General features: G+C 65.6%; 47 protein-coding genes and 1 pseudogene (1 of these 48 only partly in view). 36 read left to right on the top strand and 12 right to left on the bottom strand.

What is annotated here, in order from left to right; translation table 11 throughout:
- A protein-coding gene (locus FFS60_RS00230) for a DEAD/DEAH box helicase (protein ID WP_137820766.1) crosses the window boundary here: on the bottom strand, window positions 1-1,453 show its 5' portion. Its footprint begins 494 nt before the window's first position; the window shows 1,453 of its 1,947 coding nt (coding positions 1-1,453); its start codon is at window positions 1,451-1,453; its stop codon lies off the left edge, out of view.
- Between the two features lie 232 nt (window positions 1,454-1,685).
- Between FFS60_RS00230 and FFS60_RS00225 the strand changes: the two genes are divergently transcribed.
- The 5 genes from FFS60_RS00225 to FFS60_RS00205 all read left to right on the top strand — a co-directional run bounded on the left by FFS60_RS00225 (window position 1,686) and on the right by FFS60_RS00205 (window position 7,321).
- Window positions 1,686-3,305, top strand: a complete 1,620-nt coding sequence (locus tag FFS60_RS00225) for an acyl-CoA synthetase (protein WP_137820765.1) — start codon at window positions 1,686-1,688, stop codon at window positions 3,303-3,305.
- 18 nt (window positions 3,306-3,323) lie between these two features.
- A complete protein-coding gene (locus tag FFS60_RS00220; RefSeq protein ID WP_028631186.1) occupies window positions 3,324-4,091 on the top strand; it encodes a 3-hydroxyacyl-CoA dehydrogenase in 768 nt (255 codons plus the stop codon).
- A gap of 10 nt (window positions 4,092-4,101) precedes the next feature.
- Window positions 4,102-5,295 carry an acetyl-CoA C-acyltransferase gene (locus FFS60_RS00215; RefSeq protein ID WP_137820764.1) on the top strand — a complete coding sequence of 398 codons (1,194 nt, stop codon included), beginning with the start codon at window positions 4,102-4,104 and terminating at the stop codon, window positions 5,293-5,295.
- Between the two features lie 10 nt (window positions 5,296-5,305).
- The gene (locus FFS60_RS00210; RefSeq protein WP_028631188.1) at window positions 5,306-6,433 is read left to right on the top strand and encodes an acyl-CoA dehydrogenase family protein; all 1,128 of its coding nucleotides are present in this window, start codon (window positions 5,306-5,308) and stop codon (window positions 6,431-6,433) included.
- A 117-nt stretch (window positions 6,434-6,550) separates the two neighbouring features.
- The gene (locus tag FFS60_RS00205; protein WP_028631189.1) at window positions 6,551-7,321 is read left to right on the top strand and encodes an enoyl-CoA hydratase; all 771 of its coding nucleotides are present in this window, start codon (window positions 6,551-6,553) and stop codon (window positions 7,319-7,321) included.
- 123 nt (window positions 7,322-7,444) lie between these two features.
- Here FFS60_RS00205 and FFS60_RS00200 read toward each other — a convergent pair whose 3' ends face one another.
- A complete protein-coding gene (locus FFS60_RS00200) occupies window positions 7,445-8,386 on the bottom strand; it encodes a LysR family transcriptional regulator (RefSeq protein ID WP_028631190.1) in 942 nt (313 codons plus the stop codon).
- Between the two features lie 151 nt (window positions 8,387-8,537).
- On the opposite strand from FFS60_RS00200, the gene FFS60_RS00195 reads away from it, so the two are divergent.
- On the top strand, window positions 8,538-9,767 hold the full coding sequence (locus tag FFS60_RS00195; protein WP_137820763.1) for an acyl-CoA dehydrogenase: 1,230 nt from the start codon (window positions 8,538-8,540) through the stop codon (window positions 9,765-9,767).
- 98 nt (window positions 9,768-9,865) lie between these two features.
- Here FFS60_RS00195 and FFS60_RS28575 read toward each other — a convergent pair whose 3' ends face one another.
- Entirely contained in the window at window positions 9,866-10,039 is a 174-nt protein-coding gene (locus tag FFS60_RS28575) for a hypothetical protein (protein WP_171016467.1), read from the bottom strand.
- On the bottom strand, window positions 10,032-11,042 hold the full coding sequence (locus FFS60_RS00190; RefSeq protein WP_028631192.1) for a TerC family protein: 1,011 nt from the start codon (window positions 11,040-11,042) through the stop codon (window positions 10,032-10,034). Before FFS60_RS00190 ends, FFS60_RS28575 begins: the two co-directional genes overlap by 8 nt.
- A gap of 358 nt (window positions 11,043-11,400) precedes the next feature.
- Between FFS60_RS00190 and FFS60_RS00185 the strand changes: the two genes are divergently transcribed.
- A complete protein-coding gene (locus FFS60_RS00185) occupies window positions 11,401-13,644 on the top strand; it encodes a TonB-dependent siderophore receptor (protein ID WP_137820762.1) in 2,244 nt (747 codons plus the stop codon).
- Between the two features lie 94 nt (window positions 13,645-13,738).
- Here FFS60_RS00185 and FFS60_RS00180 read toward each other — a convergent pair whose 3' ends face one another.
- Window positions 13,739-15,106, bottom strand: a complete 1,368-nt coding sequence (locus FFS60_RS00180; RefSeq protein WP_137820761.1) for a substrate-binding domain-containing protein — start codon at window positions 15,104-15,106, stop codon at window positions 13,739-13,741.
- Between the two features lie 272 nt (window positions 15,107-15,378).
- Between FFS60_RS00180 and FFS60_RS00175 the strand changes: the two genes are divergently transcribed.
- Window positions 15,379-15,708: a YegP family protein gene (locus tag FFS60_RS00175; RefSeq protein WP_028631195.1), complete on the top strand. Its 330-nt coding sequence runs from the start codon at window positions 15,379-15,381 to the stop codon at window positions 15,706-15,708.
- Window positions 15,709-15,893: 185 nt separating this feature from the next.
- Here the strand turns inward: FFS60_RS00175 and FFS60_RS00170 are convergent, their stop codons facing one another.
- A complete protein-coding gene (locus FFS60_RS00170; protein WP_137820760.1) occupies window positions 15,894-16,970 on the bottom strand; it encodes an aromatic ring-hydroxylating dioxygenase subunit alpha in 1,077 nt (358 codons plus the stop codon).
- Between the two features lie 400 nt (window positions 16,971-17,370).
- Between FFS60_RS00170 and FFS60_RS00165 the strand changes: the two genes are divergently transcribed.
- The 14 genes from FFS60_RS00165 (at window position 17,371) to FFS60_RS00100 (ending at window position 33,508) form a co-directional block, all read left to right on the top strand.
- Entirely contained in the window at window positions 17,371-17,841 is a 471-nt protein-coding gene (locus tag FFS60_RS00165; protein WP_028631197.1) for a MarR family winged helix-turn-helix transcriptional regulator, read from the top strand.
- Between the two features lie 366 nt (window positions 17,842-18,207).
- Complete coding sequence (locus FFS60_RS00160; protein ID WP_137820759.1) at window positions 18,208-19,887, top strand: DUF1302 domain-containing protein; 1,680 nt, start codon at window positions 18,208-18,210, stop codon at window positions 19,885-19,887.
- 11 nt (window positions 19,888-19,898) lie between these two features.
- On the top strand, window positions 19,899-21,263 hold the full coding sequence (locus tag FFS60_RS00155) for a DUF1329 domain-containing protein (RefSeq protein WP_028631199.1): 1,365 nt from the start codon (window positions 19,899-19,901) through the stop codon (window positions 21,261-21,263).
- 59 nt (window positions 21,264-21,322) lie between these two features.
- On the top strand, window positions 21,323-22,411 hold the full coding sequence (locus FFS60_RS00150; RefSeq protein WP_137820758.1) for a YCF48-related protein: 1,089 nt from the start codon (window positions 21,323-21,325) through the stop codon (window positions 22,409-22,411).
- 4 nt (window positions 22,412-22,415) lie between these two features.
- Complete coding sequence (locus FFS60_RS00145) at window positions 22,416-24,872, top strand: RND family transporter (RefSeq protein WP_137820757.1); 2,457 nt, start codon at window positions 22,416-22,418, stop codon at window positions 24,870-24,872.
- Between the two features lie 134 nt (window positions 24,873-25,006).
- A complete protein-coding gene (locus FFS60_RS00140) occupies window positions 25,007-26,206 on the top strand; it encodes an MFS transporter (protein ID WP_256658012.1) in 1,200 nt (399 codons plus the stop codon).
- 18 nt (window positions 26,207-26,224) lie between these two features.
- Window positions 26,225-26,815, top strand: coding sequence for a malonic semialdehyde reductase (locus FFS60_RS00135; RefSeq protein WP_137820755.1), 591 nt, complete (start codon window positions 26,225-26,227; stop codon window positions 26,813-26,815).
- Window positions 26,812-27,588 carry an SDR family NAD(P)-dependent oxidoreductase gene (locus FFS60_RS00130; protein ID WP_137820754.1) on the top strand — a complete coding sequence of 259 codons (777 nt, stop codon included), beginning with the start codon at window positions 26,812-26,814 and terminating at the stop codon, window positions 27,586-27,588. Before FFS60_RS00135 ends, FFS60_RS00130 begins: the two co-directional genes overlap by 4 nt.
- Before the next feature lie 11 nt (window positions 27,589-27,599).
- Window positions 27,600-28,172: a cupin domain-containing protein gene (locus FFS60_RS00125; RefSeq protein WP_028631203.1), complete on the top strand. Its 573-nt coding sequence runs from the start codon at window positions 27,600-27,602 to the stop codon at window positions 28,170-28,172.
- Window positions 28,169-29,161: a fumarylacetoacetate hydrolase family protein gene (locus FFS60_RS00120; protein WP_137820753.1), complete on the top strand. Its 993-nt coding sequence runs from the start codon at window positions 28,169-28,171 to the stop codon at window positions 29,159-29,161. Before FFS60_RS00125 ends, FFS60_RS00120 begins: the two co-directional genes overlap by 4 nt.
- Window positions 29,152-30,132 (top strand): NAD-dependent epimerase/dehydratase family protein, encoded by a 981-nt coding sequence (locus FFS60_RS00115; RefSeq protein WP_137820752.1) that lies wholly within the window; start codon window positions 29,152-29,154, stop codon window positions 30,130-30,132. Before FFS60_RS00120 ends, FFS60_RS00115 begins: the two co-directional genes overlap by 10 nt.
- A gap of 11 nt (window positions 30,133-30,143) precedes the next feature.
- Window positions 30,144-30,932, top strand: coding sequence for a cyclase family protein (locus FFS60_RS00110; protein ID WP_137820751.1), 789 nt, complete (start codon window positions 30,144-30,146; stop codon window positions 30,930-30,932).
- A gap of 15 nt (window positions 30,933-30,947) precedes the next feature.
- Window positions 30,948-32,588 (top strand): arylsulfatase, encoded by a 1,641-nt coding sequence (locus FFS60_RS00105; RefSeq protein WP_137820750.1) that lies wholly within the window; start codon window positions 30,948-30,950, stop codon window positions 32,586-32,588.
- Window positions 32,589-32,674: 86 nt separating this feature from the next.
- Window positions 32,675-33,508 carry a cache domain-containing protein gene (locus tag FFS60_RS00100; RefSeq protein ID WP_137820749.1) on the top strand — a complete coding sequence of 278 codons (834 nt, stop codon included), beginning with the start codon at window positions 32,675-32,677 and terminating at the stop codon, window positions 33,506-33,508.
- Between the two features lie 392 nt (window positions 33,509-33,900).
- Here FFS60_RS00100 and FFS60_RS00095 read toward each other — a convergent pair whose 3' ends face one another.
- Together FFS60_RS00095 and FFS60_RS00090 are read right to left on the bottom strand one after the other, a co-directional pair.
- On the bottom strand, window positions 33,901-34,836 hold the full coding sequence (locus FFS60_RS00095) for a VOC family protein (protein ID WP_137820748.1): 936 nt from the start codon (window positions 34,834-34,836) through the stop codon (window positions 33,901-33,903).
- A gap of 22 nt (window positions 34,837-34,858) precedes the next feature.
- The gene (locus FFS60_RS00090; RefSeq protein WP_137820747.1) at window positions 34,859-36,016 is read right to left on the bottom strand and encodes a S9 family peptidase; all 1,158 of its coding nucleotides are present in this window, start codon (window positions 36,014-36,016) and stop codon (window positions 34,859-34,861) included.
- A gap of 363 nt (window positions 36,017-36,379) precedes the next feature.
- Here FFS60_RS00090 and FFS60_RS29315 point away from each other — a divergent pair.
- Window positions 36,380-37,492 (top strand): annotated as a pseudogene (locus tag FFS60_RS29315) (methyl-accepting chemotaxis protein); the annotation flags it as partial.
- Entirely contained in the window at window positions 37,487-38,356 is an 870-nt protein-coding gene (locus FFS60_RS29310) for a methyl-accepting chemotaxis protein (protein WP_371926344.1), read from the top strand. The pseudogene FFS60_RS29315 and the gene FFS60_RS29310, both read left to right, overlap by 6 nt.
- A gap of 3 nt (window positions 38,357-38,359) precedes the next feature.
- Here FFS60_RS29310 and FFS60_RS00080 read toward each other — a convergent pair whose 3' ends face one another.
- Window positions 38,360-39,283: a LysR family transcriptional regulator gene (locus FFS60_RS00080; protein ID WP_137820745.1), complete on the bottom strand. Its 924-nt coding sequence runs from the start codon at window positions 39,281-39,283 to the stop codon at window positions 38,360-38,362.
- A gap of 219 nt (window positions 39,284-39,502) precedes the next feature.
- Here FFS60_RS00080 and FFS60_RS00075 point away from each other — a divergent pair, with 219 nt between their 5' ends.
- Window positions 39,503-40,627, top strand: coding sequence for an FAD-dependent oxidoreductase (locus FFS60_RS00075; RefSeq protein ID WP_137820744.1), 1,125 nt, complete (start codon window positions 39,503-39,505; stop codon window positions 40,625-40,627).
- 105 nt (window positions 40,628-40,732) lie between these two features.
- Entirely contained in the window at window positions 40,733-41,674 is a 942-nt protein-coding gene (locus FFS60_RS00070; protein WP_028631214.1) for a PDR/VanB family oxidoreductase, read from the top strand.
- Window positions 41,675-41,726: 52 nt separating this feature from the next.
- Here the strand turns inward: FFS60_RS00070 and FFS60_RS00065 are convergent, their stop codons facing one another.
- Complete coding sequence (locus tag FFS60_RS00065; protein WP_051246927.1) at window positions 41,727-42,335, bottom strand: TetR/AcrR family transcriptional regulator; 609 nt, start codon at window positions 42,333-42,335, stop codon at window positions 41,727-41,729.
- 179 nt (window positions 42,336-42,514) lie between these two features.
- Between FFS60_RS00065 and FFS60_RS00060 the strand changes: the two genes are divergently transcribed.
- The 5 genes from FFS60_RS00060 (at window position 42,515) to FFS60_RS00040 (ending at window position 46,890) form a co-directional block, all read left to right on the top strand.
- Complete coding sequence (locus FFS60_RS00060; protein ID WP_028631215.1) at window positions 42,515-43,576, top strand: aromatic ring-hydroxylating dioxygenase subunit alpha; 1,062 nt, start codon at window positions 42,515-42,517, stop codon at window positions 43,574-43,576.
- A 111-nt stretch (window positions 43,577-43,687) separates the two neighbouring features.
- Window positions 43,688-44,071: a Rieske 2Fe-2S domain-containing protein gene (locus tag FFS60_RS00055; RefSeq protein ID WP_036997941.1), complete on the top strand. Its 384-nt coding sequence runs from the start codon at window positions 43,688-43,690 to the stop codon at window positions 44,069-44,071.
- Window positions 44,047-44,970, top strand: coding sequence for a LysR family transcriptional regulator (locus FFS60_RS00050; protein ID WP_137820743.1), 924 nt, complete (start codon window positions 44,047-44,049; stop codon window positions 44,968-44,970). The genes FFS60_RS00055 and FFS60_RS00050 overlap by 25 nt, the downstream gene beginning before the upstream one ends.
- A 108-nt stretch (window positions 44,971-45,078) precedes the next feature.
- Window positions 45,079-46,440, top strand: coding sequence for an amidohydrolase family protein (locus tag FFS60_RS00045; RefSeq protein ID WP_137820742.1), 1,362 nt, complete (start codon window positions 45,079-45,081; stop codon window positions 46,438-46,440).
- 12 nt (window positions 46,441-46,452) lie between these two features.
- Entirely contained in the window at window positions 46,453-46,890 is a 438-nt protein-coding gene (locus tag FFS60_RS00040) for a heme-binding protein (protein WP_137820741.1), read from the top strand.
- A gap of 142 nt (window positions 46,891-47,032) precedes the next feature.
- Here FFS60_RS00040 and xthA read toward each other — a convergent pair whose 3' ends face one another.
- Window positions 47,033-47,845: an exodeoxyribonuclease III gene (xthA, locus tag FFS60_RS00035; protein WP_137820740.1), complete on the bottom strand. Its 813-nt coding sequence runs from the start codon at window positions 47,843-47,845 to the stop codon at window positions 47,033-47,035.
- Between the two features lie 133 nt (window positions 47,846-47,978).
- Here xthA and FFS60_RS00030 point away from each other — a divergent pair, with 133 nt between their 5' ends.
- The 5 genes from FFS60_RS00030 (at window position 47,979) to tpx (ending at window position 56,230) form a co-directional block, all read left to right on the top strand.
- A complete protein-coding gene (locus FFS60_RS00030) occupies window positions 47,979-48,632 on the top strand; it encodes an N-acetyltransferase (protein ID WP_028631221.1) in 654 nt (217 codons plus the stop codon).
- Window positions 48,633-48,680: 48 nt separating this feature from the next.
- Entirely contained in the window at window positions 48,681-50,411 is a 1,731-nt protein-coding gene (locus FFS60_RS00025) for an autotransporter assembly complex family protein (RefSeq protein WP_028631222.1), read from the top strand.
- Complete coding sequence (locus tag FFS60_RS00020; protein ID WP_137820738.1) at window positions 50,408-54,055, top strand: translocation/assembly module TamB domain-containing protein; 3,648 nt, start codon at window positions 50,408-50,410, stop codon at window positions 54,053-54,055. The genes FFS60_RS00025 and FFS60_RS00020 overlap by 4 nt, the downstream gene beginning before the upstream one ends.
- A 231-nt stretch (window positions 54,056-54,286) precedes the next feature.
- A complete protein-coding gene (locus FFS60_RS00015; protein ID WP_137820737.1) occupies window positions 54,287-55,651 on the top strand; it encodes a sodium:alanine symporter family protein in 1,365 nt (454 codons plus the stop codon).
- Window positions 55,652-55,732: 81 nt separating this feature from the next.
- Window positions 55,733-56,230 carry a thiol peroxidase gene (tpx, locus tag FFS60_RS00010; protein WP_028631225.1) on the top strand — a complete coding sequence of 166 codons (498 nt, stop codon included), beginning with the start codon at window positions 55,733-55,735 and terminating at the stop codon, window positions 56,228-56,230.
- 128 nt (window positions 56,231-56,358) lie between these two features.
- On the opposite strand, the gene FFS60_RS00005 is transcribed toward tpx, so the two are convergent.
- Window positions 56,359-57,105 (bottom strand): transposase (locus FFS60_RS00005; RefSeq protein WP_171016466.1); only part of this gene is annotated, 747 nt, incomplete at its 5' end.

Here is a 57,105-nt window from a genome sequence, read left to right as displayed (position 1 = left end):
GCTTGAAGGCCACGCCGTCCAGCACGGCCTCGCCGTCGCGTAGCACCGGCTCGATGGAGCGGTAGTTGGTTTCCAGCATCAGCACGGTGCTTTTCTTCGACTTGCCCTTGCTGGGGAAGTGTTTGTCGAAGTCCATGAACAGCTCCGGCGAGCTGCCGCGCCAGCCGTAGATGGACTGCCAGTCGTCGCCGATGGCCATCAGGCTGACCGCCTCGCCGCGGCGCGCCAGGCTGCGATGCAAGGCCTGCAGCCACTGGACGATCTGCGGCGAGACGTCCTGGAACTCGTCGATCAGCAAATGGCAGAAGGGCATCAGGGCCTCGTTGGGCACGTTGTCGCCCTTGGCCAGGACTTCACCCAGGCGCTGGAAGGCGGCGTTGAAGGTCATCAACCCCTGTTCCCTGAGCCGCTCGTCGAAGTACTTCCAGAACTGCACCTGGGCTTCGACGAAGGTGCGCTCACGTGGGGAGCAACTGAGCTCGCGTGGTTTCAACTGGTCGAGGCGAATGCCGATGCTCTCCATGAACCCGGCCTGCGCATGGAAGGCTTCGAACAGGGGCAGCGGGGTGAACTCGCCGGCCAGTTTGAAGCCATCCAGCGGCGCCTTGGGAATTCGCGCCGGCTGGCTTTCGGCGGGGGCGGGCAGGGGCGGCAGGTCCAGCAGGCTGTGAACGCGTTCGCGGAAGGTGGCGTCCGCCGTGTAGCACGCCTGATAGGCCTGTTGCAGCAGGCGCTGCTGGGCGGGGCGCAGGCGGCCGGCGAGCAGCGGGTTGTCCAGCTCGCCCGCCGTGGCTTCGTCCAGTTGCTCGAACCAGCGCGGGTTGCCCAGCAGCTCCTTGGCCAGGGTGCCCATGGCGGAGTGAAACGTGCGCACGCACTGGCGCGCCTGGGCCGCGTCGAAGGGGAATTGCCAGAAGGCCAGGACCCTCAGCAATTGCTCGCGCAACTGGGCGCAGGAGGCGTTGGTAAATGAAATGACGGTCAGCTTCTCCGGCGCCACGCCCATATGGCACAGCATGAACACCACCCGCAGCACCAGGGTGGTGGACTTGCCGGAACCCGCGCCGGCGAAGATGCGGGTGAGCGGGGCGCGGCCGAGGATCATCGCCCATTGTTCGTCGGAGGGCGCGCTCACCACCCCGGCCGCCACTGCCTGGGCAACCCGTGCGCGCATGGCCTCTGCCTGCGCATCCGTCACCTTCATTCTGGCGCCGCTGTAGATACCGTCGTCATTGGCTGGGCGCGGTTTGGCGGGGCCGTCGCCAGCGGCGGTCTTGCGGGTGCCACCGGCCTTGGCTTTAGCGGCGGTGGCGGGTTTCTTGGCCCGGGGTTTCGGCTTTCTGAGCTGGGCGACCGCTTCGTTCTCGGTGCGCAGGTATTCAGTGGTTCGTGGGAAGTAACGCGCCAAGGCCCCCGACAGCAGCGACTTGTAGCGTTTCACAGCAGACAGCATGGGTTGATCCCTGTAACCACGACAAAGCGCGGAATCATAAGCGCTTTTGCGCGAAGACTGGATGATGGCGGATTGCTGTCGGCCAGGCCGGGGCGGCAGGGACTCCCGCACGGGGGATGGCTCGTCCCTGTCAAATTCGCTCACCCAGGTTGATGCCTTTCGACATTGCCGCCACCGGCCCCCGGCGCGACCATCCCGGCACTCCAACAAAAACAACCTGGGAGGCCACCCGATGCGCGATTACTTCACCGCTGCCCGCGAATTCGATTACGCCAGCGCCGCTTCTACCGCCCTGGCCGGGGAGCTCGACGCGCTCAACGCCTGTGTCGAATGCTGCGACCGCCATGCCGATTCGGGGCGCGTCGCCCTGGTCTGGGAGGGGCGCACCGGTGAACGCGCCACCTGGACCTTCGCCCAGCTCAAGGAAGCCGCCGCGCGCTTCGCCAATTTCCTGCAGGCCCGTGGCGTGCGCCCCGGGGACTGCGTTTCGGGCTTGCTGCCGCGTACCCCGGAACTCCTGATCACCATTCTCGGCACCTGGCGTGCCGGTGCCGTCTACCAGCCGCTGTTCACCGCCTTCGGGCCCAAGGCCATCGAGCACCGCGTCCAGGGTGCCGGCTCGAAGCTGGTGGTGACTGACCTGGCCAACCGTTCCAAACTGGACGAGGTAGAGGGCGCACCGCCGGTACTGACCGTGGGCGAGGATTTCTGGCGCGAGGTGGAGCTTCAGCCGGACAGCTTCGAGCCGGTGCTGCGCAAGGCGTCCGATCCCTTCCTGCTGATGTTCACCTCTGGCACCACCGGCTTGGCAAAGCCGTTGTCCGTACCGCTCAAGGCCATCGTCGCCTTCGTCAGCTACATGCGTGATGCGGTGGACCTGCGCCCCGAGGACCGATTCTGGAACCTTGCCGATCCGGGCTGGGCCTACGGCCTCTACTACGCGGTGACCGGTCCGCTCGCCATGGGTCATGCCACCACCTTCTACGAAGGCGGGTTCACCGTTGAAAGTACCTGCCGCATCATCCGCGAGTACGGCATCACCAACCTGGCCGGCTCGCCGACCGCCTACCGCCTGCTGCTGGCTGCACGCGACGAGGTAGAGGGCGCCATCAAGGGCAGCCTGCGCGCCGTCAGCAGTGCCGGCGAGCCCCTCACGCCAGAGGTGATCCGCTGGTTCGCCGAAGGCCTGGGTTGCCCCATCCATGACCACTATGGGCAGACCGAGCTGGGCATGGTGCTGTGCAACCACCATGCGCTGGAGCACCCGGTGCGCCTGGGGGCAGCCGGCTTCGCCATGCCCGGTCACCGCGTGGTGGTGCTGGACGAGCAGCACCGCGAGCTGCCCTGCGGCCAGCCCGGCATCCTCGCCCTGGACATGCCGCGCTCGCCGCTGTTCTGGTTCCCCGGCTATCAGGGCATGGCCACCAAGGCGTTCGTCGGTGACTACTATCTGAGTGGTGACACCGTGGAGCTGAACGAGGACGGCAGCATCAGCTTCGTCGGCCGTTCCGACGACGTGATCACCACGTCCGGCTATCGGGTCGGCCCCTTCGATGTGGAGAGCGCGCTGATCGAGCATCCGGCGGTGATCGAGGCCGCGGTGATCGGCAAACCCGATCCGGAGCGCACCGAACTGGTCAAGGCCTTCGTCGTGCTGCACGCCGGCCACACCGCCGACGCCGCCCTGGCCGAGGCGCTGCAGCAATACGTGCGCAAGCGCCTGTCCGCCCATTCCTATCCGCGCGAGATCGAGTTCGTCGCGGAATTGCCCAAGACCCCGAGCGGCAAGATCCAGCGCTTCCTCCTGCGTAACCAGGAGATCGCCAAGGCCCAAGCGGCCGCCGCTCACTGATCCGAAGGAGTCGTAAACGTGCGTATCGAGAATTCCGTTTTCCTGGTGACCGGCGGTAGCTCCGGCCTTGGTCTGGCCACCGCCCGCGAGCTGGTGGGGCAGGGCGGCAAGGTGGTACTGGTGGACATCAACGCCGATGCCGGCGCCGCCCGTGCCGAAGAACTGGGTGCCAACGCCCGCTTCGTCAAGGCAGACATTACCCGTGATGAGGACGCCCGCGCGGCCGTGACCGCCGCCGTCGAGGCCTTTGGTGGCCTGCACGGGCTGGTCAATTGCGCGGGTGTCGCTCCAGCCGAGAAGGTCATCGGCCGCAACGGCGCGCATGCCCTGGACAGCTTCGCCCGGACGATCAGCATCAACCTGGTGGGCAGCTTCAACATGCTGCGCCTGGCCGCAGAAGCCATGGCCCAGGGCGAGCCGAATCAGGAAGGTGAGCGCGGCGTGATCATCAACACCGCCTCGGTCGCGGCCTTCGACGGGCAGATCGGCCAGGCGGCCTATTCCGCGTCGAAGAGCGGCGTGGTCGGCATGACTCTGCCAATCGCCCGCGAACTGGCGCGCCACGGTATTCGCGTGATGTGCATCGCGCCCGGCATCTTCGAAACCCCGATGATGGCCGGCATGCCCCAGGAAGTGCGGGATTCCCTCGGCGCAGCGGTACCGTTCCCACCGCGCCTGGGTCGCCCCTCCGAGTACGCCGCGCTGGTCCGCCATATCGTCGAGAACACCATGCTCAACGGTGAAGTCATCCGCCTCGATGGCGCCATTCGCATGGCTGCCAAGTAAGGAGAACGCCATGACCCAGAAAACCGATCCGATCGTTATCGTCAGTGCCGTGCGCACGCCCATGGGCGGCTTCCTCGGCGACTTCAAGGACGTGACTGCAGCGCAATTGGGCGCCGCTGCCAACCGCGCCGCGCTGGAACGCGTCGGCGTGCAAGGCGACGTCGTGGACGAAGTCATCATGGGCTGCGTGCTGCAGGCCGGCCAGGGCCAGGCCCCGGCACGGCAATCCGCGCTTGGTGCGGGCCTGCCGCAGGGCGTGGTCTGCTCCACGGTGAACAAAATGTGCGGCTCGGGCATGAAGTCCGTGATGCTGGCCCATGACCTGCTGCTCGCCGGCAGCGCTGACGTGGTGCTGGCCGGCGGCATGGAGAGCATGTCCAATGCACCATACCTGCTGGAGCGTGCGCGCAGCGGCTACCGCATGGGCCACGGCAAGGTGCTGGACCACATGTTCCTCGACGGCCTGGAAGACGCCTACGACAAGGGCCGCCTGATGGGTACCTTCGCCGAGGACTGCGCCCAGGCCTACGGCTTCACCCGCGAACAGCAGGATGCCTTTGCCATCACCTCGCTGACCCGCGCCCAGAAGGCCATGGCCGACGGCCGCTTCACTGCCGAGATCGTGCCGGTGGAAGCCACGTCTGGCCGCGAACGGGTGACCATCAGCCAGGACGAGCAACCGCCCAAGGCGCGCCTGGACAAGATCCCCACCCTGAAGCCGGCTTTCCGCGAAGGCGGCACCGTCACCGCGGCCAACGCCAGCTCCATTTCCGATGGCGCCGCGTCGCTGCTGCTGATGCGCCTGTCCGAGGCGGAAAAGCGCGGCCTGACCCCGCTGGCGCGTATCGCGGGTCATGCCTCCTTTGCCCATGCGCCGAACCTCTTCACCACGGCGCCGGTGGGTTCCATCCAGCGCCTTCTGGCCCGCACCGGCTGGGGCCTGAATGAGGTGGACCTGTTTGAGGTGAACGAAGCCTTTGCCGTGGTGCCCATGGTCGCCATGCGTGACCTGGACATCCCCCACGACAAGCTCAACGTCCACGGCGGCGCCTGCGCCCTGGGCCACCCCATCGGCGCATCCGGCGCCCGTGTGCTGGTGACCCTGCTCAGCGCCCTGACCCAGTACGACCTGAAGCGTGGCGTGGCGTCGCTGTGCATCGGTGGTGGTGAGGCGACTGCTGTCGCCATCGAGCGCATGAGCTGAGGAACGCGCAATGATCCCGAACGAAGACGAAATCCAGATCCGCGACATGGCCCGGCAGTTCGCCCAGGAACGGCTGAAACCCTTCGCCGCCGACTGGGACCGCGAGCACCGCTTCCCGGCCGAGGCCATCCGCGAAATGGCCCAGTTGGGCTTTCTCGGCATGCTGGTGCCGGAGGAGTGGGGCGGCGCGGCCACCGGCCACCTGGCCTACGCCATGGCCCTGGAGGAGATCGCTGCCGGTGATGGCGCCTGCTCCACCATCATGAGCGTGCACAACTCGGTGGGCTGCATGCCCATCCTCAAGTACGGCAGCCAGGAGCAGAAGGAACGCTTCCTGCGCCCGCTGGCCACGGGCGAGATGATCGGTGCCTTCGCCCTCACCGAGCCCCAGGCGGGTTCCGATGCCAGCGACCTGCGCACCCGTGCCCGCCGCGACGGCGACCACTATGTGCTGAACGGCGCCAAGCAGTTCATTACATCGGGCAGCCATGCGGGGATGGTGATCGTCTTCGCCGTGACCGACCCGCAGGCCGGCAAGAAGGGCATCAGCGCCTTTATCGTGCCCACCGAAACGCCCGGCTATCAGGTCGTTCGGGTCGAGGAAAAACTCGGCCAGCACGCGTCGGACACCTGCCAGATCCAGCTGGACGAGGTGCGCATTCCGGCGTCCCTGCGCCTGGGCGAGGAGGGCGAGGGCTACCGCATCGCGCTGTCCAACCTGGAAGGCGGGCGCATCGGCATTGCCGCGCAGTCCATCGGCATGGCCCGCGCGGCCTTCGAAGCCGCACGTGATTACGCCCACGAGCGCAAGACCTTCGGCAAGGCGATCATCGAGCACCAGGCGGTGGCCTTCCGCCTGGCCGATATGGCCACCCAGATCGCCGTGGCGCGGCAGATGGTGCACCACGCCGCCAGCCTGCGTGAAGCCGGCATGCCCTGCCTGACCGAAGCCTCCATGGCCAAGCTGTTCGCCTCGGAAATGGCCGAGAAGGTGTGTTCGGCAGCCATCCAGACCCTGGGCGGCTACGGCTACCTGAAGGACTTCCCGGTGGAGCGGATCTACCGCGATGTGCGCGTGTGCCAGATATACGAAGGCACCTCCGACGTGCAGCGCATGGTGATCGCCCGCAGTCTCTGAGCTTTGGGGCCGCTGCGCTGCCCTTGGCGAATGAATTCGCCCTTACAAGGTTCCAGGGCGAGCTCATTCGCCAACCAGTCCGCAGGCCTGGCCTACAAACATCTCCAGGAATTCGATATGACCTACCAGACCCTGCTGGTGGAGCAGGCCGGCGCTGTCGGCCTGGTCACCCTCAATCGCCCCGAGGCGCTGAACGCCATCAACACCCAGCTCATCGACGAGCTGAACCAGGTGCTCGACGGTTTTGAGCGTGACGCTGCCATCGGCTGCGTGCTTATCACCGGTTCCGCCAAGGCCTTCGCCGCGGGCGCCGATGTGAAGGAAATGGCCGGCCTGTGCTTTCCCGGCACTTACCTCGACGACTTCCTCGGCCGCTGGGATCGCGTGGCCCAACGGCGCAAGCCGATCATTGCCGCCGTGGCCGGCCACGCGCTGGGGGGCGGGTTCGAACTGGCGCTGATGTGCGATTTCATCATCGCCGCAGACACCGCGCGATTCGGATTGCCGGAAGTGAAGCTGGGCGTGATTCCGGGAGCCGGCGGCATTCAGCGCCTGACCCGCCTGGTGGGCCGTGCCAAGGCCATGGAAATGCTCCTGAGCGGCCGCAGCATGGACGCCACCGAGGCAGAACGCTGTGGCGTGGTGGCGCGGGTGGTGCCGGCGGCTGAATTGCTGGATGAGGCGATGGACAGCGCCAGCCGCATCGCCGCGCAATCGCGCACTGCGGTGATGATGCTCAAGGAGTGCGTCAACCGCGTGGACGAAGGCTCGCTGGCGGAGGGGCTGCGCTTCGAGCGGCGGCTGTTCCAGGCGGTGTTCGCCACGCCGGACCAGAAGGAAGGCATGGGCGCCTTCATCGAGAAGCGCAAGCCGGAGTTTGGTCGGTAGCCCCGGACGAATGTCGCGCTTGTAGGGGCGATTTCAATCGCCAGGCAGATCGAAGACCTGCTCCGCAATGTTGAAGGGGGCAGCTTGGCTGCCCTAGGCGAATGAGTTCGCCCCTACAGGTCACTACGCCCGCTCTTTCTGCTCCTTCATTTCCTTCTGCTCCTGTGCCGTCACCTGCTGGCAGATTTCGATGATCTGCTCGCGCATCCAGCGGTTGGCCGGGTCCTGGTCGGTGCTTTCGTGCCAGTAGAGGTGGGTCTCCAGGGACGGCACGTCATGCACCGGGAGGTCCACATAGTGCAGGTCCTGGCGGCGGGCGAAGCGCTCCGGGACGGTGATGGCCAGGTCGGTGCCGTGCAACACGGTGGAGGCCATCAGGTAGTGCTGCGAACGCAGGGTCACCTTGCGTTGGATACCCATCTTGCCGAGTGACAGGTCCACGTAGCCCAGGCCGCTGCGACGGCTGGAAATGTGGATGTGGGACAGCGACAGGTACTCGTCCAGGGTGATCTTTTCCTTGGCCAGCGGATGACCGCGGCGCATGGCGCAGACGTAGCGGTCCTCCATCAGTTTCACGTGGCGCACTTGCGGGTCGGTGTTGAGCGGGGCGTCCACGGCGAAGTCCAGGCGGCCGGCGGCCAGTTCCTTGGTGGTTTCGCGGCGTTTGGCCAGGAAGCTCTCGATCTGCACGGTTGGCGCCAGGCGGCGCAGGCGCTGGAACAGCGGTGGCAGGATCACCGTTTCGGTGAGGTCGGTCATGCTGATGCGGTAGGTCTTGTTCGCCTGGGCCGGGTTGAAGGTGCGGCTTTCCTGCACCGAGACCCGCAGCAACTGCAGGGCGTTGCGCACCGGGCCGATGATGTTCTGCGCCATGGGCGTGGGCACCATGCCTTGGGCGGTGCGCACGAAAAGGGGATCGTTGAAGGTTTCCCGCAGGCGGGCGAGGGCGTTGGAGACGGCGGGCTGGGTGATGCCGACGATCTGGCCGGCGCGGGTCAGGTTGGCCTCGGTATAGATGGCGTCGAAGACGATGAAGAGGTTGAGGTCTACCTTGTTCAGATTCATGCCGGGCGTGCTCCTCGAAGTTGTTTTTATCAGCGGATCATATATCGGTGATGAATGTTCATAGATGCCGAAAATAGACTAGGGAAATCTTACGCCCTGTTCTAGCATCCTTACCAGACCTCACCAAACAGCCCGTAAAAGGTAGCCCCGCATGGATTTCGCCTATTCCCCGAAGGTCCAGGAACTGCGTGAACGCGTCACCGCATTCATGGACGCCTATGTCTATCCGGCCGAGCCGGTATTCGAGCAGCAGGTCGCCGAAGGCGACCGCTGGCAGCCCACCGCGATCATGGAAGAGCTGAAAGCCAAGGCAAAGGCGGAAGGACTGTGGAACCTGTTCCTGCCGGAGTCCGAGTACGGCGCTGGCCTCACCAACATGGAATACGCGCCCCTGGCCGAGATCATGGGCCGCTCCCTGCTGGGCCCGGAGCCGTTCAACTGCTCCGCGCCGGATACCGGCAACATGGAAGTGCTGGTGCGCTACGCCAATGAAGAACAGAAGCGTCAATGGCTGGAGCCTCTGCTGCGTGGCGAGATCCGTTCGGCCTTCGCCATGACCGAGCCGGGCGTGGCTTCGTCCGATGCCACCAACATGGAAGCCCGCGCGGTGCGCCAGGGTGACGAGTGGGTCATCAACGGCCGCAAATGGTGGACGTCGGGCGCTTGCGATCCGCGCTGCAAGATCCTCATCTTCATGGGCTTGTCCAACCCGGACGCGCCGCGCCACCAGCAGCACTCGATGATCCTGGTTCCCATGGACACCCCCGGCGTGAAGGTCCTGCGCCCGCTGCCGGTGTTCGGCTACGACGACGCACCTCACGGCCATGCCGAGGTGCTCTTCGAAGACGTGCGCGTGCCCTACGAGAACGTGCTGCTGGGCGAGGGTCGCGGCTTCGAGATCGCCCAGGGTCGTCTCGGCCCGGGCCGCATCCACCACTGCATGCGCTCGATCGGCATGGCTGAGCGCGCCCTGGAGCTGATGTGCAAACGCGCCGTCAGCCGCACTGCCTTCGGTCGCCCGCTGGCGCGTCTGGGTGGCAACATCGACAAGATCGCCGACTCGCGGATGGAAATCGACATGGCCCGCCTGCTGACCCTGAAGGCGGCCTACATGATGGACACCGTAGGTAACAAGGTAGCCAAGAGCGAAATCGCGCAGATCAAGGTGGTGGCACCCAACGTCGCCCTGCGCGTGATCGACCGCGCCATCCAGATCCACGGCGGTGCCGGTGTTTCCAACGACTTCCCGCTGGCCTACATGTACGCCATGCAGCGCACCCTGCGCCTGGCCGACGGCCCGGATGAAGTGCACCGCGCGGCTATCGGCAAGTATGAAGTCGGCAAGTACGTACCCAAGGAAATGCTGCGCAGCGGTCAGTGATCGCCCGCAACGAAGAAGGCCCGCATTGCGCGGGCCTTCTTCGTTTCTCTGTTTCGTAGTTCGGGGTGGGGTAGCCCGGATGCAATCCGGGCTGCGGGCTATTCCTTCTTGGGACCATCCCCCTCGCGCAGCCAACCCATCCGCAGGTGCAACTGTGCCGCGAAGGTGCGCGCGGCCAGTTCCTCCTGAAAGGTCAGGCCGCGTTGCCCCAGGCGTACCCGCCAGTAGGTCCGGCCGCCTTTCTCGAAGGGCTCGATGTGCACTTCATCCATGTTTCTCCAGGTCTCCCGTTTTCTGGGCCGGGCGGTCGCGGGTTTTCAACAGGGACAGGAGCACGCCGCCGGCAAGGAGGCCGAAGGTTACGCCAAGGGACAGCAGCGGGGGAATCTTGCCGATGAAGCCGTGCAGGAAAATCTTGCCGCCAATGAAGATCAGCACCAGGGCCAGGGCGTACTTCAGGTAGACGAAGCGGTGCATCAGTGCCGCCAGGGCAAAGTAGAGGGCGCGCAGGCCGAGGATGGCGAAGATGTTCGAGGTGTAGACGATGAACGGGTCCTGGGTGATCGCGAAGATCGCCGGGACGCTGTCCACCGCGAACACCAGGTCGGCCAGTTCGATCAACACCAGGGCCAGGAACAGCGGGGTAGCGTAGAGCAGGGCCTTGCTCTCGCCGGCTTTCTTCAGGCGTACGAAGAAGTGCGCGCCGTGCAGGTCGTCGGTAACGCGGATATGACGGCGGACAAATTTGAGTACTGGATTGTTGGCCAGATCCGGGTGGGCTTCCTGGCGGGCGAAGAGCATCTTCACGCCGGTAAACAGCAGGAAGGCGCCGAACACGTAGAGGATCCAGTCGAACTCCTTCACCAGGGCGCTACCCAGGCCGATCATGATGGCGCGCAGCACCACCACCCCGAGGATGCCCCAGAACAGCACGCGGTGCTGGTAGCGGCGGGGGATGGCGAAGAAGCCGAAGATCATCGCCATGACGAAGACGTTGTCCATGGACAGCGACTGTTCGACCAAAAAGCCGGTGTAGAACTCCAGCGCACTCTGCGCGCCCAGCTCGAACCAGACCCAGACACCGAACAGCACGCCGACGCTGAAGTAGCCGCCGTAGAGCAGCAGGCTTTCGCGCATCTCGATTTCGTGCTGGTCGCGGTGAAGCACCCCGAGGTCGAAGACCAGCAAGGCAAGGACTATTGCGAGGAAGACAAGCCACAACCAGGTGGCGGTGCCGAGGAAGTCGGCGGTGAGAAATGCATGTAGAGCTGCCATGAGCCCCTCCTTCTGTCGTAGTTGAAGAAGTGACTCCGACATGGCGGCTGGCAAGCCGTCAGAGGGGCCCGGCGTCACAAAAGGAAGCCTAACCGTTGGTCGGGCAACGTAGATACGGGGCCGCTGTAACAAATCTTTGCCCTGTCTTTGGTCGAAATTTCCCAATACGTATGAGAAGTATCCGAATTTACATGTGTAAATAATTCTTATTCGATGGTAATTTCTGCATCCGCCGTCAGATGCGTTCCCGCCTGCACGGCCGCCAGGCGCCAGCCAAGGGCGCCGCACACAGCAGAAAAATAGAAAGCCAGTGGTTAGCCGGCTAACCAAGCAGACAGACCATTCAAGGGGTTTGAGAGTGCAACAGCAAAATGCGTTCAACGCGGCGAATACGGCTGGGGATGCCGTTGCCGCACGGCTCAAGCGTCATCCGTTGTCCGTGGCGATCCTGGGGGTGACCCTGGCATTGCAGGCAGGTGGGGCGCTTGCCGAAGAGCAGCAGAACGGCAATGGATCGCTGGAACTGGTGGCGACGTCCATCACCGACAACCGTCTGGGTGAAGCCACTGAAGGCACGGGTTCCTACACCACCGGTTCGACACGCACCGCCACCAAGCTATCGCTGTCGCCTCGCGAGACCCCGCAATCGGTCAGCGTCATCACTCGCCAGCAGATGGATGACCAGGGCCTCACCAGCATCGGTGACGTGCTTTCGAAAACACCGGGTATCACCGTCAACAAGCTGGATAGCAGCCGCGCCAGCTTCAAATCCCGCGGCTTCGAGATCGACAACTTCCAGATCGATGGCATCCCCGCGGCCTTCCGCTTCGGCAATGGCATCGACCAGGCCGACATGGTCATCTACGACCGCGTGGAAGTGCTGAAGGGCTCCACCGGCCTGCTCAGCGGCTTCGGCAGCCCCTCGGCCACCGTCAACCTGGTGCGCAAGCGCCCGACCAAGGAACTCTCCGGCTACGTTTCCGCCGGTGCTGGCAGCTGGGACACCTACCGCACCGAGTTCGACATCGGTGGTTCGTTGACTCCCCAGGGCAATGTGCGTGGCCGCTTCGTTACCGCCTATGAAGACGGCCAGTCCTTCATGGACCACCTGTCCGAAACGAAGCAGGTCTTCTACGGCATCCTTGAAACCGACATCACCGAAGACACCTTGCTGAGTGCCGGCCTGAGCCGCCAGACCAACCGTCCGGAAGGCTCCTCCTGGGGGGCTTCGACCCCACTGGTGGACAGCAACGGTAACGAGTTCACCCTGTCCCGTTCGTTCAATCCGGGCACCAAGTGGAGCCAGTGGGACAACACCGCCGACAACGCCTTCGTGACCCTGGAACAGCGCCTCGCACACGACTGGATCGTAAAGGCTTCCATCAGCCGCACCGAGACCGATGCACCCATCACCCTGGGCTCCGCCGCCAGCGGCAACCCGAACCCGGTGGATGGCTCCGGCATGTTCATCTGGCGCGGCAAGTACCGCTACGAAACTGCCCAGAATGCATACGACCTCTACGCCAGCGGCCCCTTCCAGCTGCTCGGCCGCGAGCATGAGCTGGTGGTCGGCCTGTCGCACCGCGATATCGAATCCAAGTCCACCAACTGGCCCTTCTTCTTCGACAGCGTACCGACCATCAATGGCTGGACCGGTGACTTCCCTGAGCCGGCCTGGGGCAATCCGACCTCCAAGCAGGACGACGAGCTGAAAGAGTCCGCCGCCTACCTGACCGGCCGCTTCAAGCCCACCGACGATTTGTCGATCATCCTGGGCAGCCGCGTCTCCAACTGGGAACTGGACAGCACCGGTACCGACCTCAGCAGCGGCCAGAGCGCCAAGCTGCAGGAGCTGCAGGAAAACGGCGTGGTGGTGCCCTATGCCGGCGTGGTCTACGACCTGAACGACACCTACTCGGTCTATGCCAGCTACACCAGCATCTTCAAGCCCCACGAGAGCGAACAGGATGCCAGCGGCACGGCCATCGAGCCGGAAGAGGGCGATGCCTACGAGTTGGGCCTGAAGGCAGAGTTCTTCGATGGTCGCCTGAACGCCAGCGCAGCCGTGTTCGAGGTCAAGCAGGACAACCTGCCGGAGCAGATCGGCTTCGATGCGGTCAACAACAAGTCCATCTACCGTGCCGTGCAGGGCGCCAAGACCAAGGGCTTCGAGCTCGAGGTCGCTGGCGAGCTGATGCCGGACTGGCAGGTGCAGGGTGGCTACACCCACCGCATTACCCGTGACGGTGATCACGACAAGATCTCCACCACCGAGCCGGAAGACATGTTCCGCCTGTCCACCAGCTACCGCCTGCCGGGCCAGTTCAACAAGCTGACCATCGGTGGCTCCGCCAGCTGGCAGAGCAAGATCTGGAAGGACGTGTGGAACCCGGCGACCAACGCCAGCGACTTCGAGTACACCCAGGAGAGCTACTGGCTGCTGGATGCGATGGCGAAGTACCAGGTCACCGAGCAGGTGTCGGTCACCCTCAACGCCAACAACCTCACCGACGAGAAGTACTTCAGCAACCTGGGCTTCTACGAAGGTGGTTTCTACGGCGATCCGCGCAACTACATGCTGACCACCCGCTTCGACTTCTGATACGGCAAGGCCCCGCTCCCGAAAGGGGCGGGGCCTCCCCTGCTCCGTAGGATGGGTTGAGGTACGAAACCCATCGGCGGGGCTATCCGCCGGCTCAATACACCCAGACTTCCACCCGACGGTTGCGAATCCGTCCTTCCTCGGCCGTGTTGGCCGCCACTGGCAGCTCGTCGCCGAGGCCCGCGACGTCGCGTAGGCTCACGCCACCCTTGGCCAACTCTCGACGCACCGCCATGGCCCGCAGCTTGGACAGCAGCTCGGCACGTTGCGGGTCAGCCTTGGGATCGCCAAAGCCCACCAGAACCGCCTTCTGTTCCAGCTTGTTGGATTGCTTCAGGTAATCCAGCACCCGCTGCACGTCGCGCAGGGCCTTGTTGTCGAGGTTGGCGCTGCCTTCCTGGAAACGGAAGTTCACCGACAAGCGCTGGGCATGGGTGGCCAGGTCGCGGTAACGCTCGGGCATATCCTGCTGCGCCTGGACCTTGATCGCCTGGACCTGCTGGGCGACGAAACCGGTCTGGTCGACGATCGCCTGGCCGCGCGGGCTCTGGGCGAAATGCACCAGGGCCTGGGCCCAGCGGTTCTGTTCGCCCGGCTTGATATAGATGAACAGCCGGCGCGACAGCGGATAGTCCTCGGTGGCGATCAGTTCAACGCTGGGCGGCATCGCCTGGGAGTCGCCGTCGGCAATCGCCAGTGCGCGGGCCTGATTGATCGAGGCCAGGCCGACGAAGCCGATCCCCTGCGGGTCGCCACTGACAGCGGCAGACAGCTTGTCGTTGGATTCAAAGCGCTGGGCGGTACTGGCCAGGCTTTTGCCCTGGCGGGCCAGTACCAGTTCCTTGAAGGTGTCGTAGGTGCCGGACTGGTCATCGCGGGCATAGAGGTGAATGGCACCGCCCTTGCCGCCGAGTTCTTCCCAGGTCTTCGCTTCGCCAGCGAACACGGCGGCCAGCTGTGCGGTAGTGAGGGTGCGCAACGGGTTGTCCGGGTGCAGGATGATGGCCAGGCCGTCGATGGCGATCACCTGTTCGGCGTACTGGCTGCGCAGGTCACCGAAGGTGGACAGGTCCTTGGCTTCGGCGTCCTTGATCGGGCGCGAAGATGCGGCCAGGTCAGCGCTGCCCTCCTTGAGTGCGGTGAAGCCGGTGGACGAGCCATGGGCGGCCAGTTCCACGCGGATTTCCTTGCCCTGGGCATCGTGGCCGAGGATGTGCACTTCGTTTTCCCGATCCCCCGGCGTCTGGTGAGTCGCGCGCATCCCTTCCTCTTCCAGCATCCCCTTGACCAGCGCCGGCCCCAACTTGGCGCCGATGGTGTTGGAGCCCTGGATACGCAGGACGGTCTCGGGCTGAGCGGCGAACACCGACCAGGGAAAGGCATAGCAGACGAAACCGAGCAGCAACATGCTGAGGGCACGGCCCCACAGGTCCTTGTCGCTGGCGGTCATGGCGCGCGGCATGGGCAGACACCTTGTTTCTAGGGAGTGGAAGGAGCCGCGAGATTAAGTCAGCCGGGTGACGGAGATATGACAGGAAGGCTCTGGCATGGGGCTTTGCTGTATGCGGAGAAATTTCGCCTGAAGCGGCGTGGTCGCTCCTACAGCTCAATAAGCCCGGTCCTGCTAGCCGGAAAAATGCAAAGGGGTAGGGTAGCCCGCTGCTTGAAATGCCCCGCCGGGGTGTTTCAAGCCGGCGCTTAAGCGCATCCCCTAATTGTTCGAGGAGTGTTGTGATGAGTGGTTGGTTCGAGCTGCGCAAGAATACGGGTGGCACCTGGCGCCTGCGTTTGAAGGCAGCCGATGCGCAGACCCTGCTGGATACCGGTGTCTATGAGGACCGTGGCGTCGCGGAGGCGACCATGGCCCTGTTCCGCGAGAACTGCGTGCATGAGGAGCGTTTCGTACGGCGCATCGATTCCAGCGGCAAGAACTACTTCAAGCTGCGCGCGGCCAACAAGGACATCATCGCCCGGAGCCACCTCTACGACTCCGAGCATGCCCTGCAGCGCGCTATCGAAACCATCATGCGAGTGGGTGCGACCCAGATGGTGAAAGAGGCCTGAGCGAACAGGCGATGAAAGAAGAAAGGCCCATCATCGATGGGCCTTTTTCGTGCTTGTGGCTGAGCGATGCGAAGCCCAACGCGCTTTCCGCACCAACCTGAGGCACCGGCGGCGTCCTGCGGGTTCGCTGACTCGAATCATCCGAGGCAGAGCCGATGACCCCGAACCGAGATGAACGACAGCACTCAACGGATGGAGCGGCGAAGCTGTTCGATGATCCGGCGAGCGCGATTGGCGCCAGCGTCGACATGAATGTCGATCATGGGAAGCGCGCCGAAGCGACACATGTTCCGGTACTGCGCCTCGATCACGACCTTGTCTTCGTCAAACGTCAGCATGGTTTGCTCGACGACTTTGGCCTTGACTGTCTCCGGATCGCTTTTCGGATTAGTGGCAATGGTCCAGAAGTAGTGGCTGGTGGTTTCAGTTTCCGGCGTCACGCCGTGGAAGCCGCGCATGTGGAAACCGCCCCGATCCGGGTCATCCAGAGCCTCCGTATTCACATCCACCGCACCAGTCCAGATGCGCAGGTGGCTGACATGGAATTCAATCTCCTGCCACCGATCCACATTGCCCTTGAAGGGATAGGCCGCGCTATAGGTGGGGGGCGGAACGGAGTCCGGCATGTGGCGAACCACGCGGACCATTTCCCCGTTGTCTTCCACCTTCATCTGCGCATTCATGTGAATGCTGGCATTGCCACCGATGGTGCGCAGATGGACATAGCCCAGGTGGCTGAGGTCCATCAGGTTGTCATGGATGAGTTGGTAGGGGGCGTCGTAGTGGTAGACGTCGCCGTCGAACAGGTACTTGCCGCTGCTGTGAACGTCATAGATCGGAGGTTCGCACGTGGGCTCCGGATGAGCCTCGCTGCCGAACCAGATCCACACGATCTGGTCCTGCTCGCGAACGTGGTAAGCCGGTACCCTGGCCTTGCTGGGAATCTTTTCCTGGCCGGGAATCTCAAGGCACTTGCCTTCACTGTTGAACAGCAGCCCGTGGTAACCGCAACGTACGCCGCGTTCTTCCAGGGTGCCATTGGACAAGGGCAATGCCCGATGGCAGCAGCGGTCTTCCAACGCTGCGACCTTGCCATCGGCGGTGCGGAATAGCACCACCGGCCTATTCAGCAGGGTCCGGCCAAGCGGCTGGTCCTTCAGTTCCCATCCCAGAGCCGCCACGTACCACTGATCCAGTGGGAAACAGGGGATAGATGGGGGCGCAATCTCACAGGCGAGCGGTTCAGCATTGGATGCACTCATGGTGGCCTCCAGGGTTCATGGTTGTTGTTTTTTTGGGGGGGTAGAGTTCGAAGCTGCAGATACCTTCTGCTTCATGGATTTTTCGGCTCACGCGAACCTGGAGCATGACTCAGCCCTCCGCACTGAAGTGGTGTTTGAAAGAAGACGTTGAAGACCCGGGGGTGGGTAGTGACTCAGCCCGAGGCTGAGACGGGGAGGGCAAAAGTGCGGAAGTGTAGAGAGGGGTAGGCGTAATCCAGGTGGTTCATGACGAGGGCCTGATAATTATTTTTGTGAGGTTCTACGGCGGCATATCATGCGGACACCTGCCCGCGCCGCTTCGTTGAAGGTAATCCTCGGAGTAATTGGTTGCGGCGTCAACCAATTTCATCATGCACCTCGTCAGTAAGGCGCTTTGTTCATGCACACCGATTCTCAACTGAACCTTGCCCGCTATGTTCCCGGGCTGATCACCTTCCTCGCCAACAAGCTCGCAACCGGGGCCTCGCAGTGCTATCGCAAGCACTTTGGGGTGGGTGTCGTGGAGTGGCGAATGTTGTCCATGCTTGCTGTAGAGAACGGCATCACGGCCAACCGCATTTGCCAGGTGATTGGGTTGGACAAGAGCGCGGTCAGCCGATCACTTCAAGTGCTGGAGGCAGCGGGGCATGTCAGCAGTCAGGTGGACCCGCAGGACGCTCGGCGCAATACCGTGAGCCTCACCGCGAGTGGGCGGGAACTGCATGATCGAGTACTGAAAGTTGCGCTTGAGCGAGAGCGCCGATTACTGAGCGGATTGTCAGCCGAGGAAGTGGACACGCTCATCGAGCTGCTGGGACGCCTGCATACTCAAGTCGGCAACGTGAACGACTACGACCCTGGCACCGACTGACTTCACAAGGCACGCCCGCTGCCGAATGCCAGGCACGCCTGAGGGTATTACAACGTAATACCCTGGCTTCCCTCCTTCCTTTCCAACGCCGCGCCTAAGTGCCCCGGCGGAGGTTCGATCCTCCGCCGGCGGCCTTGTGCCGTGTCTTTTCTGCGTCTCTCAGGTATCGCGATTGCCGATAGGTCGCATCCCAACAAGCGATTAGTCAGAGCCAGCCCCTCACGTCAACCTTTGCCCGTCGCCTGGTCAATCCCGCCTGGCGATGCCACTCCGGCATTTCTGGCCCTACCGGCCCGGTCTGCCTTGATCCGGCCGGTCGTGGCTCACGAGAAGTTCGCCAACAAGAACAATAAGAGGGTTCGTTCGATGGCTATTCGCAATATCGCCGCTGCGCGGCGTGCGCCCTTCACCCTGACGCTCGCCGCGGCCCTGGTGTATGGCCTTCCCTCCGCCCAAGCATTCGAGATTCAGACCGGCAACCCCGACCTGAGTCTGCGCTGGGACAACACGCTCAAGTACAGCGCCGCCTGGCGCCTGAAGGACCAAAGCAGCAAGCTCACAGAAGGGCAGGTTGCCCGCAACCAGGACGACGGTGATCGCGCCTTCGACAAGGGGCTGATCTCCAACCGGCTCGACATCCTCTCTGAATTGGACATCGGCTACCGCGACTTCGGTGCTCGCGTCAGTGGTGCCGGCTGGTTTGACACCGAATACCAGAACGACAACGACAACGACGACCCGACCCGCGCCAACGCACGCTCGGTGGCCTTCGACGAGTTCACCGACGACACCCGCCACCTGCATGGTGGTGACGCCGAGTTGCTGGACGCCTTTGTCTACTGGAACGGCGCCCTGGCCGACAAGGCGACTTCCGTGCGGGTCGGCCGCCATGGCCTGATCTGGGGCGAAAGCCTGTTCTTCGGTGCCAACGGCATCGCCGGCGGCATGGCGCCGGTGGACGTGGTCAAGGCGGTGTCGGTGCCCAACACCCAGTTCAAGGAAATCACCCGCCCGGTCAACCAGCTTTCCACCACCTTCCAGATGACCGACGACCTGTCCCTCGGCGCGTTCTACCAGTTCGAATGGGAAGAAACCCGTCTGCCCGGTGCCGGCAGTTATTTCTCGGTCAGCGACACCATCGGCGAAGGCAACGAGCGGCTGGTCGTAGGGGCGCCGTTCCCGACCTTCCTGGGTGGCAACCCGGCCAGCCCGGCCGCCTTCTTCCACGGCAATGACAAGGAAGCCAAGAGCTCGGGGCAGGGCGGCCTGCAGCTGCGCTACACCGCCGACACCAGCGAGTACGGCCTCTACGCCATCCAGTACCACGACAAGTCGCCGAAGCTGTACCTCAAGCCCAGCGCTACCGGTCCGAACTTCGCCACCGGCAAGATCGGCGAGTACTACTGGGTCTATCCGGAGGAGATCCGCGCCCTGGGTGCGAGCTTCGCCACCACGGTGGAAGAGTTCAGCTTCGCCGGTGAAGCCTCGATGCGCTGGAACATGCCGCTGGTTTCCAATGGGCAGACCGTGCTGCCTGGCGTGGTTGCCGACAACGATGACGATCCGCTCTACGCCGTGGGGCGCACCGCCCACGTCAACCTGAACATGCTGGCGTCCCTCGGCCCGTCGTTCATCTCCAATGAGGCCAGCCTGGTGGGCGAGATCGCCTGGAACCGGCTGCTCAGTGTGACCAAGAACCGCGCCGCGCTGGACCCGGGAGCCACCGACGATGGCGTGGGCATCAAGCTGGTCTACAGCCCGACCTATCGCCAGGTGTTCCCCGGCATCGACCTCAGCGTGCCGCTGGGCATCAGCTACTTCCCCATGGGCAAATCGGCGGTGATCAGCAGCTTCGGGCCTGACAACGGCGGCGACTTCAACATCGGCGTCAGCGCCACCTACCTCGACCGGGTGACCTTCGGCCTCACCTACACCCACTACTACGGGCCGGAAGACACCAACCTCGACGCGCTCAACCACTTCACCTTCAAGCAGTCGCTGAAGGACCGGGATTACCTGGCCTTCTCCGTGAAAACCACCTTCTGAGGGACTTGCGCATGACCATCCCGTTCACTCTCAAGACCTTCTGCCTGGCCCTGGTCGGCGCCGCCGCACTGAGCCTGCAACCGGCGCTCGCCAGCACCGCCGCCGACCTCGGCAAAAGCCTGACCCCGCTGGGCGCCGAACGCGCCGGTAACGCCGACGGCAGCATCCCGGCCTGGGACGGCGGCTACACCCGGGTGGATGCCGGCTTCAAGGAAGGCGGCAAGCGCGGCGATCCGTTCGCCGCCGACAAGCCGCTGTTCAGCATCACTGCGAAGAATATGGACCAGTACGCCGACAAGCTCAGCGATGGCGTCAAGGCCATGTTCAAGCGCTACCCCGAGACCTACCGCCTCGACATCTACCCGACCCGCCGTACCGCCGCGGCGCCGCAGTGGGTGTACGACAACACGCTGAAGAACGCGCAGAGCGCCAGGCTGGTGGAGAGCAGCGCCGGCCCGGTGCCGGAAGGGGCCTACGGCGGTATTCCATTCCCGGTGCCGAAGAACGGCACCGAGGCGATGTGGAACCACGTGCTGAACTGGCGCGGCACTTCGGTGGCCATGGATTTCCGCCACTACCTGATGACCGCAGACGGCGCCCAGGTGCTGACCACCGACGGCAAGGCCGTACAGGAGATGCCCTACTACTACCCCGATGGCTCGGCCGCGACGTTCGAAGGCGATTACTGGCTGTTCCGCCTGCTCAACGTAGGGCCGCCGCTGCGGGCCGGTGAGCAGATCATGGGGCGCACCAACCTCAACGGCGACAAGTCCCAGGCACACGTCTACCTGACTGGTCAGCGTCGCGTGCGCAAGCTGCCCAACGCCTGCTGCGACACCCCGACGCCCGCAACTGCCGGAGTCATGTCGTTCGATGAACTCAGTGTGTTCCAGGGTCGTCTGGATCGTTTCAACTGGAAGTTGGTGGGCAAGCAGGAGATCTACATCCCCTACAACACCAACAAGGTGCAGACGGCTGCCAAGCCCGAGGACCTGTTCGCCAAGCACCACATGAATCCCGACTACGTGCGCTGGGAACTGCACCGCGTCTGGGTGGTGGAGGCGGACCTCGCACCGGGCAAGCGCCACCAGTTGCCCAAGGGGCGCTACTACCTCGACGAAGACACCTGGCAGGCCATGCTCGGTGACCGCTGGGACGCTAACGGCCAGCTCGCCAAGACCCTCTGGTCACTGCCGGCAGTCATGCCTGACCTGCCGGCCGTGGCTCAGCTGTCCTCCGGGTTCTACGACCTGATCTCCGGCACCTGGTTCATCCAGAACCTTTACGCCGGCAAGGACCAGCAATACGCGGTGGTCGATCGCTACAAGGCGGCGGAGTTCTCCCCGGCGGCGATGGCCGGGCGTGGCGTGCGCTGAAGCCTTACCGGGAGGGCGCGCGCCGTCCTCCCGCTTGCGTAATGAGATCGAGGTAGAACATGAACAGATTGCGTCAGGTGGGCGGCCTGCTGTTGGTCCTCGCCCTGCCGATCAGCCCCGCGTGCTTCGCCGCTGGCCAGGCCGCCGGGGATGTGCTGGAAAGCCCGGCCATGCGTGTGTCCAATCCTGAGCGTGCGGTCTTCATCGACCTGGCCCGCGCGGGCGACCGCCTGGTGGCCGTGGGTGAACGCGGGCTGGTGCTCCTGTCCGATGACAACGGCCAGCACTGGCGCCAGGCTCAAGTGCCGGTGTCGGTGGGGCTGACCGCCGTGCAGTTCGTCGATGCCCAACAGGGCTGGGCGGTGGGACACGCTGGTGTGATCCTGGCCAGCCGTGACGGCGGGGAAACCTGGCAGTTGCAGCTCGACGGCCGCCGCGCCGCGCAGCTGGAACTCGATGCCGCACGCCATGAGTTGCCGGCGTCGGCCGATGCCGAGGCTGCAGAGGCACGCGTGCAGACGGCCGGACGTATGGTGGAGGAGGGGGCCGACAAACCGTTCCTCGCCCTGGCCTTCACCGACGCTCAGCATGGCCTGGTGGTGGGTGCCTACGGCCTTGCCTTCCGTACCGAGGACGGCGGCGCCACCTGGCGCTCTGTCATCGGCGCCATCGACAACCCGATGGGCTTGCACCTGTACGCCGTGGCACAGCGGGGCGAGCGTTGGTTTCTCGCTGGCGAGCAGGGCTACCTGGCGCGCTCGCCGGACGGCGAGCACTTCCAGCAACTGGAAAGCCCCTACAGCGGCACCCTGTTCACCCTGGCGAGCCGCGCCGATGGTGCCCTGCTGATCGGCGGCCTGAAAGGACATGCCTTCCTCCTGGCGCCGGGTGCCGATAGCGCTGAAGCGCTACCGGTGCTGGCGCCGGTGTCCTTCAGCGATGCCATCCGCCTGGCCGATGACCGCGTGCTGCTGGCCAATCAGGCCGGCGGCCTGTTCACCAGTGCGACGGGCACCATTGCCCCCGCCGCCAAACCTCAGGGCAGACCGGTGTCGGGTGTGATCCAGGCCGCCGACGGCAGCCTGGTCGTCGCCGGCTTCACCGGCTTGTCCCGCCTGGCGTTGCCCGCCGTTTCCGCCTCGGAGTGAGTTCATGAATTCCGCTCGCCAACCCTCGCTGCCCGAGCCGGGCGACTTCGATCCGCGCTCCGGTTCGCTGGTCGAACGCGCCCTGTTCAACCACCGCCATTGGGTGCTGCTGCTGTGCCTGCTGACCACCGTGCTGCTCGGCTGGCAGTCCAGTCGTATCGAACTGAACGCCAGCTTCGAGAAGATGATCCCCACCGGGCATCCCTACATCGCCAACTACCTGGCCAACCAGAAGGAGCTGTCGGGCCTGGGCAACGCCCTGCGCATCGCCGTGGCCAACCGCAAGGGCGACATCTATGACGCCGACTACCTGAAGACCCTTCAGGCCCTGAGCGACCAGATCTACCTGCTGCCTGGGGTCGACCGCGCCTATATGAAGTCGCTGTGGACGCCGGCCACGCGCTGGGTTTCGGTGACCGAAGAGGGCCTGGATGGCGGGCCGGTGATCCCGGACGAGTACGACGGCAGCGCGACGTCCCTGGCGGAGCTGCGGCGCAATGTGCAGCTGTCCAACGAAATCGGTCAGCTGGTGGCCTTCGACCAGCGCTCCAGCATCATCTACGTGCCGCTGTTGTCGCGTACGCCGGATGGCCAGCCGCTCGACTACGCCACCCTGTCCGAGCAGCTCGACACCCTGCGGGCGCAGTTCCAGAGCGACAACGTCGACATCCACATCACCGGCTTCGCCAAGAAGGTCGGCGACCTGATCGAGGGCCTGGAGCAGATCCTGCTGTTCTTCGCCGTCGCCATCCTCATCACCACCGCCGTGCTCTACGGCTACACCCGTTGCGTGCGCAGCACCGTACTGGTGGTGCTGTGCTCCCTGGTGGCAGTGGTCTGGCAACTCGGCCTGCTGCCGCTCCTGGGCTACGAGCTGGACCCGTACTCGGTGCTGGTGCCCTTCCTGGTGTTCGCCATCGGCATGAGCCACGGCGCGCAGAAGATGAACGGCATCATGCAGGACATCGGCCGCGGCATGCACCGCGTGGTGGCCGCGCGCTTCACCTTCCGCCGCCTGTTCCTCGCCGGCCTCACCGCGCTGCTGTGCGATGCGGTCGGCTTCGCCGTGCTGATGATCATCCAGATCCAGGTGATCCAGGACCTGGCGATCATCGCCAGCATCGGCGTCGCCGTGCTGATCTTCACCAACCTGATCCTGCTGCCGGTGCTGCTCTCCTACGTCGGCGTCAGTCCGCGCGCTGCCGAGCTGAGCCTCAAGAGCGAGCGCGCGGAGGAGGGCGGTCAGGCCCGTCATCCGTTCTGGCGTTTTCTCGACCTGTTTACCCGCAAGCCCTGGGCCGCCCTTTGCGTCGGCATCAGCCTGGTGATGGCGGTGTTCGGATTCATGGTCAGCCTGCACCTGGCCATCGGCGACCTCGATGCGGGCGCCCCCGAGCTGCGCCCGGACTCGCGCTACAACCAGGACGACGCCTTCATGACCCGCAGCTTTGGTGCCAGCAGCGACCTCTTCGCGATCATGGTGCGCACGCCGGACAACGCCTGCGCGCGCTACGACATCCTGCGCAAGGTGGACGAACTGGACTGGCAACTGCGCAGCCTGCCGGGGGTGGATTCGACCAATTCGCTGGCGCTGCTCAACCGCCGCATGCTGGTGGGCCTCTCCGAAGGCAGCCCGAAGTGGTACGAGCTGCAGAACAACCAGGCGATGCTCAACATGATCACCGCCAGCGCACCGCGCGGGCTCTACAACGAGTCCTGCAACCTGCTGACGCTCTACGTCTACCTCACCGACCACAAGGCCGAGACCTTGACCCGCCTGGTCGAGCACGTCGAAGCCTTCGCCGCCGCCAACGACACCGACGAGGTGAAGTTCCAGCTCGCCGCCGGCAACGCCGGGATCGAGGCGGCCACCAACATCGTGGTCAAGGAAGCCAACCGCGAGATGCTGTTCTGGGTCTACGGCGCGGTGATCCTGCTGTGCCTGGTCACCTTCCGCTCCTGGCGCGCGACCCTCTGCGCGGTGATTCCGCTGATGCTCACCTCGATCCTCTGCGAGGCGCTGATGGTCTGGCTCGGTATCGGCGTCAAGGTCGCCACCCTGCCGGTGATCGCGCTGGGCGTGGGCATCGGCGTCGACTACGCGCTGTACGTGATGAGCATCATGCTCGGCCATCTGCGCCAGGGCAGTAGCCTCTCCGAGGCCTATTACCGTGCGCTGGTCTCCACCGGCAAGGTGGTGATGCTCACTGGCGTCACCCTGGCGATCGGCGTGGGCACCTGGATCCTCTCACCCATCAAGTTCCAGGCCGACATGGGCGTGCTGCTGGCCTTCATGTTCGTCTGGAACATGGTCGGCGCCCTGGTCCTGCTGCCGGCGCTGGCCTACTTCCTGCTGCCTGCCACCCGGCGCCGCGACGCCGCCTCCGACGAGGCGGCGGTGCCGGCGAAACGGAACGCGACCGCCAGCCGCCCGCTGCTGCTGGATGCCATCAATCCCTGAACCGCCACTACAACAACAAGAGCACATCGGCATGACACGACTGATCGAGACCTTGCAAACCCTCTGGAATGGCTTGCCCGACGCTGTCGGGCACTACGCAGAGGGCGCCTACGGACTGTTGCCGGAGGTGCGCCGTGACCTCCACTGAACGTCAGGCCGGACTGCCGCAATCCCTGCTGCTGCTACTCGGCAGTTGCCTGCCGGTACTGGGTGCGGTGCTCCTGGCACCAGTACTGCCGCGCATGCAGGCGCACTTTGCCGACACGCCGGGCGCCGAGGTGTTGGTGCCCATCAGCCTGACCATCCCGGCCCTGGTGATCGCACTGCTCGCGCCCTTTGCCGGCGTGATCGCCGACCGCCTCGGGCGCAAGCCGCTGCTGCTGGCCTCGATGCTGCTGTACGCCGCCTGCGGTTTGCTGCCGCTGTGGCTGGATTCGCTGGCGGGCATCGTCGCCAGCCGTGCCGGACTGGGGCTGGCGGAGGCCGGCATCATGACCTGCTGCACCACCCTGATGGGCGACTACTACCAGGGCGCGCGCCGCGAGCGGCTGTTTGCCCTGCAGATGGTCGCCACCTCGCTGTCGGCAGCGGTGTTCATCGCCCTGGGCGGCGCCCTGGGGCAAGACGACTGGCGCGTACCCTTCGTGCTCTACGCGTCCGGCCTGTTGTTCCTGCCGCTGATGGCGGCGCTGCTCTGGGAGCCGCAGGCTGGTTCGGTCGACGTGCAGCCTTCGAACACCGAGCGCTTTCCCTGGAGCGCGCTACTGCCGCTCTACGGGCTCACGGTGCTGGCGGGCATCAGTCTGTTCATCGTGCCGGTGCAGGCGGGCTTCCTGCTCACCCTGCTGCACGTGGATTCACCGCAGCAGATCGGCATGACCATGGGGGCCAACCAGCTCGGTGTGCTTGCCGGCGCCTTGAGCTTCCGCTTGTTGGGCGGCCTGCGGCGGCAGAACCTGCTGCTCATCGCCTTCGCCACGGCGGGGGCTGGCGGGCTGCTGATGGCCGAGGCCGGCAACCACGCCCTCGTCATCATTGCCGTGCTGGTCAATGGCTTAGGTATTGGCCTGATGCTGCCGACGCTGATCACCTGGGTGATGAGCCAGGTCAGCTTCGCCCAGCGCGGTCGTGCCACGGGCGGCTTCACCGCCGCGCTGTTCGCCGGCGAATTCATCAGTCCGCTGGTGGTGCTGGGCCTCAACGGTGGTGCCGTGAGCGAGCTGCCGGCTGCCCTGGCACTGGTGGCCATCGCGCAACTCGTAATGGCGGTCGCCTGCCTGGCATTGCCCTGGCTGTTCCGCCCCTTGGCCAGCACCGCGCCGTCCATTTCCTGATTCCATCTGGAGCATTCCATGGCCCATCCCCTGGATTCCGCCGCGCTCGACCAGTTGTTCCTGAAAGCGCGCTCGCACAACCTCTGGCAGGACCGCGACGTACCCGACGCGCTGCTGCACCAGCTCTATCTGACCCTGCGCCAGGGTCCGACCAGCAACAACTGCTGCCCGGCGCGCTTCGTCTTTGTGCGCAGTGCCGAGGCCAAGCAGAAACTCCTGCCGGCCCTCAAGGGCCACAACGGCGACAAGATGCTGCAGGCGCCGGTGACGGCCATCGTTGCCTGGGACAGCCGTTTTTTCGAGTTTCTGCCCGAGCTGTTCCCCATCTATGACGCGGGCGCGGCCTACCGCGACAACCCGCAGGCGGCCTCCAGCGCGGCACTGCGCAACAGCAGCCTGCAGGGCGCCTACCTGATGCTTGCCGCCCGCGCCCTCGGGCTTGATTGCGGCCCCATGTCCGGCTTCGACAACGCCCAGGTGGACGCAGCGTTCTTCCCCGATGGCCGATGGCGCAGCAATTTCCTCTGTTGCCTGGGTTACGGCGAGCCCACCGGCCTGCGCCCGGCCGGCCCGCGCCTGTCCTTCGAACAGGGCTGCCGCATCCTATGAGCAGCCCCTTGTTCTCATTGGCGGGCCAGGTCGCCCTGATCACCGGTGCTACCCGTGGCATCGGCCTGGCCATCGCCCGCGAATATGGTCGCGCCGGCGCGCGGCTGGTGATCAGCAGCGAGAGCGCCGAGGACTGCCAGCGCGTGGCGGCGCAGTTGCGCGGCGAAGGTTTCGAGGCGGAAGGCCTCTCCGCCGACCTTGGTTGCGAGCGCCAGGTCCGCCAACTCGCCAGCCTTGCCCTGGCACTGCATGGCCGGATCGACGTGCTGGTGTGCAATGCCGGTGTCGCCCCGCATCTGGGGCCGCTGGCCAGCGCCAATGCCGCGCAGTGGCGGCTGACCCTGAGCGTGAACCTGGAAAGCGCGGCCTGGCTCACCGGCGCGCTGCTGCCGGCCATGGCGGAGCAGGGCGGGGGCAGCGTGGTGCTGATGGCCAGCATCGCCGGCGTGCGCGGCAACAAGGGCTTGGGGCTCTACGGCTTGTCGAAGGCGGCGCTGGCGCAACTGGCGCGCAACCTCGCGGTGGAGTGGGGGCCCATGAACATCCGCGTCAACGCCATCAGCCCCGGCGTGATCCAGACCGAATTCGCCCGACCGCTCACCGACAACCCCGAGGTCATGCAGCGGCGTCTTGCGCTCACCCCGTTGCGCCGTGTCGGCCGGCCCGAGGAGGTGGCGGCCCTGGCGCTGCTGCTGGCCGCACCCGGCGGCGCTTTCATCAGCGGTCAGAACATCATCGTCGACGGTGGCACCACCATCGGCGACGGCAATTGAAAGGAGTTCCCATGCAAGCACTTCCCCCCTTCAAGCGCGTGGTCACCGGTCACGATGCCGCTGGCCAGGCCGTGGTCGCCATGGCCGGTCCGACGCCGAACATCTTTCCCCTGAAAGCGGTGCCCGGCACCCTGTTCCATGAGGTATGGAACAGCGCGACCTGCCCGGCAGCGCTGGACAATGGCGGCGACCCCACCGACAAGCCGCTGCAGCTCAGCCCCGGTTCGCTGGGCAGCGTGATCCGCGTGGTCGATATCCCGCCGGACAGCCTGCAGAACCAGGTCAGCGCCGAGGATGCCGCCGCCTGCTTCGCGGAAATCGGCGAGGCCCATGCCGGAACCGGCAAGGCCGATTCCAGGCACAAGCTGATGCACCGCACCGAAACCCTGGACTACGGCATCGTCACCGAAGGTGAGGTCTGGCTGGTTCTGGATGGCGAGGACGTCCACCTCAAGCGTGGCGACATCGTGGTGCAGCGCGGCACCAATCATGCCTGGAGCAATCGCACCGAACAGATGGCGCGGATGGTCTTCATCCTGCTGGACGGGCGCTATGCGCCGGAGCTGGCGGAGGTGCTGAAATGAAGCTTGCCACCCTCGCCGACGGCAGCCGTGACGGCCGCTTGCTGCTGGTGTCCCGTGACCTGACCCGCGCAGTGGACGCCAGCGACATCGCGCCGACCCTGCAAGCCGCCGTGGACCAGTGGCAGCGCGTGGAGGCCGGGCTGCTCAGTCGCTACGACGCCCTCAACCGGGGCGAAGCCGCCGGTGCTTTCGACTTCGACCCGAGCCGGGTCATGGCGCCGCTGCCGCGTGCCTGGCAGTGGCTCGACGGCTCCTGCTTCCTCAGCCATGGCGAACTGATGCAGCGTGCCTTTCACCTCGACCCCATCGAGGGCGTCGAAACCACGCCGCTGATGTACCAGGGCGCCGGTGACGACTTCCTCGGTGCGCGGCAGGACATCCCGCTGCCCAGCGAGGCTCACGGAATCGACTTCGAAGGCGAGTTTGCCGTGCTGGTGGACGAGGTGCCGATGGGCTGCACGGCCGAGCAGGCGCTTGCGCACATTCGCCTGGTACTGCAGGTCAACGATGTCAGCCTGCGCGCCCTGGCGCCGCGGGAAATGAAGACCGGCTTCGGCTTCGTCCAGGCCAAGTCCTCCTCCAGCTTCGCCCCGGTGGCCGTGACCCCGGACGAACTGGGCGATGCCTGGCAAGGTGGGCGCGTGCACCTGCCGCTGAACGTGGAGTGGAACGGCAACTGGTTCGGCCATCCCCACGGTGGCGCCATGCATTTCGGTTTCCACCAGTTGATCGCCCATGCAGCGCTGACCCGTCGTCTCGGCGCTGGCAGCATCCTGGGTTCTGGCACCGTTTCCAACGCCGACCGCAGTGCGGGCTCTGCCTGCATTGCCGAGCGCCGTGCCATCGAGATGATCGAGCACGGTGCGCCGCGTACCGGTTTCATGCGCTTCGGTGATCGCGTGCGCATGGAAGCGCGCAATGCCGACGGCTCGCCGCTGTTCGGCGCCATCGATCAGTGCGTGGTCCGGGGAGGTGCGCCATGCGTGTGATGGTTACCGGCGCCGGTGGCTTTCTCGGCCGGCTGCTGGTCCAGCGCCTGCTGGAGCGGGTCACTCTGCGCGGCCAGCCGCTGGACACCCTGGTGCTGCTGGACCAGAAGCTCGATGGATTTGCGCAGGACCCGCGCCTGCGCCTGCTCGCCGGCAGCATCACCGATCCGGCGCTGCAGCGTCGCGCCCTCGCCGACGGCGCTGACGTGGTGTTTCACTTGGTGAGCATCCCCGGTGGCGCGGCCGAACAACAGTACGGCCTGGGCCATCAGGTCAACCTGTTGGCGAGCCTCGAATTGCTCGACCAGTTGCGCCGCTGCGCCCGGCCGCCGGTGTTGGTCTACGCCAGCAGCGTGGCCGTCTACGGTGCCGAGTTGCCGGCGCGCATGGACGAGCAACTGGCACCCCGTCCGGTGCTCTCCTACGGCGCCCACAAGCTGATGGTGGAGACCCAGCTAAGCGACCTGGCCCGGCGGGGCGAGGTGGATGGCCGCGCCCTGCGCCTGCCCGGCATCGTCGCCCGGCCACGGGAGCCCAACGGCCTGCGCTCGGCCTTCATGAGCGACCTGATGCACGCGCTCGCTGCCGGCCAGGCCTACGAATGCCCGGTGTCATCGCAAGCCAGCGCCTGGTGGATGTCCGCCCACTGCTGCCTGGATAACCTGCTGCACGCTGCCGAACTGGACAACCCTGGCGAGTCCCGCGTCTGGCAACTCCCGGTGCTGCACCTGTCCGTCGGCCAGGTGGTAGACGCTCTGGTCGGCGCGTTCGGCGAAGACCGGCGCGCCTTGGTCAACTACCGGCCCGATGCCGAGCTGGAGCGCCTGTTCGGTCGCTATCCGTCACTGCGTACCCCCCAGGCCCGCGCGCTGGGCTTCCGTCACGACGGCTCCGCCCTCGCCCTGGTACGCAATGCCCTGAACCTCAATCAACGGCCGCGCCGCCTGCGCGCTGCGCCACAAACTGCCTGAGATCGCCCGCCATGACCCTTGCCCGCAAACGCCGCCTAATCGACCTGTCGGTAACGCTCGATAACAACCCGTACACGGACCCACCGCCGCTGCTGCCGAAAATCGACTACATGGACCACCAACAGGGCTGGCCGGAGATGGCGGCCATGTTCCCCGGCCTGTCCATCGACCAGATGCCGGGTCGGGAGTCCTGGGCCGCCGAGCGCCTGTCGATCACCACCCACAGCGGCACCCACATGGATGCGCCCTGGCATTACGCATCGACCACCGACGGTGGCAAGCCGGCCTTCGGTATCGACGAGCTGCCGCTGGAGTGGTGCCTGCAGCCGGGCGTGAAGCTGGATTTTCGCCACCTGCCGGACGGCCACGTGGTGACGGCCGCAGAGGTGGAAGCGGAGTTGGCGCGCATCGGCCATGAATTGCAGCCGCTGGACATCGTGCTGGTGAACACCCGCGCCGGCAGCCTGTTCGGCCAGCCGGGCTATCTGGATGCCGGCGTCGGCATGGGCCGCGAGGCTACGCTTTATCTGCTGGAGCGCGGCGTGCGCGTGGTAGGCACTGATGCCTGGAGCTGGGACGCGCCGTTCAAGTACACCCGCGAGCGCTTCGCCGAGAATGGCGACGCGTCCATCATCTGGGAAGGGCACAAGGCCGGGCGCGACATCGGTTACGGGCAGATGGAGAAACTGGCCAACCTCGACAGCCTGCCGGCCAGCGGTTTCCTGGTGTCCTGCTTCCCCTACAAGATCAAACATGCCTCTGCCGGCTTCGTTCGCGCCGTGGCGATTTTCGAAGAATAAGAACAGGAGTTCCTCATGCGCCTCCCCATCCTGCTGGCTGCGTTGGCTTGCCTTGCGCCGGCCTTGGTCAGCGCTGCCGATCGCCCCAATATCCTGTTGGTCGTCGCCGACGACCTGGGTTACTCGGACCTGGGCGCTTTCGGCGGCGAAATCGAGACGCCGAACCTGGATCGCCTCGCCGCCAGCGGCCTGCAACTGACCAGCATGTATGCCGCGCCGACCTGTTCGCCAACGCGTGCGATGCTGATGTCCGGTACCGACAACCACCTGGCGGGCCTGGGCACCATGGGAGAGGCCATCCAGCCCTTCCAGCGCGGCAAACCGGGCTACGAGGGCTACCTGAATCAGCAGGCCCATTCCATTGCCGAACTGCTGCGCGATGGCGGCTACCGCACCAGCATGGTGGGCAAGTGGCATCTGGGCTTGACCCCCGAACAGGGGCCGGACAAACGCGGCTTCGAGCGTTCCTTCACGCTGCTGGAAGGTGGCGGCGTGCACTACAAGCCGAAGCCCGGCTCGACCGCGAAGATCGAACAGATCACTTACCGCGAGAATGGCCAGCCGGTGGAGCTGCCAGAGGATTTCTATTCCACCGATTTCTACACCGACAAGCTGCTCGCCTACCTTAAAGAAGGTGAGGGCAGTGGCAAGCCTTTCTTCGCCTACGCTGCCTACACCTCGCCCCACTGGCCGTTGCAGGCGCCGGATGCCTATCGGGACAAATACCGGGGGCGCTACGACGGTGGTTACGACGCGGTGCGCCTGGCGCGCATCGAGCGCATGAAAAAGAGCGGTCTGCTGCCGGCCGACTTCCAGAGCGCCGCACCGCTGCCGGCGACCCCGCAGCTCCCGGCCTGGGACGGGCTGGACGAAGCGCAGAAGCGCGTGGAGGCGCGCAAGATGGAAATTTATGCGGCGATGGTCGACAACCTCGACCACAACATCGGCCGCTTGCTGGACTACCTGCGCCAGAGCGGCCAGCTCGACAACACGCTGGTGGTCTTCATGTCCGACAACGGTGCTGCCGGCGAGCGTCACGAGATCTTCTATCCGGCCGCCCCGGGAACTGACAACCGCCTGGAGAATCTCGGCAAACGCGGCTCGCAAATCGACTATGGATTGCGCTGGGCCGAGGTGAGCGCGGCGCCGCTACGTCTGTTCAAGGGCACCACTGCCGAAGGGGGTATCAGTGTCCCGGCCATCATCCGCCTGCCGGCCAACCTGCATCGCCAGGGGCTGGAGCGCGCCGTGGCGCGCGTGGATGACCTGGCGCCGACCTTCCTCGCCCTGGCCGGGTTGCCCGATCCGGGCGATTCGTACAAGGGACAGCCGAAGCACCCCATTACCGGCCGCTCCATGCTGCCGATGCTGGAGGGCCAGGGCCGCGCCGAGCCGGTCATGGCCGGGGAGCTGTTCGGCAGCCGCTACTTCCGCGAAGGCAACCTGAAGCTGCTTGGCCTGGTGCCCTGGAGCCTGCCGGGCCAACCCCAGCCGCCGCTGCGTTGGCAGTTGTTCGACCTCTCGCAGGACCGCGCCGAACAGCACGACCTCGCCGCCAGCCAGCCTCAGACCCTGGAACGCCTGCAGCGTGCCTGGCAGGACTACGCACGCCAGGTCGGCGTGGTGGCTCCGCCGTCGGCAGCCAAGGCGCCTTGACGCCAGGCCAACTGCCGGCAACCACCCGGCGTCCGCGCACCACGCGGCGCCGGTCTCCTTTCTCTTCACTCTATGGAGCGACCGCCATGCGTTTGATCGCCTTGCTGTGGGGCGCGTTCGCGCTCCTGATCACCCCCGCAACCGTCCAGGCCGACGAGGAACAACGGGCACGCCAACTGCTGCTGCGTGCCGTCGAGTACTACCAGCTGCAGGGCGACGCGGCCTTCGCCGCATTCAGCCGTCAGGGCGAGTTCATCGACGGCGAGCACTACGTGTTCGTCGTGGACACCCACGGCACCATGCTCGCCAGCGGCGGCACCTCGGCGGTGCTGATCGGTCGTGACGTCACCGAAGCCCTGGAGCCAGAATTGCGCGACGGCTTCCGCCAGGCCCTGCAGGGGGACGAGGGCGAGGCACGGGTGGCCGAATACCGCTGGATGAACGCACGCGACGGCCGCGTGGAACGCAAGCGGGTGTTCTTCCAGCGGGTGGGAGACCGGGTCATCGCCGTCGGCCTCTACCTGCCCCGGGCCACGCCCCAGCAGGCCGAGCACCTGCTGCAACGCGCGGTGACCGCCCTGGAACAGGACCCGCAAGCCGGCATCGCCGCGATCAATGCGCTGTCGCCGCGCTTTCGCGAGGACGACCTGTATGTCTTCGTCATCGACCTCGACACCGGGCGCTACCTCGCCCACGGCTACAACCTGCGCCTGCTCGGTGTGGAGTTTGCCAGCGTGCGAGATCCCGACGGCAAGCCGGTCGGCGCGCCGATCCTGGCGCTGATGAAGGACCGCCGCGAGGGTGGTTACGACTACCGCTGGAAGAACCCGGTGACCGGCAAGGTGGAGGACAAGTACGCCCTGCTGCGCAAGACCGGGCACCTGCTGGTTGCGGTGGGGTACTACAAGAAGCCCGAGTGAGCGCGCACATCGGGGAAGCTGGCGGAACGCTTTTGTTGGGTTGGGCTCGCCGAAGCCCAACGCTCGGCAAGCGTTCTGCTTCCTTTTAAGCGACTGCAAATGGACGTCGCCTGGGAAAGCGAAACCAGAAATATCCGCAGAACCCGGCAAGCAGATTGGCTCAAGTCGTTCCCGCGACACGTGATGCAGGCTTCGCCATTTCAATCGCTGAGCAGGCCATAGGGCTGCACCAATACCCCATTTCCCATGCGGTGAGACCAGCACTTCCCGGCGTATCGCAAGACCCAAAAAAGACTCCCGGGCCAGCCGGTTCCCGGGAGTTGAGGCGGCAGGTTCCCCTTACCCCGGGCGTGCGGCTCCGGGGGGGTGCCTGCCGATGACGACGGAGCGCGTCAATGCTTGGGCGGCGGGCCGCCCGGGGCCCATTTCTCCTGATAGCGGAACAGGAAGTACTGCGAGGTATCCGCGCCGGGTGGCGACACGCGGGCGTTCCAGCTGTCGTCGTGCAGGTCCATGTCGGCGTCGTACTCCACATGGCAGCCCATGGGGCTGTTGAAGTACCAGAACCAGTTGGAGCCGAGCTGGTGGCGGCCCGGCCCCCAGAAGGACTCGTAGCCTTTCTCGACGAAGCGGGTACCGGCCAGCATCACCTCGGTCGGTCCGCCCATGTGGAAGGTGAAGTGCTCGATGCCCTTCATGAACGGCGGCGTCTGGATCAGGAACAGGGTGTGATGGTCCAGGGTGCCACCCGGCCGCAGGAACGGTCCGGTGTCGATGAAACGGTCGGTGCAGACGAAGCCCAGGCGGGTGTAGAAGGCTTCGGCCTTGGCGTGGTCCGGCACGAAATAGACGACATGGGACAGGCTGCGGGGCAGCGCGGCCATGTCGTCGCTGGCGCCCAGGCTGTTGACCACGCGGCTGGTGCTGGCGCCGGGCGCGTTGCTGATCTCGCCGGGCAGGTCGAGGGGGCGCCGGCAGGTGATCTGGAAGCCCAGGGCGAAGCCCATGTCATCCACCGTGCGCAGGACACCGTCTTCGCCACGGATGACGTCGCGGTCCGTCGACAGTTCGGCCTCGATGGCCTGCAGGGTGGCTTCGTCGGCCACACCGTAAACGGTTTCGCGCAGGGTGTTGGCAGTTTCCATGGCTTTGGGCAGGCGCGGGTCGTCGCGGTGGCGAATCTCGATGCCGGTACCGTCCAGGGCTTCCAGGTAGCCGCCGGTGTGGTCGATGGCGCGCGGCTTGAGGCCGTAGTCGGTGAGGTATTGCACGCAGGCGTCGACGTTGTCGACGCCGAACACCAGGTAATCAGGTCCGATGATCTTCATGGTCAGGTTCTCGTCTCGCTCGTCAGGCGGTGCGGCCGCCGAGGGTCTCGGCGACCCAGTCGGCGATGTAGTGGCCGGCATTGATGGAGTTGTCGAAGCTGGAGTGCTGCACGCCACCTTCGCGGGGCGTGAAGATCTTCAGTTCACGCTTGGGGCTGTTGACCAGTTGCTCGTAGGTGCGATGGGCCCATTTCAGCGGAATCTGCGAGTCTTGCTCGCCGTGTGTGACCAGGAACGGCACCTTGATGCGCTCGACCACGCCGTCCAGGTGGACGTTCTCGGCGATGGCCATGAACTCCTCGACGTTCTTGCCACCCCAGACCCAGCGCACGTGCTCCCAGTAATGCGGCACCGGGAAGCTGCCTTCGCGCTCCAGGCGGCGCTTCTGCACTTCGCGCCAGTCATGGTTGGCACCCCAGACCACGCCACAGGCGAAGCGCGGCTCGAAGGCGACTACGCGCGGGCAGTAGTAGCCGCCGAGGGACACGCCCTCGCAACCGATGCGCTTGGGGTCGACGTCGGCACGGGTTTCCAGCCAGTCGAACACGCGGCTGCCCCAGTGCTCGGCGTCATACCGGGCCTTGAGGTCATGCAGGCGCAGGGCCTCGCCGGTGCCCGGCTGGTCGAGTACCAGCGAGGACACGCCGCGCCTGGCGAGCCAGGCGGGCAGGCCAACGCGGTATTTCATCTCCTTGGTGGAATCCAGGCCATTGAGCTGGACCAGCAGCGGCGCCGGGCCTTTCACGCCTTCGGCGCGCACGAAGAGGCCGGAGATGACCTTGCCCTCGTAGGGAATCTCGACCCGCTCGCAATTCTCGCCGGACAGGTCGATGCCCCGGGCGAAGGTGTCGAGGAAACGCTGGTACAGCTCCAGGCGGCCGGGAGCACCGTGGGCCTGCAGGCGTTCGCAGGTCAGGTAGTAGGTGGCAGCGCGGTTGTATTTCTCCCCGGCGGAGAGCAGGCGACCACGCGCCTCGTCCTCACCTGCCAGGTCGCAGAGCTTGTCGGCCATCTTCGACCAGGTTTCGCGGAAAGCGTGGGTGCCGGCGGCATCGGGCTGCTTGGCGGCCTCCTGCAGGGGCTCGCACATCTCGACGATCTCGCCGATGCGCGCGCCCATTTCCAGGGCGAGGTCAACGGAGAGGTTCCAGACGTAGTTGGTGGGGAAGTAACGGAACATGTTGTTGTTTTCCTTCTTCTGATCCGGGGCGCCATCTTCCCCGGCTCTCGGGGCTTACCGCTCGGGTCGGCATGGGCAGGGCGCAAGGCAGGCGAGCCCGGAGTGACTGCTCCCGCAGCAGGCAGTTGCGCGGGCGTCGACCGCCCGGTGGGGCGGCCATGGCAAGCTCGCATGGGGCCAGGAATTGAACAAATCGCTTGTTCGGATGCCAGCTATCGGCAAGCGAGATACCTCGTCCCCGGCGCTCCTGTGTCATGGCGAATGACGATGCCTTGCATCGCCAGTCTCGATTGGTGGCCCCCGGGACCGGGCGGCTAGCGTACGCGCCCCTGTTTCTGGCCCGGACCACGAGGAAGGACGCCCATGTCGAATCACCCCCATCGCCCGCTCATGCCCCTTGCCAGCGTCACGCGCTGGCTGGGCCACCGCTCCGTCGGCAGCAAGCTGTCGCTCGGCTTCGGCCTGGTGCTGCTGGCCACCCTGGGCATGGCGCTGGCCACCGTCCAGGCATTGCAGGTGCTGCAGGCCCGCGTCTCCGAACTGCGTGCGCTGGACGCGTTGCAGCTGCACCTGGCAGGGGCCCGCCTGGCGGAGCGGGACTTCGCGCTCGATCTTGCACCGGAGTCGGCCGAGCGGGTCGGCACAGGGTTGGACCAACTGCGTAAGGGGCTGGCCGCCAGCGGTTCCGACGCGGATTTCCGCACGACCCTGGATGACACCGCCCAGGCCTACCGCAGTGCCTTTCAGGACTATGCGCAGGCGTTGGAAACAGCACATGCGGCGCGGCTGCGTATGCAGGCCCAGGCGGAGACGGTGGGGCAGCGTTTCAGCAGCCTGTTCCTCGACCAGCTCGATGGCATCAACCTCGGCCTGGAGGCCGGTACGCCGCCGGGTACGTCGCAGATGCAGGTGCTGGAGGAGGCCGTGAGCCTGCGCGAACGGTTGGCCAACCTCCGCGACAGCGAGCTGTATTTCACCCTTGATGCGCAAAAACGCTACCGCGACGACTGGGAGAACCGCATGAACGAGCTGGCTACCGCACTGGCCAGTCTCGCCGCGCGCCTGGACGGCGAGCAGCGTGCGGCGCTGGAGGAGGCGCGCCAGGCGCTGGAGGTGTATCGCCAGGCCTTCCTGAGCTTTGTCCGGGGCGGCCAACTGGCTCGCGTTGCCGAGACGCAGATGAGCCAGGTGGCGGGCATGGTGGCGCAGCAGCTGGATACGCAGCGCGCATTGCGCAGCGGGGCCTATGCAGAAACCCGGCGGCAGCTCCACGGAGCGCTGGGGCTGCTGGCGCTCCTGGCCTTACTGGTCAGTGCCGGAGCGGCGCTGGCGATTCATCGGGCACTGGTCGTGCCGCTGCGGCGCATGCTGGCCCTGGCGCGGCGTATCGCCGCCGGGGATCTCGGCGAGATGGCGGCCCCGCCTGCGCGGCGCGATGAACTGGGGCAGTTGCAGGATGCTGTGGGAGAAATGCTCGCTGCCCTGCGCAAGCTGGTGGGCCGCATCGGTGGCGATGTCGATCAACTGGATGGCGCCGCCGGCACCCTGGTGGCGATGGTCGGGCGTACGGCGGCGGGGGTGAGCGCGCAGCGCCAGCAGGCCGAGCGGGTCGCCGAGGCCATGGCGGACATGACGCGCTCGGCGGCGCAGGTCAGCGAGCAGGTGGCCGGCAGCGGTGCGGTGCTGGCCGATGCGGGTGCCCTGATCCACGAGGGAGATGCGTTGGTGCGCCAGGCCAGCGAGAGCCTGGAGCACCTCGCTGAGGAAATGCGCGCCAGCGCCGGATCGATGCAGGTGCTCAAGGCGCAGAGCGAGGCCATCAATGGTGTGCTCGACGTGATCAATGCCCTGGCCGAGCAGACCAACCTGCTGGCGCTGAACGCGGCCATCGAGGCGGCGCGGGCCGGTGACCATGGTCGCGGTTTCGCCGTGGTCGCCGACGAGGTGCGCGCCCTGGCCAGTCGCACCCGCGCCTCGACCGGGGAGATAGAGGCGATGATCCAGCGCCTCGGCGAGCTGACCCGGGCTACCGCCGATGGGCTGGCAGGCAGTCAGCGGCTGACCGAGGAAGGCGTCGAGCTGGCAGGACGGGCGACCGAGGTGCTGGCGGCGATCACTGCTGCGATGGCACGGGTCGAGCGCAGCGGGCGGAACATCGCCGAGGCGTCCGCAATGCAGCAGGCCGTGGCACGCCAGGTCGACGAAGTGGTGCTGCAAGTGGCGCGTGTGGTGGAACAGAACGCCGAGGACTGCCGGCGCCTGGAATCGGCCACGGACAGCCTGCAGACGCTGGGGGCGAGCCTGGGCGAGGCGGTCGGCGCCTTCCGTGGCGCGCGCTGAGGCTCAGGCGAGGACCGGTGAGTCCGGCCGCTGTACGATCTGCGCCAGCTTCTGGCGCAACCAGCGCAGCATGGGGTCGCGGTCCAGGCTGCGGTGCCAGCTCATGTATTCCTGCATCGCAGGCAGCTCCACTGGCGGCGGCAGGATGCGCAGCGGCAGGTTGCGCGCATAGAGCCGCGCCAGGCGGCTGTGCATGGTGGCGATGCGCTGCGTGCCGACGACCAGTTGCGGCAGGGTGTTGAAGTCATGGGTGATGACTTCGAGCCGGCGCTTGCAACCGTACTGGGACATGAACCATTCCTCGATGCCCGGCGTGCGGCTGCGACCGAAAGCGACGCCCACGTGGCCCATGTCCAGGTACTGCTCCAGCGTGATCCGTTCGCCGATGCTGTTGTTGTCTGCCCACACCACACAAACGTGCTGCTCTTCGAACAGCAGCTCGGAAGGGTGTTCTTTCACGATGTAGTGCTCGGGCGCGATCATCAGGTCCACCTCGCCGCGCATGAGCATCTCGACGGCGGTTTCGCCGGGGCTGATCAGCTCGAAGGTCATCAGCGGCGCTTCCTGGTTGATCTCTCGGATCACTTCGGCGAACACCACGCTGATCAGATAGTCCGACGCCATGATGCGGAAATGCCGCTTGCTCTCGGCGATGTCGTAGACCGGCTTGGCGGTGATGGAGGTCTGGATTTTCAGCAGGACTTCACGAACCGGGATCTCCAGTTCCTTGGCCAGGGGGGTGGGCATCATCTTGCGTCCCACCTGTACCAGCAGATCGTCCTCGAAGTAGGTGCGCAGGCGCCCCAGCACGCCGCTGGTGGCTGATTGGGTCATGTGCAGGCGGGCGGCGGCGCGGGTGATGTTCTGCTCTTCCAGCAGCACATCCAGCGCCACCAGGAGGTTCAGGTCCAGGTGTTTGAAGCGCATGGCAGCAGGCTCTTGTTGTATTTATTTTCGCGATACCCTGCATCCCGACTAACGATTAGTCAAATTGTTCCCGCCTTCCTAGCCTGTGCTCCCAAGGGGCGCTCACCGGCTGCCGTGCTGCCTGCCGAGCCTGCGCGGCCCCTCCTGAAAAAACCTTCCCGCCCGGGCCGCCGCGCTCGCGTTCGCCCGTGCGCCAACAACAAGAACAAGGATTCATCCATGAGCGATATCAGCAAGGTACTCATCGTCGGTGGTGGCATCGGTGGACTCTGCGCGGCCATCGCGCTGTGCCGCCAGGGCGTGTCGGTCGACCTGGTGGAAATCAAGTCCGAGTGGACCGTCTACGGCGTTGGCATCATCCAGCAGAGCAACGTGGTGCGGGAGATGGCCCGTCTCGGCGTACTCGACCGTTACCTGGATGCCGCCTACGCCTTCGAGGATGTCGGCATCTACGACTTGCAGGGCAATGCCCTGGCGCGCATTCCCGGCCAGCGCCTGGCCGGCCCGGAGTATCCGGCCAACGTCGGCATTTCGCGCCTGGCGCTGCACCAGGTGCTGAGCGGAACGGCCATCGATCTGGGCGCGCAGGTACGCCTCGGCCTCAGCGTGGAACGCCTTGATCAGGACGCCGACGGCGTGGACGTGACCTTCACCGACGGCAGTGCCGGGCGCTACGACCTGGTGGTGGGAGCCGACGGCGTGTATTCGAAGATTCGCGGCATGCTCTTCGGCGACACCTACACGCCGCGCTTCACCGGCCAGGCCGTCTGGCGCTACAACTTCCCGCGCCACCCCTCCATCGACCACCTGGCGAGCTACGTCGGCTCCGAGGGCAATGCTGGCCTGGTGCCGCTGGCCGACGACTTGATGTACATGTTCTCCACCTCCCACGAGCCGGGTAACCCCTGGCACGAGCCCAAGGATTTCGCCGAACTGATGCGCGACCGCATCCAGCACATCGGCGGCCTGGTGGGCGAGCTGCGCGAGCAGATCACCGACAGCAGCCAGGTGGTCTACAAACCGATGGAGGTGGTGTTCGTCGACGAGCCCTGGTTCAAGGGCCGCGTCCTCCTGATCGGCGACGCCGCTCACGCGACCACCCCGCACCTGGGGCAGGGCGCCGGCATGGCCATCGAAGATGCGTTGGTGCTGAGCCTGGAACTGGCCGGCGAAGGCTCGCTTCAGGAGCGCCTGAATCGCTTCATGGCGCGTCGTTTCGAGCGCTGCAAATACATCAGCGAGAACTCCATCCTCGCCGGTGATCGCGAGATGGCCCAGGACCGCAGCTTCGACCGTGTCGGCCTGACCAAGGCGATGCTCGCACGCACAGCCGAGCCCATCTGAAGGCCGTGGCCGGTCGCCGGACCGGCCGTCTCACCTCTCTTTTCCACGTTCCGCACCCGGCCTGGCCGGGTGCGAAGCCGTGCTCTTTCCACGAGGTCAGCGTCCATGATTGAGGTCAGGGTCACCCGCAAACACCCGGAAGCCGAGGGCATCTTCAGCTTCGAACTCGCGCGTGCCGATGGCGGTCCGCTGCCGCCGTTCAGCGCTGGGTCCCATGTCGACGTGCATCTACCCGGCGGGCAGGTGCGTCAGTACTCGCTGTGCAACCACCCGGACGAGCAACACCGTTATCAGATCGCAGTGTTGCTGGACCCGTCGTCCCGGGGCGGGTCGCGTGCCATGCACGAGCAGGTTGAGGCCGGCAGCCACATCCGCATCAGCGAACCGCGCAACCTGTTCCCGCTCGTTCACGGCGCGCGGCGCACACGGCTGTTCGCCGGCGGTATCGGCATCACCCCGATCCTCTGCATGGCCGAGCGCCTGGCCGCCACCGGGGCGGCATTCGATATGCACTACTGCAGCCGCTCGGCGGAACGTACCGCGTTTCTCCAGCGCATTCGCGAATCGGCGTTCGCCGCGCAGGTGACGTTCCATTTCGATGACCAGCGGTTGAAAGCGGCCGAGGTGCTGGCGGGTTACGCCGATGGGGATCATCTCTACGTCTGTGGCCCCGGCGGCTTCATGGCCCACGTGCTGGAGGAAGCGCGCCTGGCGGGCTGGCCGGAGTCGAGCCTGCACCGCGAATACTTCGCCGCCGAGCCGCAGGATCACGCGGATGACGGGGCCTTCGAAGTGCAGCTGGCCAGCGATGGACGCTGCTTCCAGGTCCCGGCGGATCGCAGCGTGGCCGACGTGCTACTGGAGGCGGGGATCGACCTGCCGCTGTCCTGCGAGCAGGGCATCTGCGGCACCTGTCTGACCCGCGTGCTGGAGGGCGAACCGGAGCACCGCGACATGTTCCTCACAGTCGAGGAGCAGGGGCGCAACGACCAGTTCACGCCCTGCTGCTCGCGTTCGCGCAGCTCCCGCCTGGTGCTGGATCTCTGAGCATTGATGCCAGGCCCGGGCTCGCGGGTGGATGTGAAAAGCGACATTCACCCTACGGATTCGGTAACGGGCCGATGGCGGCGGCGATCACCGCCGCTTCGGTCTGCTCGCGGGTCAGCGAGCCCAGCATGTAGGGCTTGAGCATGTTGCTCTGGCGCAGGCGGGCGTAGCCGTAGAGGGTCGACCACATGGCGATCAGGCGCGCCTGCAGGCGGTCGTCGTCGGTCTCTTCCAGGGCTTCGCGCAGCGTCGCCGCGATGCCCGCGTAGACACTTTGGAGCAGGGTGCCCAGCTCGTCTTCGTCCTCGGCCTGTTGCAGCAGGCCCGAGTCGTACATCAGCAGGAACAACCCCGGCTGCGCCTCGGCGAAGGCGAGGAAGGCGCGGCAGGCCGCCCGCGCTTTGTCCTGCGCAGTGCCCGTGCCCGCTGCCACCTCGCGGTGGGCTTCCAGCAGGCGGCGGAACCCTTCGCTCGCGCATGCGCGCAACAGCGCATCACGATCGGCGAAGTGCCGGTAGGGCGCGCCCCTGGAAACTTCCAACACCTGTGCCAGGTCGCGTAGCGACAACCCCTGGTAGCCGTTCTGTTCAACCGCGTCGAGGGCGGCGTCGATCAGCGATTGCCGCAGGTTTCCGTGGTGATACGCACGTGTCTCGTTCATGGAATAAGCCATTGACCGGAGTGGGGGGGATGACTAATGTGAGCGCTGCTTACATGCCTTCGATCAGTCGTCCCACGAGTCTGTCCGCCGCAGCCACGGCGCAAAGGCGCGAGCATATCAGGGGGACGGGTAATCGATGCAGGCAACCCTGTCGAAACGCCCATGAGGACAAGAACAAGATGAACTTCCTGAAAAACGCCTGGTACGTCGCCGCCTGGGATGATGAGGTCAAACCCGGCGAACTCTTCGCCCGGACCCTGTTGAACGAGTCCGTGCTCTTCTTCCGCGATGAGGCGGGCAAGGTGCAGGCCATCCACAACCGCTGCCCGCATCGCTTCGCCCCGCTGTCCATGGGCAAGCTGTGCGGCTCCCATGTGCAATGCGCCTACCACGGCCTGGAGTTCGACGGCAGCGGCGCCTGCACCCGCAATCCGCATGGCGAGGGCGCGATTCCGCGCGCGGCGAAGGTCCGCGCCTATCCGGTGGCGGAGAAGTACAGCGTCATCTGGATCTGGATGGGCGACGCCGTTGCAGCGGATGAAGCGCTGATCCCGGACTTCGGCTGCATGGAGCCGTCGCGCGCCTACGTCGCCAAGCGCTATCTGCACGCGCGCGCGAATTACGTGCTGGAGTCGGACAACATTCTCGATCTGTCGCATATCCAGTACCTGCATCCGAGCACCCTGGGCAGCAGCGATGTCAGCCGCGCCATCACCAGCGTCGAGCAGCAGGGCGATACCGTCTGGTCCTACCGCCAGACCGTCGCCGAGATCATGCCGGACTTCCTCTACACGGCCATGGGCATCCCCCACGGCACGTCGGTGGATCGCTGGATCGATGTGCGCTGGGACGCGCCGGCCAACATGCTCCTGATCGCCGGGGCGGTGCCCACCGGCCGCCCGCGTGCCGAGGGCCGGGAAACGCCGTTGCCGCACCTGTTCACTCCGGAAACCGAGACCACCACTCACTACTGGTTCTCCTTCCCGATCCCTCGGGAGATGGGCGAGTTGGGGGAGCAGATCGCCGAGCAACAGGTTTCCGCCCTCAACCAGCCGTTCAGCACCGAGGACCTGCCCATGCTCGAAGCCCAGCAGCGGATGATCGGCGACGCCGATTTCTGGTCCCTCAAGCCGATCCTGCTGCCCGGTGATGCCGCGGCGGTGCGCGCGCGTCGGGTGCTGGACAAGTTGATCGCCGACGAGCAGGCGGCTCAGATCAGCATGAGCGTGGTGCAGGGCTGAGTATCCCTCCAGGCGATACCTCGCATCTCCAATCGCGATTGGTTGGGCCGGCGAGGGCCGTGGCAGCCTGCGCCCTCACTTGAGATTCAGAGACGGGCCGTGCTTCAGGACATGACATTTCTCTGTTACGAGGATCACTTGGAAGAGGGCGTTGCGCGGGGCTTCGATCCCTGGGGCGAGGGGCGCGACACCGTGCTCGCCCTGCGCTGGCGGGGGCAGGTGCGGGTTTACCGCAACCTGTGCCCGCACCTGGCTGTCGCCATGCAGTACCGCAAGGATCGCTTCATGTCCGGCGACGGCCAGCACATCGTCTGCTTCGCCCACGGCGCGCTGTTCCGTCCCGACAATGGTTTTTGCGTGCTCGGCCCCTGCCTTGGCCAGTCTTTGCAGGCACTGGATGTGCGCGCCGAGGCGGATGGCGGCCTGTGGCTGGACGAGGTCCGCCGTGCGGCCCGCGAAGGAGCGCATCCATGCGTTTCCACGGTCTCGACCTGAACCTGCTGGTGGTGCTCGATGCGCTCGTCGTCGAGCAGCATGTAACCCGCGCCGCTACCCGCCTGCACTTGACGCAATCGGCCGTGAGCGCTGCCCTTGGCAGACTGCGGGAGCATTTCGCAGATCCGCTGTTCGTCCTGGTCGGTGGCCGGATGCTGCCGACGGCGCTGATGCAGCGATTGCATCCGCGCATCCAGGGCGTGCTGGACGGCGCACGGGGCATCGCTTTCGCCAATGCCGGTTTCGAGCCACGGGAAACCCGGCGGCGCTTTCGCATCATGGCGTCGGACTATGTGATCGCCGTGCTCATGCCGAGGTTCCGACGCCGCCTGGCGGACCTCGCGCCGCAGGTCGACCTGCAACTGCTCACCCTGCTACCGCAACGTGGCGCCGAGCCGGGTAGCCTGGTGGACGAGGCCCTGGAGCATCGCCATTGCGACCTGGTGATCCTGCCTCATGTCCACCGCTCCACACGGCATCCGGAGCAAGCGGTGTTCGAGGATGGATTCAGTGTCATCGCCTGTCGCGAGAATCCCAATGTGGTCAGGGGGCTGAGCCTGGAACGCTACCTGGGGTCGCCCCACGTGGTGCGCGAGACGGGGGCAAGCGCCCTGGGCAGCATGGAGGCGGAGTTCCTCGCCAGCCAGGGCCTGGAGCGACGGGTAGCGGTAGCCGTGGAGCAGTTTGGGCTGGTCCCTGAGTTCGTAGTCGGCGGGCCTTGCCTGGCTACGCTGCACAGTCGATTGGCAACGCTTTACGCGAGCCGCTTCCCGCTGCGGTTGCTGGAGCCGCCGCTCGTGTTTCCGCCCACCGGACAGGTGATGCAGTGGCACGCCTATCAGGATGGCGATCCAGCATTGGCCTGGTTGCGTCAGCTGCTGCTGGAGGCGGCCGCCTGACTCCCGGCGCTATCAATTTTCGTCATGGCCTGCGACCACTATCTTTCACTTCCTCGCGCTTGGGGCGCTGGGTAGCGTGACGGCACGACAACAAGGGACCCGACCGCCATGCCCAGACTCCACGTTCACTGCAAGACGCTCTTCACCGGTCTGGAAGACCATGCCCGCCACGATCAGGTGCTGACTATCGACGACGGTCTGTTCACCTATGTTGGCCCCCGCGAGGGTGCGCCGCAGCCGCAGCCGGGTGAGGCCCGGCTGGACACCGGCGAGCACTTCGTCATGCCCGGTCTGGTGGATGTCCACACCCATCTGGTGTTCGGCAATGCCAAGAGCGAGGAAGACATCGACCTGCACGTCTCGCCGGAATTCCGTGCGCTGCGGGGGCTGTTCTTCACCCAGCATGTGCTTGCCGCCGGTTACACCTCGGTGGTGGTGCCGGGTGACGCCGGCCAGTGCAGCATCGCCGTGCGCAACGCCATCAACGGTGGCCTGTTCAGCGGTCCGCATATTGCCGCCAGCAGCAATGTGATCGCCAACCGGCAGAGCCTCAACGACTGGTTTCCCAGCTGGGTCGGCACCCCCGACTACTTCACCGGACGCCTCTGCGCCACCCGCGAGGAGCAGATCGGCGAGATTCGCCGGCAGGCCAAGGATGGCGTCGACCTGATCAAGATCGCCATGGACGGGACCCACTTGCGCCCCAACGGCGAGCACATTGCCGCCTTCACCCAGGACGAGACATACGCGATGGTCGAGGAGATCCACCGCCTCGGGAAAAGGGTGGCGGTGCATGCCTATGGACGCGAGGCGGTGCTCTACGCGGCAAAGGCCGGGGTCGATGTGATCTTCCACGGTTTCTTCATGGACGATGCCTGCATCGAGGCGATGCTCGAATCGGGCAGCCACCTGGCGCCGACCCTCACCATGCTGGCCAACAACGTCGAGTTCGCCGAGGCCTACGAACCGTCTACCCGCTGCGGCTATGCGGCGATGCAGCGGCGGGTGATCGATGCCGGCTGCCGCAACCTGCGCCGCGCCCGAGAGGCCGGTGTGCCCTTCATGACCGGTAGCGACAGCGGCTTCGCCATCACCCCCTACGGCGAATGGCATGCGCGGGAACTCGAGATCCTCGTCGACTGGCTTGGCTTCACGCCGGCGCAGGCGCTACGCGCAGCGACCTCGGTGTCGGCGCGGATGATGCCTGCCACGCAACCGGTCGGCGCCCTTGAGGTGGGGCGTCGCGCCGACTTCATCCTGGTGGACGGCTCGCCGCTGGCCAATGTGTCGATCCTCCAGGAGCGCGAACGCATCCGCGGTGTGTACCTCGGCGGGCGGCGCGTCGACGCGCAGGTGCCGGGTTACGACCCCTTCAAGGTCAGTGATTTCAACACGCTGAAATGGTCTGAGTTGCATACCCGCCAGCGTGCCATTGAGATGGGCAAGCGCCCGGCCCGCCAACCGGTCTGAGGAGAGATTGCAATGAACCGACTGACCCTGGAAGCCGCCTCCATCATGGTCGATGCCGCCCTGGAGGAGGGACGTCGCCTGGGCTTGCAGCCCCTGTGCGTAGCGGTGCTGGACGCCGGCGGCCACCTGTTGGCGCTCAAGCGCGACGAGCGCGCGAGCCTGCTGCGCCCGCAGATCGCCAACGGCAAGGCGGCTTCCGTGCTCGGCATGGGCTTCGGCGGCCGTGAACTGGCACGGCGCGCGGCAGTCCTGCCGGCCTTCTTCAACGCCTTGAGCGACCTGTCCGGCGGCAACATGCTGCCCGTCCCCGGCGGGGTGCTCATCCGCAATCAGCGGGAGGAGTTGCTGGGCGCCATCGGTATCAGTGGCGATACCTCCGACAACGACGAACGCTGCGCCATCGCCAGTGTGCTGGCGGCGAACCTGGTGCCGGATACCGGCGAATCCTGACCCCGCTGCAACGAAGGAATATCCATGGCAAAGGGCTTTCAGCGCTAACTCCGCGCTTCGTGAAAGAAGAAAGGCCCATCATCGATGGGCCTTTTTCGTGCTCGAATTCGAGGCTGGCGCATTGCGGCGACAGCCTGCGGATTCACGCCAGTTCCAGCCAGATCGGCGCATGGTCCGACGGCTTTTCCATGCCGCGCAGGTCGTAGTCGATGCCTGCGTCCTTGAGACGTGCCTGCAGCGGTTGGCTGGCGAGGATCACGTCGATGCGCAGGCCGCGCTTGGGGGTGTCTTCGAAGCCGCGGCTGCGGTAGTCGAACCAGCTGAAGCGGTCATTCACCTCGGGGTTGAGGTGGCGGAAGCTGTCCACCAGTCCCCAGCTCTTCAGGCGCGCCAGCCACTCGCGCTCTTCCGGCAGGAAGCTGCATTTGCCGGTCTTCAGCCAGCGTTTGCGGTTTTCTTCGCCGATGCCGATGTCACAGTCTTCCGGCGAGATGTTGATGTCGCCCATCACCACCAGCGACTGGCTTGGCTGGAACTGCTGCTCCAGCAAAACCTGCAGGTCGGCGTAGAAGCGCTCCTTGGCCGGGAACTTGACCGGGTGATCGCGGCTTTCGCCCTGGGGGAAGTAGCCGTTCATCACGGTCACCGGGTTGCCCTGGGCGTCGGCGAAGGTGCCATAGATGAAGCGACGCTGGGCGTCCTCGGCGTCGCCGGGGAAGCCCTTGGAAAGGGACAGCGGTTCCTGGCGGGAGAGCAGGGCGACGCCGTAATGGCCCTTCTGCCCGTGGTAGTGCACGTGGTAGCCGAGCTGGCGGATTTCGGCTTCGGGGAACTGCTCGTCGGAGACCTTGGTTTCCTGCAGGCCGATCACGTCGGGCTGGTGCTTGGCGATCAGTGCTTCAAGCTGGTGAGGACGTGCCCGCAGGCCATTGATATTGAAAGAAACGATCTTCATCGCGAAGGCATCCTGGCAAAAAGGCGATGCTAGCCGAAGGCAACGACCCCGGCCAGTCGCATGGCCGGGCTGGGGAACTGGTGCTAATTTCCCTCATGGCCCGATAGAACCCATAACAAATGAGGTGCCGTGAATGCCCGGTTACATCCCTACTGCGCCGGTCGAAGTGCGCATGCTGGACGGTGGCTATGCCCGCGAGGCTCGCTCCCTGCTGTTCCACGCCTATCGTCATGAACCCACATTCGCCTATCTGTTCGAGGCGGAGCGCCCGGGCTATGAGCAGCGGGTACGCGCCACGGTGCGGGAACTGGTCCAGCAGCATTTCCTGGAGGACCTGCCAGCCATTGGCCTGCTGATCGAAGAGCGCCTGGTGGGGGTCGCCCTGATCGCACCGCCGCAGCGCCGCATGGATATCACCGAGAGTTGGGGCTGGCGCCTGCGCATGCTGCTCACCACCGGCTTCCGCTGCACGCGCCGCTACCTCGACTACCACGACGCTGTGCTCGCTTGCCTGCCGCCGGGGCCGTACCACGTGCTGCCGCTGTTGGGTATCCACCCTGAGTTCCAGGGGCGTCACCTGGGTGAACAGTTGCTGGAGGCCCTGCACAACTGGTGCGCCGAGGATGATGGCTCCCAGGGCGTTGTGCTGGACACCGGCAACGTTCGCTATCTGGAGTTCTACAAGCGCCAGGGCTACGAAGAGGTGGGGGAGGTGGCCCTTGGGCCGGTGGTCGAGCATGTGTTCTTCCACCCCAATCCACGACCGCTGATGCGCGCCAACGTCTGACAGAACTTGGGCACGGAAAGGCCGGAATGCCGTGCTAGCATGCCGCGCATGAATTACCGCCAAGGATTGCGCGGGCCGCTGCTGCTAGGCCTGCTTTGCACAAGTAGTCTGGCGCTGGCCAAGGCCACGCTGGACGTGAAGGTCGAACCTGCCAATGCGGCGCTGAAGGCCAATATCGAGGCCTACATCGGCGCCCTTGGCGATCGCAATGAAGAAGCCTTGCGACGTTTCCGGCGTTCCGCCGAGGAGCAGGCGCATCAGGCCGCCCAGGCACTTGGCTATTACCAGTCCGAGATCGACAGCCGTGTCGACGGTGGCAAGGACCCTTCTCTGCATGTGCTGGTGGTGCCTGGCGAGCCGGTACGCCTGCGCAACGTCGTGGTGAGGATTGATGGCGAGGCCAGCGCCCTCGTGGTCTTTCGCGTCCCCGAAAGCAAGGCGCTGAAGCAGGGCGCCCAGCTCAATCACGGCGCCTATGAGGATGCCAAGAAGCTGATCCAGAACCAGGCCCTGCGCTACGGCTTCTTCGACGGACGCTTCACCCGGCAGCGGCTGGACGTCGACCCGCGCGCTGGCGTCGCCGATATCGAGCTGGTCTATGAAAGCGGCCCACGCTACAGCCTGGGCGCGGTCAGTTTCGACGGTGACACGCCTTTCGACCCGGACCTGCTGGCGCGACTGGTGCCGTTTGCGGCCAACACGCCCTACGACTCCGACCAGGTCGCCAAGCTCAGCCAGAACCTCCAGGCCAGCGGCTATTTCGATGAAGTGCGGGTGGATGCCAGCCCGGTGAAGGGCGCCGGCCGGCTGATACCGGTCAAGGTCAGGCTGGCAGCGGTGAAGCCGCGCACCGTGGGGCTGGGGGTCGGCATTTCCACCGACGTGGGACCTCGCGCCCGAGCCAACTGGACTCGCCACTGGATCAACCCCCAGGGCCATCGTCTGGGTGCGGAGACCGAAGTTTCCCCGGTACGACAGAACGTCGGCACCTGGTACGAGATTCCCCTGGACCCGCCCCTCACCGACACCCTGCGTTTTTCCACCGGTCTGCAGCGCGAGGACCTGGTGGATGTGGAAAGCCGCCGCTTCACCCTCGGTGGCCAGTGGCAGTCGAAGCTGCCCAATGACTGGCAGCGGGTGGTGTCCCTGCGCTGGGAGCAGGAGACGTTCGACTTCGGTGATGGCAGCGACGATGGTCGCAGCAGCTTCCTGATTCCCGGCATCAGTTACGGCGTGACCCGCAGCGACAACAAACTCGATCCCAATCGCGGCTATTCGCTGCAGTTCGATGTGCGTGGCGCCAAGGAGGGCATCCTCTCCGACACCGATTTCACCTACGCCAGCGCCATGGCCAAGGGACTCTACACCCTGCCTGGCGGCCATCGCGTGCTGGGCCGTGTGCAGGCCGGTGGGATTGCCACGACCGACTTCGATGCCATTCCGCCGTCCCTGCGCTTCTTCGCCGGTGGTGACCAGAGCGTGAGGGGTTACGACTACCAGACCCTCTCGCCGGAAGACAACAATGGCAAGAAGGTGGGCGGTCGCTACCTGCTGGTGGGGAGTGCCGAATACCAATTCCCCCTCACAGAAAAATGGCGCCTGGCAGCCTTCGTCGACCGCGGCAACGCCATGGACTCTCTCAACGCGGCCATGAAGACGGGCGCCGGCCTGGGCGTGCGCTGGGTCTCGCCGGTGGGGCCGATTCGCCTGGACGTGGCGAAGGCGCTGGATGACCCGGGCGGCTATCGACTCCACTTCTCCATGGGGCCGGAACTGTGAGGCGCGCGCTGAAATTTGGCCTCGCAGGGCTGGCCGCCATCCTGGCAGGCATCGTGGCGATTCCGGCCGTGCTGCTGTTCACGGAGGTCGGCGGGCGCTGGTTGCTGGGCCATGTACCCGGGCTCGAAGTGGACGGCTTCAGCGGCACGCTCGGTAGCCGGTGGAGCGCGACGCGCCTGTCCTGGCAGCAGGATGGCACCGTCCTGAAGCTGGATGCGCCACGGCTGGATTGGTCGCTCGCCTGCCTGATGCGTCGCACCCTCTGCATCAACGAACTGGCCAGCGACAGCATCCAGCTCGATCTGCCGCCGTCGCAATCCGACGAAGCGACTGGCCCGATCAGCCTGCCGGAGTTGCGCCTGCCGCTGGCGCTGGAGGTCGGGCACGTGCGCGTCGGTCGCTTCGTCCTCGATGGCGGCGATCAGTTCCAGCAACTGGACCTGGTGGCGCGCTGGCAGGCTGATGGTCTTCAGTTGGAGCGCCTCAGCGTGCGTCGCGATGATCTCGCGCTGGAACTGCAAGGTTCCCTGCGCCCCGAAGGCGATTGGCCCATGACGGTGCAGGGTAGCCTGCAGTTGCCCGCGCCGGGCGAGGGGCCCTGGAGGCTGGCGCTGAAGGCGAAGGGCGATCTGCAGGGCGTGCTCACGCTCCAGGCTGACAGCAGCGGTTACCTCAACGGCCGCCTGGACGGCGAGCTCCGCCCGCTGGCAGACAACCTGCCGGCCAGTGCTACGTTGCGGGCCGATGGCTTCAAGGCCAGCGCCGGCTTGCCGGATACCCTGGCCCTCAATCAGGTGGAACTGACCGCAAAAGGCGATCTCAAGGACGGCTACGTCGTACAGGGGAAGGCCAGCCTGCCGGGTGAAGGCGGCGCGGTGGCACTCGGCCTGGATGGCCGGGTCGATGCCCAGGGGGCGGATATCCGGCAGCTTCTGCTCACGGGCGAACCGCAACAGACCCTGGCATTGCAGGGGCGGGTCGACTGGCAGCGGGAACTCGCCATCGACAGCCGCCTGCAATGGCGCGACTTCCCCTGGCAACGTCTGTTCCCCCAGGAACAGCCGCCGCCCGTGGAGTTGCACCAGTTGGACGCCGAGGTGCGTTACGCCGGCAGTCGCTATGACGGCAAGTTCGACGCCCGCCTCAAGGGGCCGGCCGGTGACTTCAGCGTCGGCGGCCCGGTGACGGGTGACCTGGCCAGCGTCACCTTGGCCGATCTGCAACTCAAGGCCGGGCAGGGCCGTGCCCAGGGTCGGGTGAGAATCGACTTCGCCAGTGGCGTCGGCTGGGACAGCCAGTTGGCCTTGAGCGAGCTCGACCCTTCCTATTGGCTGGCCGAACTGCCGGGCAAGCTGGCCGGCAATCTGCAATCCAGGGGCGCCTGGCGTGACCAACGCCTGGACCTGAATGCCGATCTCGACCTCAAGGGCCAGCTGCGGGGCCAGCCTGCACTGCTCCAGGCCAAGGCTGAAGGTGCGGGCGAACGATGGCAGCTCCATGCGCTGCAGGTGCGCCTGGGCGACAACAGGATCGAAGGCCGGGGCCAGTTGGACCAGACGCTCAGCGGCCGCCTCGACCTGGCCCTGAGTCGCCTTGGCCAGCTTTGGCCAAAACTCTTCGGCAAGGTCCAGGGGCGCCTCGACCTGGCCGGCACGCTGCAGGCGCCGCAAGGCAAGCTGGCGCTGACCGGCGAACGCGTGGGGCAGGGTGACAACCGCCTCGACAGTTTCAAGCTGGATGCCCAGTTGGACGCTGCCCAGCGTGGTCGAGTGCAACTGCAAGCGGACGGGTTGGCCTCTGGTGACAACGAGTTCGGGACCCTGACAGCCGAAGGCTCAGGTGATCGTGTTCGTCAGCAACTGGAACTCAACCTCAAGGGGCCCTTGCTCGACCTGTTGCTGGCCCTGGACGGCAAGCTGGAGGGCGGCAACTGGCGCGGGCGGCTGGCGCGGGGCGAGGTCCAGGCCAGTGGACAGGACTGGCGCCTGGAAGCACCGGCGCGGCTGGAACGGCTGGCCGACGGCAAGCTGAACTTCGGCGCGCATTGTTGGCGCTCCGGGCCGGCGAGCCTGTGCGGCGGCGAGCAGCGCCTGATGCCTGAGCCGAAGCTGGACTACCGCCTGCGCGACTTCCCCCTGGCCAGCCTGGCGCGCTGGCTGCCTGAAGACTTCGCCTGGCAGGGCGAGCTGAATGCTGATCTCAAGCTCGACTTGCCCGCCAGCGGCCCCAGCGGTCGCATTACCCTGGACGCCGGCAGCGGGGTGCTGCGATTGAAGGAGGAGGATCGCTGGGTCGACTTCCCCTACCAGCGCCTGCTGCTGGACAGCACCCTGCGCCCGCAACGTATCGACAGCCAGCTGAGCTTCCAGGGCCAGGGCCTTGGTGAATTGCAACTGGACGCACTGATCGATCCGCGCCCGGCGAACAAACCATTGTCCGGTCAGTTCCGTCTGGATGGGCTGGACCTCGCCGTGCTGCGCCCGTTCGTGCCCAAGGTGGAAACGCTGGAAGGCCGCTTGCAAGGGGCCGGCAGCCTGAGCGGCACCCTGCAGGCGCCCTATGTACTGGGCAACTTGCGGCTGGCCGATGGCCGCATCGGCGGTGGCGACCTGCCCATGAGCTTCGAGTCCCTCGGCCTCGATGCGCGTATCGCTGGCGAAAGCCTCGAGCTGAGCGGGCAGTGGCGCAGCGGCGAACAGGGGCAGGGCAGCCTGTCGGGCAACCTGGCCTGGGCACGTGGCCTGGACCTCGACCTGGCGCTACGTGGTTCGCGCCTGCCGCTGGTGGTGGAACCGTACGCGAACCTGGAAGTGGAACCCGACCTTCGCATCGGGCTCGCCAGCGGCCGTCTGGCGCTGACCGGCAAGGTGCTGGTGCCGCGCGGCAAGATCAAGGTGCGCGAGCTACCGCCCCAGGCAGTTAAGGTCTCACCGGATGCGCGCCTGGTGGGCGAGCAAGACGCCGAGCAGCAGCCGCTGGAAATGGCCATGAACGTGGACGTGGAAGTCGGCCAGGATCGCCTGCAGTTCTCTGGCTTCGGCCTGACCGCGGACCTCCAGGGCCACCTCAAGGTCGGCGACAACCTCACGGGGAACGGGGAGCTGGTATTGAAGAACGGTCGTTATCGTGCCTACGGCCAACGCCTTGACCTGCGCCGTGCGCGCCTGCTTTTCGCCGGTCCGCTGGACCAGCCCTATCTGGATGTTGAAGCCGTCCGCACGGTGGGTGACGTCACCGCTGGCCTGCGCCTGAATGGCCGTGCCGATGAGCCCAGCACCGAAGTCTTCTCCAATCCAGCCATGAGCCAGGAACAGGCGCTGTCCTACCTGATTCTTGGCCGGCCATTGAACACCAGCGAGGGCGACGGCAACGCAGTGGGCCGGGCCGCCCTGGCCATGGGCCTGTCCGGCAGTGCGCCGCTGACCAGCGAACTGGCCCAGCGCCTCGGCCTCAAGGATCTGCAGCTCGATGACGACGGCGCCCTGGGGCAGATCACCGACCGCCTGAGCATCCGCTACGGCCTCGGCGTGGTGGATTCCACCAGTGTCGTGGCGCTGCGCTACGAGCTGACCAAGCGGCTCTACCTGGAAGCCGCCAGTGGTCTGGCCAGCTCGCTTGACCTGTTCTACAAGAAGGATTTCTGAGGTAGGAGACGGCCTTTCTGGCTGGCGGAAATCGCCTGGGATCGTGCTAGCATCCGCGCCGCGGTCTGCCTCAGGCCTTTCCAGTGCCCGTCCTGCAGTCCTTATGTCCTGGTTGGCGACGTCACCCGTTGCCACTGCGTCATGGAATGATCCCGATGCCTACCGGTAACGGGATTCCGAACCTGGAGCCGGCTACAGCCGCTCCTTCGAACAAGAAGAAAGGAGCCCTCTATGGAATCCATCCACAATCTGGTGAATCAGATCAACGGCCTCGTCTGGGGCCCACCCATGCTGGTGGCCATCCTCGGTACCGGCCTGTTCCTCATGGTTTTCCTGCGTTTCATGCCGCTGTTGCGGATCGGTACCGGTTTCCGCCTGCTGTGGCGGGGACGTGCCAAGGGTGACGACGAAAGCGGTGAGATCAGTCCGTTCCAGGCGCTGATGACCTGCCTGGCCGCCACGGTCGGTACCGGCAACATCGCCGGCGTCGCTACCGCCATCTTCCTCGGCGGGCCGGGTGCGCTGTTCTGGATGTGGTGCACCGCGCTGGTCGGCATGGCCACCAAGTATTCGGAAGTCGTACTGGCGGTGCACTACCGCGAGAAGGACGAGCGCAACGAGCATGTCGGCGGCCCGATGTACGCCATCAAGAATGGCCTGGGCAAGAAGTGGCTCTGGCTGGGCACCGCCTTCGCGATCTTCGGCGGCCTGGCCGGCTTCGGCATCGGCAACATGGTGCAGGTCAACAGCATGGCCCATGCGCTGGAAACCACCTTCGACATCCCGCTCTGGGCGACCGGCGTTGCCACTATGGTGATCACCGGCCTGGTGATCCTGGGCGGCATCCGCCGCATCGGTAAGGTGGCCGAGGCGCTGGTGCCCTTCATGTGCGTCACCTACATCATCGCTTCGCTGGTGGTGCTGGCGATCAATATCGACGCCATTCCCGGCGCCTTCTCGCTGATCTTCACCCATGCCTTCAGCCCGGCCGCAGCCACCGGTGGCTTTGCCGGCGCGGCAGTGATGGCGGCCATTCGCTTCGGTGTCGCCCGGGGCATCTTCTCCAACGAGGCGGGCCTCGGCACCGCCGGTATCGCCCAGGCCGCCGGCACCACCAACAGCCCGGTGCGTTCCGGCCTGATCGGCATGCTCGGTACCTTCATCGACACCCTGATCATCTGCACCATGACCGGCCTGGTGATCATCTGCTCCGGCGTCTGGACCAGTGGGCAGAGCGGTGCGGCCCTGTCCGCGGCGGCCTTCGAATCGGCGCTGCCCGGCTTCGGCGCGATCATCCTGAGCATCGCCCTGGTGATCTTCGCCTATACCACCATCCTGGGCTGGAGTTACTACGGCGAGCGTTGCTGGGAGTTCCTGGTCGGCACCAAGGCGATCCTGCCGTTCCGCATCCTCTGGGTGCTGGCGATTCCCTTCGGCGCCGTGGCGCAGCTGGATTTCGCATGGCTGGTGGCCGATACGCTGAACGGCCTGATGGCCCTGCCGAACCTGCTCTCGCTGCTCCTGCTGAGCCCCGTCGTGGTGAAGCTGACCCGTGAGTACTTCGCCAGGGATCGTCTGGTGGCGAATGCGTCCTGACTTCTGGGTCAGGACTTTTGCCGCGCGCCGTGCTTAACTTGGCGTCTTCGTACAACCACACCTGAAACAAGGATCCATGCAATGGCTCAAGTAACCCTCAAGGGCAATCCGATCACCGTCGACGGCCAGCTGCCGCAACAAGGCCAGCAAGCCCCGGCCTTCAGCCTGGTCGGCGGCGACCTGTCCGACGTGACCCTGGCCAGCCTGAGCGGCAAGCGCAAGGTGCTGAACATCTTCCCGAGCGTCGACACCCCGACCTGCGCCACCTCCGTGCGCAAGTTCAACGTCGAGGCCAGCAAGCTGGCCAATACCGTGGTGCTGTGCATCTCCGCTGACCTGCCGTTCGCCCAGAAGCGTTTCTGCGGTGCCGAAGGCCTGGACAACGTGATCAACCTGTCCACCATGCGCGGCGCCAACTTCCTCAAGGACTACGGCGTGGCCATCGCCAACGGCCCGCTGGCCGGCATCGCCGCCCGTGCTGTCGTGGTACTGGATGAGAACGACAAGGTGCTGCACAGCGAACTGGTCGGCGAGATCGCCGATGAGCCGAACTACGCGGCTGCTATCGCTGCCCTGTAAGGGACGGTGATAGGAGGAAGGGAGGCCAATGCAGGCTGTGTGAAAACTCCCTGAGTGCAGGCCAAGCAAACGCCCCGACTGGTTCGGGGCGTTGGCGTTTCTGGGTAATCGAAAGCGAGGAGCGGGATTTATCCCATCAGCTCGATCAACCGACGGGCGCCCAGCACGTTGAGGGCCCGTTTCAGGTTGTAGGCGTTTACCGCCAGGGCCATTTCCGTGCGTGCGCCCTGCAACTGGCGGAGCAGGAAGCGGCCGTTGCCCAGGATCCACTGCTTCAGGTTGCCGAAGGGGTGTTCGACGATGGATCGGCGCCTGACCATCATCTCCGGATGCGCCTGCATCCGCTGCTGCATCCGCGCAAACGCCGCTTCATGGGCATGCCGGGTCACGTGTCGGCGCCGGGCATTGGTGCACTGCGGCTTCAACGGGCAGTCACTGCAGTCGCTGCGTACGGCATAGGTGCGCTGGGTGCCCCTGACCTGTTTGAGCGGTAGCCACTGGCCCGCCGGACACTGGTACTGGTCGGTTTCCGCGTCGTAGCTAAAGGCACTGCGGTCGAACAGCGGTGTGTCACCCCCTTGGTTGTTGATCCCTCGATTCTCCGGCACATAGGCGGTGATTCCGGCATCGTCGCAGGCCTGGAACTGCTCGCCATTGGAGTAGCCGGCATCCGCGGTGACCGTCAATTGCGCCTGCCCCAAGACCGCCTGGGCAGCCTTGGCCATCGGCTCCAGCTGCTGATTGTCGCTGCCATCCTGAGTGACCGCATGGTGCAGGATCAGGCCATGCTCACCATCCACCGCGCTCTGCACGTTGAAGGCCACCTTGGCCCCTTGGTGGGTGCGCATCAGGCGGGCCTCGTCCTCGCCGACGAC

Origin of the sequence: Pseudomonas sp. D(2018) (assembly GCF_005502555.1) — a bacterium.
In the GTDB taxonomy this organism is placed as follows: Bacteria; Pseudomonadota; Gammaproteobacteria; order Pseudomonadales; family Pseudomonadaceae; genus Metapseudomonas; species Metapseudomonas resinovorans.
Note: the sequence above shows the minus strand (reverse complement) of the source record. Positions and strands in the feature narration are given on the sequence as shown.

What these genes read in the sequence shown, in the direction of transcription:
- FFS60_RS00225 (WP_137820765.1), top strand. Translation starts at nt 1,686, where the DNA reads ATGCGCGATTACTTCACCGCTGCCCGCGAATTCGATTACGCCAGCGCC.
- FFS60_RS00215 (WP_137820764.1), top strand. Translation starts at nt 4,102, where the DNA reads ATGACCCAGAAAACCGATCCGATCGTTATCGTCAGTGCCGTGCGCACG.
- FFS60_RS00210 (WP_028631188.1), top strand. Translation starts at nt 5,306, where the DNA reads ATGATCCCGAACGAAGACGAAATCCAGATCCGCGACATGGCCCGGCAG.
- FFS60_RS00205 (WP_028631189.1), top strand. Translation starts at nt 6,551, where the DNA reads ATGACCTACCAGACCCTGCTGGTGGAGCAGGCCGGCGCTGTCGGCCTG.
- FFS60_RS00200 (WP_028631190.1), bottom strand. Translation starts at nt 8,386, where the DNA reads ATGAATCTGAACAAGGTAGACCTCAACCTCTTCATCGTCTTCGACGCC.
- FFS60_RS00195 (WP_137820763.1), top strand. Translation starts at nt 8,538, where the DNA reads ATGGATTTCGCCTATTCCCCGAAGGTCCAGGAACTGCGTGAACGCGTC.
- FFS60_RS28575 (WP_171016467.1), bottom strand. Translation starts at nt 10,039, where the DNA reads ATGGATGAAGTGCACATCGAGCCCTTCGAGAAAGGCGGCCGGACCTAC.
- FFS60_RS00190 (WP_028631192.1), bottom strand. Translation starts at nt 11,042, where the DNA reads ATGGCAGCTCTACATGCATTTCTCACCGCCGACTTCCTCGGCACCGCC.
- FFS60_RS00180 (WP_137820761.1), bottom strand. Translation starts at nt 15,106, where the DNA reads ATGCCGCGCGCCATGACCGCCAGCGACAAGGACCTGTGGGGCCGTGCC.
- FFS60_RS00175 (WP_028631195.1), top strand. Translation starts at nt 15,379, where the DNA reads ATGAGTGGTTGGTTCGAGCTGCGCAAGAATACGGGTGGCACCTGGCGC.
- FFS60_RS00170 (WP_137820760.1), bottom strand. Translation starts at nt 16,970, where the DNA reads ATGAGTGCATCCAATGCTGAACCGCTCGCCTGTGAGATTGCGCCCCCA.
- FFS60_RS00165 (WP_028631197.1), top strand. Translation starts at nt 17,371, where the DNA reads ATGCACACCGATTCTCAACTGAACCTTGCCCGCTATGTTCCCGGGCTG.
- FFS60_RS00160 (WP_137820759.1), top strand. Translation starts at nt 18,208, where the DNA reads ATGGCTATTCGCAATATCGCCGCTGCGCGGCGTGCGCCCTTCACCCTG.
- FFS60_RS00155 (WP_028631199.1), top strand. Translation starts at nt 19,899, where the DNA reads ATGACCATCCCGTTCACTCTCAAGACCTTCTGCCTGGCCCTGGTCGGC.
- FFS60_RS00150 (WP_137820758.1), top strand. Translation starts at nt 21,323, where the DNA reads ATGAACAGATTGCGTCAGGTGGGCGGCCTGCTGTTGGTCCTCGCCCTG.
- FFS60_RS00145 (WP_137820757.1), top strand. Translation starts at nt 22,416, where the DNA reads ATGAATTCCGCTCGCCAACCCTCGCTGCCCGAGCCGGGCGACTTCGAT.
- FFS60_RS00135 (WP_137820755.1), top strand. Translation starts at nt 26,225, where the DNA reads ATGGCCCATCCCCTGGATTCCGCCGCGCTCGACCAGTTGTTCCTGAAA.
- FFS60_RS00130 (WP_137820754.1), top strand. Translation starts at nt 26,812, where the DNA reads ATGAGCAGCCCCTTGTTCTCATTGGCGGGCCAGGTCGCCCTGATCACC.
- FFS60_RS00125 (WP_028631203.1), top strand. Translation starts at nt 27,600, where the DNA reads ATGCAAGCACTTCCCCCCTTCAAGCGCGTGGTCACCGGTCACGATGCC.
- FFS60_RS00120 (WP_137820753.1), top strand. Translation starts at nt 28,169, where the DNA reads ATGAAGCTTGCCACCCTCGCCGACGGCAGCCGTGACGGCCGCTTGCTG.
- FFS60_RS00115 (WP_137820752.1), top strand. Translation starts at nt 29,152, where the DNA reads ATGCGTGTGATGGTTACCGGCGCCGGTGGCTTTCTCGGCCGGCTGCTG.
- FFS60_RS00110 (WP_137820751.1), top strand. Translation starts at nt 30,144, where the DNA reads ATGACCCTTGCCCGCAAACGCCGCCTAATCGACCTGTCGGTAACGCTC.
- FFS60_RS00105 (WP_137820750.1), top strand. Translation starts at nt 30,948, where the DNA reads ATGCGCCTCCCCATCCTGCTGGCTGCGTTGGCTTGCCTTGCGCCGGCC.
- FFS60_RS00100 (WP_137820749.1), top strand. Translation starts at nt 32,675, where the DNA reads ATGCGTTTGATCGCCTTGCTGTGGGGCGCGTTCGCGCTCCTGATCACC.
- FFS60_RS00095 (WP_137820748.1), bottom strand. Translation starts at nt 34,836, where the DNA reads ATGAAGATCATCGGACCTGATTACCTGGTGTTCGGCGTCGACAACGTC.
- FFS60_RS00090 (WP_137820747.1), bottom strand. Translation starts at nt 36,016, where the DNA reads ATGTTCCGTTACTTCCCCACCAACTACGTCTGGAACCTCTCCGTTGAC.
- FFS60_RS29310 (WP_371926344.1), top strand. Translation starts at nt 37,487, where the DNA reads ATGCTCGCTGCCCTGCGCAAGCTGGTGGGCCGCATCGGTGGCGATGTC.
- FFS60_RS00080 (WP_137820745.1), bottom strand. Translation starts at nt 39,283, where the DNA reads ATGCGCTTCAAACACCTGGACCTGAACCTCCTGGTGGCGCTGGATGTG.
- FFS60_RS00075 (WP_137820744.1), top strand. Translation starts at nt 39,503, where the DNA reads ATGAGCGATATCAGCAAGGTACTCATCGTCGGTGGTGGCATCGGTGGA.
- FFS60_RS00070 (WP_028631214.1), top strand. Translation starts at nt 40,733, where the DNA reads ATGATTGAGGTCAGGGTCACCCGCAAACACCCGGAAGCCGAGGGCATC.
- FFS60_RS00065 (WP_051246927.1), bottom strand. Translation starts at nt 42,335, where the DNA reads ATGAACGAGACACGTGCGTATCACCACGGAAACCTGCGGCAATCGCTG.
- FFS60_RS00060 (WP_028631215.1), top strand. Translation starts at nt 42,515, where the DNA reads ATGAACTTCCTGAAAAACGCCTGGTACGTCGCCGCCTGGGATGATGAG.
- FFS60_RS00055 (WP_036997941.1), top strand. Translation starts at nt 43,688, where the DNA reads ATGACATTTCTCTGTTACGAGGATCACTTGGAAGAGGGCGTTGCGCGG.
- FFS60_RS00050 (WP_137820743.1), top strand. Translation starts at nt 44,047, where the DNA reads ATGCGTTTCCACGGTCTCGACCTGAACCTGCTGGTGGTGCTCGATGCG.
- FFS60_RS00045 (WP_137820742.1), top strand. Translation starts at nt 45,079, where the DNA reads ATGCCCAGACTCCACGTTCACTGCAAGACGCTCTTCACCGGTCTGGAA.
- FFS60_RS00040 (WP_137820741.1), top strand. Translation starts at nt 46,453, where the DNA reads ATGAACCGACTGACCCTGGAAGCCGCCTCCATCATGGTCGATGCCGCC.
- xthA (WP_137820740.1), bottom strand. Translation starts at nt 47,845, where the DNA reads ATGAAGATCGTTTCTTTCAATATCAATGGCCTGCGGGCACGTCCTCAC.
- FFS60_RS00030 (WP_028631221.1), top strand. Translation starts at nt 47,979, where the DNA reads ATGCCCGGTTACATCCCTACTGCGCCGGTCGAAGTGCGCATGCTGGAC.
- FFS60_RS00025 (WP_028631222.1), top strand. Translation starts at nt 48,681, where the DNA reads ATGAATTACCGCCAAGGATTGCGCGGGCCGCTGCTGCTAGGCCTGCTT.
- FFS60_RS00015 (WP_137820737.1), top strand. Translation starts at nt 54,287, where the DNA reads ATGGAATCCATCCACAATCTGGTGAATCAGATCAACGGCCTCGTCTGG.
- tpx (WP_028631225.1), top strand. Translation starts at nt 55,733, where the DNA reads ATGGCTCAAGTAACCCTCAAGGGCAATCCGATCACCGTCGACGGCCAG.